Origin of the sequence: Rhodococcus sp. ACS1 (assembly GCF_002300155.1) — a bacterium.
GTDB lineage: Bacteria > Actinomycetota > Actinomycetes > Mycobacteriales > Mycobacteriaceae > Rhodococcus_F > Rhodococcus_F koreensis.
In genome coordinates this window covers 115,344-173,014 of sequence record NZ_NSDZ01000001.1, presented here as the reverse complement: position 1 = coordinate 173,014, position 57,671 = coordinate 115,344, and the positions used below count along the sequence as shown (strand labels likewise).

At 65.0% G+C, this 57,671-nt stretch carries 48 protein-coding genes and 1 pseudogene (1 of these 49 only partly in view); 39 read left to right on the top strand and 10 right to left on the bottom strand.

All coding sequences use genetic code 11. The features are described from left to right. Positions 1 to 695 precede the first annotated feature (695 nt). From CJ179_RS00830 to CJ179_RS00805, 6 genes are all read left to right on the top strand, one after another. Positions 696 to 2,849 (top strand): molybdopterin-dependent oxidoreductase, encoded by a 2,154-nt coding sequence (locus CJ179_RS00830; protein WP_095860413.1) that lies wholly within the window; start codon positions 696 to 698, stop codon positions 2,847 to 2,849. Further along, positions 2,839 to 5,076, top strand: a complete 2,238-nt coding sequence (locus CJ179_RS00825) for a molybdopterin-dependent oxidoreductase (RefSeq protein ID WP_095860412.1) — start codon at positions 2,839 to 2,841, stop codon at positions 5,074 to 5,076. Before CJ179_RS00830 ends, CJ179_RS00825 begins: the two co-directional genes overlap by 11 nt. Beyond that, complete coding sequence (locus tag CJ179_RS00820) at positions 5,073 to 6,305, top strand: 3-hydroxyacyl-CoA dehydrogenase family protein (RefSeq protein ID WP_095860411.1); 1,233 nt, start codon at positions 5,073 to 5,075, stop codon at positions 6,303 to 6,305. Before CJ179_RS00825 ends, CJ179_RS00820 begins: the two co-directional genes overlap by 4 nt. Then, positions 6,302 to 7,936, top strand: a complete 1,635-nt coding sequence (locus CJ179_RS00815; protein WP_095860410.1) for an FAD-dependent oxidoreductase — start codon at positions 6,302 to 6,304, stop codon at positions 7,934 to 7,936. Before CJ179_RS00820 ends, CJ179_RS00815 begins: the two co-directional genes overlap by 4 nt. A gap of 129 nt (positions 7,937 to 8,065) precedes the next feature. Beyond that, positions 8,066 to 9,589: a class I adenylate-forming enzyme family protein gene (locus tag CJ179_RS00810; RefSeq protein ID WP_095861015.1), complete on the top strand. Its 1,524-nt coding sequence runs from the start codon at positions 8,066 to 8,068 to the stop codon at positions 9,587 to 9,589. A gap of 7 nt (positions 9,590 to 9,596) precedes the next feature. Next, the gene (locus CJ179_RS00805) at positions 9,597 to 10,337 is read left to right on the top strand and encodes an SDR family NAD(P)-dependent oxidoreductase (RefSeq protein ID WP_095860409.1); all 741 of its coding nucleotides are present in this window, start codon (positions 9,597 to 9,599) and stop codon (positions 10,335 to 10,337) included. A 168-nt stretch (positions 10,338 to 10,505) separates the two neighbouring features. On the opposite strand, the gene CJ179_RS00800 is transcribed toward CJ179_RS00805, so the two are convergent. The 4 genes from CJ179_RS00800 to CJ179_RS00785 all read right to left on the bottom strand — a co-directional run bounded on the left by CJ179_RS00800 (position 10,506) and on the right by CJ179_RS00785 (position 16,055). Further along, positions 10,506 to 11,867, bottom strand: coding sequence for an MFS transporter (locus CJ179_RS00800; RefSeq protein ID WP_095860408.1), 1,362 nt, complete (start codon positions 11,865 to 11,867; stop codon positions 10,506 to 10,508). Positions 11,868 to 11,945: 78 nt separating this feature from the next. Then, complete coding sequence (locus tag CJ179_RS00795) at positions 11,946 to 14,096, bottom strand: molybdopterin-dependent oxidoreductase (RefSeq protein ID WP_095861014.1); 2,151 nt, start codon at positions 14,094 to 14,096, stop codon at positions 11,946 to 11,948. A 4-nt stretch (positions 14,097 to 14,100) separates the two neighbouring features. Beyond that, positions 14,101 to 15,156: a GTP 3',8-cyclase MoaA gene (gene moaA / locus CJ179_RS00790; protein ID WP_095860407.1), complete on the bottom strand. Its 1,056-nt coding sequence runs from the start codon at positions 15,154 to 15,156 to the stop codon at positions 14,101 to 14,103. 62 nt (positions 15,157 to 15,218) lie between these two features. Further along, a complete protein-coding gene (locus tag CJ179_RS00785) occupies positions 15,219 to 16,055 on the bottom strand; it encodes a glucose 1-dehydrogenase (RefSeq protein WP_095860406.1) in 837 nt (278 codons plus the stop codon). A gap of 105 nt (positions 16,056 to 16,160) precedes the next feature. Here CJ179_RS00785 and CJ179_RS00780 point away from each other — a divergent pair, with 105 nt between their 5' ends. The 8 genes from CJ179_RS00780 (at position 16,161) to CJ179_RS00745 (ending at position 25,521) form a co-directional block, all read left to right on the top strand. Continuing rightward, positions 16,161 to 16,976 (top strand): enoyl-CoA hydratase/isomerase family protein, encoded by an 816-nt coding sequence (locus CJ179_RS00780; protein WP_095860405.1) that lies wholly within the window; start codon positions 16,161 to 16,163, stop codon positions 16,974 to 16,976. A 46-nt stretch (positions 16,977 to 17,022) separates the two neighbouring features. Then, positions 17,023 to 18,060 carry an LLM class F420-dependent oxidoreductase gene (locus tag CJ179_RS00775; protein ID WP_095860404.1) on the top strand — a complete coding sequence of 346 codons (1,038 nt, stop codon included), beginning with the start codon at positions 17,023 to 17,025 and terminating at the stop codon, positions 18,058 to 18,060. Next, positions 18,057 to 19,538 carry an acetyl-CoA acetyltransferase gene (locus CJ179_RS00770; protein WP_095860403.1) on the top strand — a complete coding sequence of 494 codons (1,482 nt, stop codon included), beginning with the start codon at positions 18,057 to 18,059 and terminating at the stop codon, positions 19,536 to 19,538. The genes CJ179_RS00775 and CJ179_RS00770 overlap by 4 nt, the downstream gene beginning before the upstream one ends. Before the next feature lie 83 nt (positions 19,539 to 19,621). Further along, positions 19,622 to 19,939 (top strand): hypothetical protein, encoded by a 318-nt coding sequence (locus CJ179_RS00765; protein ID WP_095860402.1) that lies wholly within the window; start codon positions 19,622 to 19,624, stop codon positions 19,937 to 19,939. After that, positions 19,936 to 20,391, top strand: a complete 456-nt coding sequence (locus CJ179_RS00760; protein WP_095860401.1) for a Zn-ribbon domain-containing OB-fold protein — start codon at positions 19,936 to 19,938, stop codon at positions 20,389 to 20,391. The genes CJ179_RS00765 and CJ179_RS00760 overlap by 4 nt, the downstream gene beginning before the upstream one ends. Then, positions 20,388 to 21,581, top strand: coding sequence for a transporter (locus tag CJ179_RS00755; protein WP_095860400.1), 1,194 nt, complete (start codon positions 20,388 to 20,390; stop codon positions 21,579 to 21,581). Before CJ179_RS00760 ends, CJ179_RS00755 begins: the two co-directional genes overlap by 4 nt. A 23-nt stretch (positions 21,582 to 21,604) precedes the next feature. Continuing rightward, positions 21,605 to 23,050: an aldehyde dehydrogenase gene (locus tag CJ179_RS00750; RefSeq protein ID WP_095860399.1), complete on the top strand. Its 1,446-nt coding sequence runs from the start codon at positions 21,605 to 21,607 to the stop codon at positions 23,048 to 23,050. A gap of 41 nt (positions 23,051 to 23,091) precedes the next feature. Next, positions 23,092 to 25,521, top strand: a complete 2,430-nt coding sequence (locus tag CJ179_RS00745) for a CaiB/BaiF CoA-transferase family protein (protein ID WP_095860398.1) — start codon at positions 23,092 to 23,094, stop codon at positions 25,519 to 25,521. Positions 25,522 to 25,629: 108 nt separating this feature from the next. On the opposite strand, the gene CJ179_RS00740 is transcribed toward CJ179_RS00745, so the two are convergent. Continuing rightward, complete coding sequence (locus CJ179_RS00740) at positions 25,630 to 26,868, bottom strand: cytochrome P450 (RefSeq protein WP_095860397.1); 1,239 nt, start codon at positions 26,866 to 26,868, stop codon at positions 25,630 to 25,632. Between the two features lie 418 nt (positions 26,869 to 27,286). Here CJ179_RS00740 and CJ179_RS00735 point away from each other — a divergent pair, with 418 nt between their 5' ends. The 20 genes from CJ179_RS00735 (at position 27,287) to CJ179_RS00640 (ending at position 46,406) form a co-directional block, all read left to right on the top strand. Beyond that, positions 27,287 to 28,669 carry an MFS transporter gene (locus CJ179_RS00735; protein ID WP_179377478.1) on the top strand — a complete coding sequence of 461 codons (1,383 nt, stop codon included), beginning with the start codon at positions 27,287 to 27,289 and terminating at the stop codon, positions 28,667 to 28,669. Positions 28,670 to 28,865: 196 nt separating this feature from the next. Next, positions 28,866 to 29,327, top strand: coding sequence for a cupin domain-containing protein (locus CJ179_RS00730; protein WP_257015214.1), 462 nt, complete (start codon positions 28,866 to 28,868; stop codon positions 29,325 to 29,327). 1 nt (position 29,328) lies between these two features. Then, positions 29,329 to 30,552, top strand: coding sequence for an LLM class flavin-dependent oxidoreductase (locus CJ179_RS00725; RefSeq protein ID WP_095860394.1), 1,224 nt, complete (start codon positions 29,329 to 29,331; stop codon positions 30,550 to 30,552). Between the two features lie 48 nt (positions 30,553 to 30,600). Next, entirely contained in the window at positions 30,601 to 31,413 is an 813-nt protein-coding gene (locus CJ179_RS00720; protein WP_095860393.1) for a mycofactocin-coupled SDR family oxidoreductase, read from the top strand. An 85-nt stretch (positions 31,414 to 31,498) separates the two neighbouring features. Next, entirely contained in the window at positions 31,499 to 31,981 is a 483-nt protein-coding gene (locus CJ179_RS00715) for a Zn-ribbon domain-containing OB-fold protein (protein ID WP_095860392.1), read from the top strand. Beyond that, on the top strand, positions 31,978 to 33,153 hold the full coding sequence (locus CJ179_RS00710) for a transporter (protein WP_095860391.1): 1,176 nt from the start codon (positions 31,978 to 31,980) through the stop codon (positions 33,151 to 33,153). Before CJ179_RS00715 ends, CJ179_RS00710 begins: the two co-directional genes overlap by 4 nt. Positions 33,154 to 33,171: 18 nt before the next feature. Beyond that, a complete protein-coding gene (locus tag CJ179_RS00705) occupies positions 33,172 to 33,672 on the top strand; it encodes a lipocalin-like domain-containing protein (RefSeq protein WP_095860390.1) in 501 nt (166 codons plus the stop codon). A gap of 2 nt (positions 33,673 to 33,674) precedes the next feature. After that, on the top strand, positions 33,675 to 34,178 hold the full coding sequence (locus tag CJ179_RS00700) for a hypothetical protein (protein WP_257015211.1): 504 nt from the start codon (positions 33,675 to 33,677) through the stop codon (positions 34,176 to 34,178). A gap of 28 nt (positions 34,179 to 34,206) precedes the next feature. Beyond that, a complete protein-coding gene (locus CJ179_RS00695) occupies positions 34,207 to 34,521 on the top strand; it encodes a hypothetical protein (protein WP_095860388.1) in 315 nt (104 codons plus the stop codon). Further along, positions 34,470 to 35,054 carry a flavin reductase family protein gene (locus tag CJ179_RS00690; protein ID WP_306454228.1) on the top strand — a complete coding sequence of 195 codons (585 nt, stop codon included), beginning with the start codon at positions 34,470 to 34,472 and terminating at the stop codon, positions 35,052 to 35,054. The genes CJ179_RS00695 and CJ179_RS00690 overlap by 52 nt, the downstream gene beginning before the upstream one ends. Positions 35,055 to 35,081: 27 nt before the next feature. After that, positions 35,082 to 35,744, top strand: coding sequence for a TetR/AcrR family transcriptional regulator (locus CJ179_RS00685; protein WP_095860386.1), 663 nt, complete (start codon positions 35,082 to 35,084; stop codon positions 35,742 to 35,744). Positions 35,745 to 36,041: 297 nt separating this feature from the next. Continuing rightward, entirely contained in the window at positions 36,042 to 37,457 is a 1,416-nt protein-coding gene (locus CJ179_RS00680) for an aldehyde dehydrogenase family protein (protein WP_095860385.1), read from the top strand. 48 nt (positions 37,458 to 37,505) lie between these two features. Beyond that, complete coding sequence (locus tag CJ179_RS00675; protein WP_095860384.1) at positions 37,506 to 38,696, top strand: SRPBCC family protein; 1,191 nt, start codon at positions 37,506 to 37,508, stop codon at positions 38,694 to 38,696. Positions 38,697 to 38,999: 303 nt separating this feature from the next. Further along, the gene (locus CJ179_RS00670; protein ID WP_095860383.1) at positions 39,000 to 40,349 is read left to right on the top strand and encodes an MFS transporter; all 1,350 of its coding nucleotides are present in this window, start codon (positions 39,000 to 39,002) and stop codon (positions 40,347 to 40,349) included. A 34-nt stretch (positions 40,350 to 40,383) separates the two neighbouring features. After that, the gene (locus tag CJ179_RS00665; RefSeq protein WP_095860382.1) at positions 40,384 to 42,201 is read left to right on the top strand and encodes an amidohydrolase family protein; all 1,818 of its coding nucleotides are present in this window, start codon (positions 40,384 to 40,386) and stop codon (positions 42,199 to 42,201) included. 194 nt (positions 42,202 to 42,395) lie between these two features. After that, on the top strand, positions 42,396 to 42,548 hold the full coding sequence (locus CJ179_RS00660) for a DUF1059 domain-containing protein (protein WP_095860381.1): 153 nt from the start codon (positions 42,396 to 42,398) through the stop codon (positions 42,546 to 42,548). A gap of 145 nt (positions 42,549 to 42,693) precedes the next feature. Next, entirely contained in the window at positions 42,694 to 43,575 is an 882-nt protein-coding gene (locus CJ179_RS00655) for an SDR family NAD(P)-dependent oxidoreductase (RefSeq protein WP_095860380.1), read from the top strand. A gap of 5 nt (positions 43,576 to 43,580) precedes the next feature. Continuing rightward, positions 43,581 to 43,814, top strand: coding sequence for a ferredoxin (locus CJ179_RS00650; RefSeq protein WP_095860379.1), 234 nt, complete (start codon positions 43,581 to 43,583; stop codon positions 43,812 to 43,814). Between the two features lie 40 nt (positions 43,815 to 43,854). Then, positions 43,855 to 45,078 carry a cytochrome P450 gene (locus CJ179_RS00645; protein WP_095860378.1) on the top strand — a complete coding sequence of 408 codons (1,224 nt, stop codon included), beginning with the start codon at positions 43,855 to 43,857 and terminating at the stop codon, positions 45,076 to 45,078. A 98-nt stretch (positions 45,079 to 45,176) separates the two neighbouring features. Continuing rightward, entirely contained in the window at positions 45,177 to 46,406 is a 1,230-nt protein-coding gene (locus CJ179_RS00640; protein WP_095860377.1) for a cytochrome P450, read from the top strand. Positions 46,407 to 46,465: 59 nt separating this feature from the next. On the opposite strand, the gene CJ179_RS00635 is transcribed toward CJ179_RS00640, so the two are convergent. Both CJ179_RS00635 and CJ179_RS00630 read right to left on the bottom strand, forming a co-directional pair. Next, positions 46,466 to 47,617: an acyl-CoA dehydrogenase family protein gene (locus CJ179_RS00635; protein WP_095860376.1), complete on the bottom strand. Its 1,152-nt coding sequence runs from the start codon at positions 47,615 to 47,617 to the stop codon at positions 46,466 to 46,468. 53 nt (positions 47,618 to 47,670) lie between these two features. Continuing rightward, the gene (locus CJ179_RS00630) at positions 47,671 to 48,840 is read right to left on the bottom strand and encodes an aromatic ring-hydroxylating dioxygenase subunit alpha (RefSeq protein ID WP_095860375.1); all 1,170 of its coding nucleotides are present in this window, start codon (positions 48,838 to 48,840) and stop codon (positions 47,671 to 47,673) included. Between the two features lie 204 nt (positions 48,841 to 49,044). On the opposite strand from CJ179_RS00630, the pseudogene CJ179_RS00625 reads away from it, so the two are divergent. Continuing rightward, a pseudogene (locus tag CJ179_RS00625) lies at positions 49,045 to 50,030 on the top strand (GNAT family N-acetyltransferase). A 292-nt stretch (positions 50,031 to 50,322) separates the two neighbouring features. After that, positions 50,323 to 51,819 (top strand): aldehyde dehydrogenase, encoded by a 1,497-nt coding sequence (locus tag CJ179_RS00620; RefSeq protein ID WP_095860374.1) that lies wholly within the window; start codon positions 50,323 to 50,325, stop codon positions 51,817 to 51,819. Positions 51,820 to 51,892: 73 nt separating this feature from the next. Here the strand turns inward: CJ179_RS00620 and CJ179_RS00615 are convergent, their stop codons facing one another. From CJ179_RS00615 to CJ179_RS00605, 3 genes are all read right to left on the bottom strand, one after another. Further along, complete coding sequence (locus CJ179_RS00615; RefSeq protein ID WP_095861013.1) at positions 51,893 to 52,564, bottom strand: TetR family transcriptional regulator; 672 nt, start codon at positions 52,562 to 52,564, stop codon at positions 51,893 to 51,895. A gap of 84 nt (positions 52,565 to 52,648) precedes the next feature. Next, positions 52,649 to 53,512: an alpha/beta fold hydrolase gene (locus tag CJ179_RS00610; protein ID WP_095860373.1), complete on the bottom strand. Its 864-nt coding sequence runs from the start codon at positions 53,510 to 53,512 to the stop codon at positions 52,649 to 52,651. A 25-nt stretch (positions 53,513 to 53,537) separates the two neighbouring features. Next, positions 53,538 to 54,329 (bottom strand): SDR family NAD(P)-dependent oxidoreductase, encoded by a 792-nt coding sequence (locus CJ179_RS00605; RefSeq protein ID WP_095860372.1) that lies wholly within the window; start codon positions 54,327 to 54,329, stop codon positions 53,538 to 53,540. 110 nt (positions 54,330 to 54,439) lie between these two features. Between CJ179_RS00605 and CJ179_RS00600 the strand changes: the two genes are divergently transcribed. The 3 genes from CJ179_RS00600 to CJ179_RS00590 all read left to right on the top strand — a co-directional run. Continuing rightward, on the top strand, positions 54,440 to 55,402 hold the full coding sequence (locus CJ179_RS00600; protein WP_095860371.1) for a PDR/VanB family oxidoreductase: 963 nt from the start codon (positions 54,440 to 54,442) through the stop codon (positions 55,400 to 55,402). Between the two features lie 9 nt (positions 55,403 to 55,411). Next, entirely contained in the window at positions 55,412 to 56,833 is a 1,422-nt protein-coding gene (locus CJ179_RS00595) for an MFS transporter (RefSeq protein WP_095860370.1), read from the top strand. A gap of 194 nt (positions 56,834 to 57,027) precedes the next feature. Beyond that, a protein-coding gene (locus tag CJ179_RS00590; RefSeq protein ID WP_095860369.1) for a class I adenylate-forming enzyme family protein crosses the window boundary here: on the top strand, positions 57,028 to 57,671 show its 5' portion. Its footprint extends 874 nt past the window's final position; the window shows 644 of its 1,518 coding nt (coding positions 1-644); the start codon lies at positions 57,028 to 57,030; its stop codon lies off the right edge, out of view.

Sequence of the window (57,671 nt, the reverse complement as noted above, 5' to 3'; positions counted from 1 at the left end):
TCACCCGCTGGGCTGGCGAGCCTGATCACCACCCGCTCGCTCCGGCGTTGCCTGCGCGCCTGGGTGCTGGCACCGACACGGTGCTGCGTCAGATAGCGGGCTACACCGAGGAGCATGGGGCTACACCGCGTCCAAGGGGGGAGCTCAGCGGGGAACGCGGGCTCGTTCGTGGTTCCGCCACCTGACGCATGCGGATTCTGATGTCTTCGTGCTGCACGCTCCGGCGGCTCTCCCCGCGGCCTGAGACCCGTGCGAGGGGTGTATTCCTCCTGCTGGTAAGCGGACGACCGAGCGTCGGAGTCCGAAACGGGTATTGCGTCGAGAACCTATTGCAATTAGATTATTGCCAACTGCAGCGGGTGTGATCGGGTGCGACGCAGTGCGGAAGCGATGAACGAGGAGAGCGATATGAATCTGGCCGACCTCGCCCGTTACCAGGGCACGACCGCCCACACCAACAGGCAAGTCTGCGGAAACACTGCCCAGGCCTGTCGGCAGGCACAAGATCGCGCAGTTCACGTTCGCGACGCCGGTGGTGCATCGGTCGGCCTCGCCCCTGCTCACGATCGTGCCGACGCTGCTGCGGTGGTGACCCTCGGTGTCGGTTGCCTCCGGAGCCGCCGAGCGCAGGGCACGGCCTCGCGGAAACCACCACCCCCACCGTGGCGGCAGTCGAATAGCGGATGGAGCTAACAGTGCCGGTGAAGTTGTCCTATTGTCGCCTGTGCCCCGCCTCGTGCGGGGTGCGGGTGGAGGTCGACGGTGATCGGATCGTCAGCATCGTCGGTGACGGGCTGCATCCGTTGTCGGGTGGGTACTCGTGCCCGAAGGGTCGTCGCGGTGGTGAGTTCGTCCAGGGACCCGATCGGCTCACCACCTCGATGCGCCGCACAGCCGACGGCAACTATGCACCCATCCCGATCGACGCCGCGATCGCGGAGATCGCAGAGCGGCTCGAGGCAATCACAGGTGAGCACGGTCCGGATGCACTCGGCCTGTTCATGGGAACTCAGCAGAACTTTGCGGCGCTGAGCACGCCGATCGTGCGGGCATGGTTCCGCACTACCGGGTCGCACAAACTGTTTTCGACCATGACCATCGACCAGTCCGCGAAGTGGATCGTGCAGTCGCGGATGGGGGAGTACCTCGGTGGGCGGCAACGCTTCGACACCGCGGACGTGTGGCTGCTCGCGGGCACGAACCCCATGGTGTCGCTCAACGGCGGCGACGGCGACGGCGCGGTCACTCAGAACCCGTCCGTGACGATCCGCAAGGCTCGCGAACGGGGTCTGAAGCTCATCGTGGTCGATCCTCGGCTCACCGAAACCGCCACCCGCGCCGACCTGCACCTGCGACCGAAACCGGGCACCGACGCGGCGCTGTTCGCCGGGATGCTGCGCGTGATCCTCACCGAAGAGCGCCACGATCGACAGTTCTGCGACAGGTTCGCCGATGGTCTCCGCGTGCTCACCGCGGCAGTCGCGCCCGCTACCCCGGAGCTAACCCAATCGATCACGGGTGTGCCGGCCGGTGACGTGATCCGAGCCGCCCGAATGTTTGCAGGGGCGAGCGGAGCGACCGGGACGGCGACAGGTCGGTTTCGGGGTATGGCGACGACCGGCACCGGCGTGTGCATGGGCCCGCATTCCAATGTCGCCGAACATCTTGTTGCCTGCCTGAACGTCGTGTGTGGCAGATACTTACGCGAGGGCGAGGTGACACCCGACCGTAACGTTCTCGCACGGACCATGCCGTTGAAAGCGGAGGTGCGACCGCCGTACCGGAGCTGGGAGTCTGGGTTCCGAAGCCGCATCGGCGGGATCGGCACGATGAACGGCGAACTGCCGTCCGGGATTCTCGCCGACGAGATCCTCGAGCCCGGTCCTGATCGGGTGCGCGCACTGATGGTCTCGGGCGGAAATCCGGCACGGGCTCTGCCCGACCGGGAAAAGGCAGAACGCGCACTGCGCGAGCTGGATCTGTTGGTGTGTGTCGACACGCGTATGTCCGACACCGCGCGCCTCGCCGACTACATCATCGCGCCGACCATGCTGTACGAACGGCCGGATCACACTTTGCTGGCGGAGTTCTTCTTCGAGCAGCCATTCGCGCAGTACACACCGCGGCTCGTGGCGCCGCCCGAAGGGGTCATCGAGGACTGGGAGTTCTTCTTCCGGCTTGCCGCTGCGTCCGGGTGCTCGGTGAAGTTCGCGGGACGAATGCTCGATCCGGCTGCACCCCCGACGTCTGAGGAACTGCTCGCGATGTTCGCCGAACGCGGACGCATCCCGATGGACGAACTGATCACCGCACAACGGGGCGTGCTCGTATCTCCCGGGGAAAAGGTGGTCGGTCCGCCGGCCGAGGGCGCGGCCGACCGTCGACTCGCCCTCTGCCCGGATGATGTGGCAGACGAAATCGCCACCGCACTCGGCGAAGCGACGAGCGCGCGCGAGCTGCCGATGCGGTTGACGGTGCGCCGGATGCGGGAATTGATGAACTCGCTGGGCCGGAATATCAGCGGGCTGCCGCGATCCGGTTACAACCCTGCCCATGTGCATCCGCAGGATCTGCAGCGGCTCGGCATCGAACACGGCGAGATCGTGCGGATCCGATCGGCCCACGGGCGTATTAGAGCTGTCGTCCACACCGACCACACCGTCAGTCCGGGCACGGTGTCCATGACCCACTGCTGGGGAGCGTCCGACCCGGAGGCCGACCCGAGACGTGTCGGCAGCAACGTCAACGACCTGACCGGTTACGACCGACTCCAGTCCATCAATGCGATGCCGACGATGACCGGCGTGCCGGTCGCTATCGAACGGGAGGTACCTGCCGGTGCTCACTGACACTTCGGTCAGGACCGTAGGGGCACGTATCTGCCCGCTGTGCGAGGCGACGTGCGGTCTGCTTTTCGAACTGGACGGACGCACCGTGACGGCGGTGAAGCCCAACCCCGACGACGTGTTCAGCGCGGGGCACAGTTGTGCGAAGGGACTCGGCCTGGAGCGGTTGGAGAACGACCCCGACGTCATCCGAACCCCATTGATCCGCGACGGGAACAGCTTTCGTGAAGCGACCTGGGACGAGGCGTTCGCCGAGATCGACCGCCGGCTGCCTCCGCTCATCGCTGCCGACCCCAACAGCTGCGCTGTGTACTCCGGCAATCCTGCCGCGCACCACCTCGACCCGTCGTTCTACACACTGCCGCTGATCGCGGCGATCGGCACCCGCAACGTCTACTCGCCGGCGAGTATCGACACACTCCCGAAGAACTTCGCCAATGCCCTGCTCTACGGAACCGGGCTGGGGATGGCGGTCCCCGACATCGACCGCACCTCCTACCTGTTGATCTTGGGGTCGAATCCGCTCGTGTCGAACGGCAGCACCGTCACCGCCCCGGGCATCGGGAAACGGTTGGAGGCGCTGCGAGAGCGGGGCGGCACACTGGTAGTGGTCGACCCCGCCCGCACCCGTACCGCGGAGGTCGCCGACCGGCACCTCGCCATCCGGCCCGGCACCGACGCCTTCCTGCTCCTGGCACTCGTCTCGGTGATCGCCACCGAGGGGCTCGCCGCGCCCGGCCGCCTGACCGAGTACGTCGACGGCGTGGACGACGTCCTCCGACTCACGGAACGGTTCACACCCGACGCGGTCGCGGAAATCTGCGGCATCGACGCCGATGTGATCCGGCAGGTCGCCCGCGAATTCGCGGCCGCCGATTCCGCCGTCGCCCATTCCCGGATGGGCTCGTGTACACAAGAGTTCGGCTCCGTCGCCAACTGGATGGTCGAGGTCCTCAACATCATCACCGGCAACCTCGACCGCCCCGGCGGCGCGATGTTCCCCACACCACCCGCGGGCGGCCCCACCACCTGGCCCGCCAACCCGAAGGCCCCGCTGGTGTTCGACCGATGGCGATCACGCGTGCGCGACATGCCCGAGGCGATGGGGGAGATCCCCGCGGTGTGCTTCTCCGAGGAAATCCTCACCCCCGGGCCCGGACAGGTTCGGGGCTTGATCACAATCTCCGGCAACCTGGCCCGCTCGTTGCCGAACAGCCACGCAGTCGAGGCCGCACTGGCCGACCTCGAGTTCATGGTCTGCATCGACGGCTATCTCAACGAAACCACTCGCTACGCCGATGTCATCCTGCCGCCACCGCCCTTGACCACCCGGGGACACCACGACCTCGCACTCACCCACTTCCAGGTGCGCAACGTGGCCCGCTATTCGGCCCCATTGCTCGAGCCGGGCCCTGGTGAGATGCCCGAGTGGCAGATTCTGATGCGGCTCACGGCCATCGTCCGTGGCGTGCCGGATCGACCGATCACCGAACTCGACGACGAGGTGGCCGCCACTGCCACGCGCCGCGCGGCAAAGCTCGCCGGCCGCGAAGTCGAGGACGTGCTCCGCGCGACGGAGGGCCGCACCGGCCCCGAACGGCTGTTGGATCTGCGTCTGCGCAGCGGCCCGTATGGCGACCGGTTCGGTGCTGTTCCGGGAGGACTCACCCTCGAACTGCTCGAACACAGCCCGAACGGTATCGACTACGGACCCCTGGAACCGCGCGTCCCCGACGTGCTGCGGACGCCGGACAAGCGAATCAACCTGGTCCCCGACGCGCTGACGGCTGACCTACCACGCCTGCGCGCGGCTCTCGAGCAGCCGGTACCGGACCTCGTCCTCATCAACCGTCGGCAGCGGCGCGGCATGAACTCCTGGCTGCACAACGCCCTGCCGCAGCCCGACGCGGGCCAGTGCGCGCTGTTCATGAACCCGTTCGACGCTGCGGGACGCAGCCTCGTCGACGGCGACACAGTGCGGATCGCATCGAAGACCAGTTCAGTTGTCGCAGAACTACACATCACCGACGAGATGCGACAGGGCGTGGTGAGTCTGCCTCACGGGTGGGGCCACCACGGTCACAGTCTGCGCACCACCCGGTCGGCATCTGCACCCGGTGCCAACGTCAACGCCCTGGTCGACGACATCGTGGTCGAACCCCTCACCGGTACCCCGATCTTCAACGGCTTCCCCGTCGACGTCGTCCGTGCCGAGAACGTGCAGTCATGATCGAGAAATCGGCGACCCTGGCGGGCACTACGATCGGCGTCGTCGGCGCCGGGATGATGGGTGCGGCCATCGCCTACACGTGCGCGCGGGCCGGAGCCGACGTCGTGCTGGTCGCGCGGACCCTCGAGGGCGCGCGCCGAGGTCGGGCATATGCGGAGCGGCGTGAAGCACGCGCCCTTGCTGCGAAGAGCACGGATCCGTCGAGCTCGCAGGCGTTGCTCGAGCGCATTACGCCCACCGAGTCCATCAGAGACCTGGCGGCGTCCGCGCTGGTGATCGAGGCGGTTCCGGAGAACATCGCCGTCAAACAACAGGTCCTGCAGACGGTGGAGGCAGTCACCGAGCCCCCTACGGTGCTTGCGTCGACGACGTCGACCCTGCCGATCACCACCCTTGCATCCAAGCTGGCGCATCCGGAGAACTTCCTCGGAATGCACTTCTTCTCCCCCGTCGACCGGATGTCGTTGGTGGAGATGATCGTCGGAACGCACACGTCGCAGTCCACCCTCGCCGAATCCCTGACCTACACGCGGAGGCTCGGCAAGGTGCCCATCGTGGTGCGGGACAGTCGAGGATTCTTCACCAGCCGGGTGATGGAGCGCTATCTCGACGAGGCCTTGACTGCGGTCGGAGAGGGAATCGATCCGAACATCGTCGAGCGCGCAGCGACCGTCGCCGGATACCCGGTGCCACCGCTGCAATTGCTCGACGAGATCACGTTGACCCTCAACCGTGCGGTGCAGCGCGAGAACCGCATCGCGGTCGAAGCAGCCGGCGGAATGTGGCGCGGGAAGTACGCAGATATGGTGCGCGACCGGATGATCGACGACTCCGACCGCGGCGGTAGGTCAGTAGGCCGCGGGTTCTACGACTACGACGCCGACGGCGCACGCATCGGATTGTGGCCGGGCCTTCGCGACGTGTTCGGCCCGGGGCAGCGAATTCCGATCGACGACATGTGCGACCGGTTGCTGTTCATCGAAGTCGCCGAGGCGTTGCGCTGTCTCGACGAGGGTGTCGTCGGCTCCGAGGCCGACGCCGACACCGGATCCATTCTCGGCATCGGGTTCCCCGCGCACACCGGTGGCGTCATCTCGTTCAGACGCACCTATCCCGGGGGCGCGGCGCGGTTCACAGCCCGTGCCCACGAACTCGCCGACCGCTACGGCGACCGCTTCCTCCCACCGGAGGAGAATCCGGAACCCAACGACCCACCGGAGTACTCATGACGTACGTAGTGACCCAAGCCTGCTGCAACGACGCGACGTGTGTGGCGGTGTGTCCTGTGAACTGCATTCACCCGACTCCCGACGAAGCACACTACGCGCGCACCGAGATGCTCTACATCGATCCCGACGCCTGCATCGACTGCGGCGCGTGCGCCGACGTGTGCCCGGTGGACGCGATCGTTCCCGACAGCGATCTCACACCCGAAACCGAAATCTACCAAGATCTCAATGCCGCCTACTTCCTGGGAAATCCGACCGTGTCCCGCCCGAGTGAGGTGCCGCCGGAACCGGTTGTCACCGGTGACCGACCCGGCCCGCTGCGGGTAGCAATCGTAGGTTCCGGTCCCTCCGCGTTCTACGCCGCCGAGGAGTTGCTCAGCCGACGTGACGTCGACGTCGAGGTCTCCATGTTCGAGCGACTCCCCGTTGCCGGCGGGCTCGTGCGTTTCGGAGTGGCCCCGGATCATCAGACGACGAAGGCTGTCGACCGAGTCTTCGCCCGCACCGCCGGCCGCGACGGTTTCCGCGCCTTCCTCGGTGTGGACGTCGGGCGCGACATCACCGTCGACGAGCTGCTCGAGTATCACCACGCGGTGATTCACGCCAGCGGAGCTTCCGATGACCGGAAGCTCGGTGTTCCGGGGGAAGATCTGCCCGGCAGCGTTGCCGCACGCGAATTCGTCGCCTGGTACAACGGGCATCCGGACTATGCCGATCGCACCTTCGATCTGTCGGGGCGTCGTGCCGTGGTGATCGGCAACGGCAACGTCGCGTTGGACGTGGCACGGATCCTGGCCCGCGATCCCGAGCGCCTCGTGCCGGGCGACATCGCCGAGCATGCCCTGGCCGCGCTGCGACACAGTGCGATCGAGGAGGTCGTGGTGCTCGGGCGACGTGGGCCCGAGCACGGAGCGTTCACCACACCGGAGCTCCTCGCACTGGGCGCGTTGCCCGAAGTGGATGTAACCGTGCACGGCGGATACGACGCTCCCGATGCTGCCTCGATCAAACTGCAGACGATCGCGGAGTATGCGCGACGGATCCCGCAGCCGGGCCGGCGGAGGATCACGCTGCGGTTCCACGGGGCGCCCGTCGAAGTCCTCGGCGGCAGCCACGTCGAAGGCATACGGATTGCCCCCTATGGTGAGGTCGGCGCCGCCGAGGACCTCGCATGCTCGTTGGTGCTGCGTTCGGTCGGGTACCGCGGACGTCCGTTGGCGGGGTTGCCGTTCGACACCGAACGCGGAACGGTACCCAACGTTGCAGGCCGCGTGGTCGATCCGGCCGGGGACCGTCCGGTGCCCGGTGTCTACGTCGCCGGCTGGATCAAGCGGGGGCCGACCGGCGTGATCGGTACCAATCGATACTGTGCCGCCGAGACCGTCGACGCGATCGTCTCTGACCATGAACGCGCGCTCCTGCCGCAGCCGCCCCGCACGGGAGACGAGCTGGCGGCGATCGTCGAATCGCGTTGCCCTGACTCGTTCGGGTTCGACGGCTGGCGGCGGATCGACCGGCACGAACGTACCGAGGGGCGTCGCAGTGGGCGGGCTCGCCAGAAGCTGGTCGCGGTCGATGCGATGCTCGCGGTCGCCCGTGGCGGAGCGGCCGATCAGCACTTGCCTCAATAAACAACGACCTTTAGATTTAACCCGGATGTGATGTATGGATCTTCGGGTGAACCCGAAGAAACCACCCGGTCGGCTGAGCTCGCCACCGAGCACCCCGCGATCGACGACACAATATTCTTGGAGGCTTACATGAGCGGCACCGTGGTAGATGCGTTGACCTACTGGTCCCGGTCGAAGCCGGATCTGCCGGCGATCGACTTCGACGGCGATGTCGTCACCTACGCAGAGCTGTCCCGCTGGGCCGACGGTGCCGCCCACGACCTCGCCTCGCGAGGAGTCACGCCCGGTGACCGGGTGAGCTTCGTCGGAGCCAACAGCCTCGAGTGGGTCGTCGCTGCGCTCGGAGCCATGAAGGTCGGTGCCATCGCCGTGGGCTTCAACCACCGCATGGTCGTTCGAGAACTCGACACTCTTATCGAGGACTGCGAGCCCACCGTCGTGTACTGCGACGAGTCCCTGCTACCTCGACTCGAAGAAGTCCAGAAGGCCCGCAACACTTTCACGATCGCGGTGTTCGAGAAGGATGTGCGCCCGCTGCGCGGCCGTGAGCACGCGCCGTTCCGCACGCCGAGCGTCGACCTCGTCGATCCCGCCGCCATCGTGTTCACCAGTGGTACCACGGGTAAGCCGAAGGGCGTGATCTTCACCCATGCCACGATCGCGGGTGAAATGCACGAATGGCATCTGATGGAGCCGATTGAGCCCAATGGGCTGCGCCCGGTCCTTGTGTTGCCGCTCTTCAGTGCGGCCGGAATCATCTGGGGCATTGCACGGGTCGTCCTCCACGGCGGCACTCTCTTTCTGCAGCCGCGTTTCGATCCTGCGGCGGCGCTGCGTGTGCTGACCGAGGACAAGGCCAACACATTTACCGGGCCACCGATCCTTTGGGAGCAGATCGCGAAGGTGCCCGGGTTCACCGAGGCGGATCTGAGCCACATGGTCACGGCGCACGTCGGCGGTGCCCGCGTCCCGGCCGACCTGCTGGGCAAGTGGCAGGCTCAGGGTGTGTCGTTGAGGCAGATCTACGGGCAGACCGAAATCGGTGGCACTGCGACGGCGATGCCTCGCGACGAGGCGGCCGAGCATCCCGACAAGTGCGGTTGGGGCAGCATCTTCACGAAGATCCGCGTGGTGGATGCTGAAGGCAACGATCTTCCGCCCAACGAGACTGGTCAGATCCTGCTGCGCGGACCAGGAATGATGCCCGGCTACTGGCGCAACGAGGAAGCCACCCGTGCAGCTCTCGCCGACGGCTGGCTTCAGACCGGTGACCTCGGCAAGCTCGACGAGAACGGCTACCTCACCTATGTGGATCGTCTCAAGGACATGATCATCTCCGGTGGTCTGAACATTTCACCTGCGGAGATCGAGTCCGTCATCAACCAGATTCCGGGTGTCGAAGAGGTCGCCGTGATCAGTGTCCCCGACGCCAAGTTCGGGGAGACCCCGGCCGCGCTGGTGCGGAGCACGGCCGAGCTGAAGGAATCCGAGGTCGTCGCCTTCTGCAACGAACGCCTCGCCGATTACAAGGTGCCGCGCTACGTCGTGTTCATGGACGAACCGCTGCCCCGGATGCCCAGCGGGAAGATCGCGAAGCGTCAGCTGCGCGACTCCTTCGCGGACGTGCCCGACAACTACGAGAAGGTTCGGTGATCGTGTCATGAGCTCACCCAGGGTTGCTCTGGTCACCGGCGGGGGACGCGGAATCGGTGCGGCTATTTCGGCCCGGCTCGCGGCCGATGGATTCGCGGTCGCGGTCAACTATTCACGTAGTGCACGCGAAGCCGACGATGTGGTCGCGAAGATCATCGCGGACGGCGGACGAGCCGTGGCGATCCAGGCCGACATCTCCAAGGCCGCCGACGCCGAACGGCTCATCGCCGAGACGACCGCTCGACTCGGAGCCCCGACCGTGGTGATCAACAATGCGGGTATGAACAAGGCCGGCTCCGCCCGCAAGCAGGCCCCCGAGGAGTTCGACGAGGTTGTTTCGGTCAACCTGAACGGCGCCTTCTACTGCACCCACTTCGCACTTCCTGCGATGTACGAAGCGGGGTGGGGCCGAGTCGTGTTCGTGAACAGCCCGTCTGGTGGCCGGCGCCCTTCGCCGGGCATGAGCGCCTATGCTGCGGCGAAGGCGGGGCTGATCGGCATGACCAAGTCGATGGCACTGGAAGTGGCCCGTCGCGGCATCACGGTCAATGCCGTGATGCCGGGATTCGTCGCAACCGACATCGTGTCGTCGGGAGGTGACGCCGGCGTGGAGGCGCTGACGAAGCACTGGCCGTCGATCCCGCCCGAATCGATCGCGTCGACCGTGTCGTTCCTGGTGAGTGACAACGCCGCCGACGTCTCCGGTGAGGAGATCGGCGTGTGGCGGGGCGGTCCCGTAGGAGTCTGAGACCCGACAAGAATGCGACCCATGCCGATCCGATCGGCATGGGTCGCATTCTTGTTGCGTGCACCCCCTGCACGAGCACAGGGAGGTGGGCGGGATCTCGACGGTATTTGAAACGAAAAGATGGGTCCCGGTCGTACCGACCGGGACCCATCTCGGACTCTGTGTGAACTACACCGACACCGGCACCGTGTCGTCTTCCGGCGTCGTCACCGAGGGCGTACGGGTGCGCGACAGGACGGTCGCCACGAAGCCGAGCAGCGACACGACGCAAATCAAGACGCTGAGCCACACCGTGGTGTCGTCGAATGCCAAGGCGACTGCGATGACCGGGATGGCGGCGGCACCGAGTGCGTTACCGGCCTCACGACCGAGGCCGAGGCCGCTGTACGCGTGCTGGGTGTGGAACAGTTCGATGACGTACGCGCCCATCGGGCCGAAGATGGCTGCCACTCCGACGCCGTTGCCGAGTGCCATGACCACCCAGTACAGCAACGGGGGTGTGCCGACACCGGACAGCAGTGAGATACCCACCCACGCGAACACGGCGCTGTAGAGGAATCCGAACATGATCACGGGCGCTCGTCCGACGCGGTCCGACAATGATCCGAAGAGCGGGATCAGAATGCCGTTCGCGAGCTGCGCGGCGATCAGGCCGATCAGGACCTCGGTGCCGCCGAAGCCCAGCTGGTTCTTGCCGAAGGTGCCCATGAACACGATGTAGAAGTAGCCGATGCCGGTCTGACCGATGGTCATCACGAGGACGGTCAGAAGTGCGCGCGGCTGCTGCCGGATCACATCGAGGATCGGCGTTTTCGAGACCGTGTCGCTCTCCTCGATCGCACGGAACGCGGGTGTCTCGGGCAGGCTGCGGCGCAGCCACAGGCCGTAGGCGAGGATCACGACGCTGCACAGGAACGGAATGCGCCAGCCCCACGCGAGGAAGCTTTCCTGGGGCATCAGGGTCGACACCGTCAGGAGGGACAGTGTTCCGAGCACCCCACCGAGTGCCGCGCCCATGCCGGGCAACGAGCCCATCAAGCCCTTCTTCTTCTGGGGTGCGAACTCGACCGCGACCAGAGCCGCACCGCCGTACTCGCCGCTCGCGCCGATCCCCTGCAGAATGCGCAGGAACACCAGCAGGGCCGGTGCGACCCAGCCGATCTGCGCGTAGCTCGGCAGAACGCCCACGAGCAGGGTGGCGACACCCATCAGAACCAAGGTGAAGACCAGGATCTTCTTACGCCCGATACGGTCGCCGAGGCTGCCGAGGATCACTCCGCCCAGTGGACGGACGAGGAAACCGACCGCGAAGGTGCCGACCGCCTGCAGGGTGCCGAGGAACGGGCTCGAGCCGGAGAAGAAGACGCTGGCGAAAACGACCGACGCCGCGGAGGCGTAGAGGCTGAAGTCGTAGTACTCGAGCAGGGTTCCTACGAAGGCGGCGCGGCTTGCCTTGCGCGAGTCCGCACGGGAGTGCCCGGCGGGCGCGACTGCCGGGGCGCTCGGTGCCGCGGTTGTACGTTCGGTCATGCGAAACCTCAGATTTGTGAGCGGTGGGCAGAAAAGCCCGAATGATGTGGTGACGCGGACCACGCTAAGCTATAGACATTAGGTTTGTCTATCTGAATCCGTGGTTCCGCGTCGCACGATGTCGACGTTGATTCCGGTGAGATGCGACTGGTTGCTGAGCATGTCGTATCCCGCCTTTCCGGTCGGGGAGAGCCTGTTCACATTCGCGCCCGGATGACGTCGCGCCACGTCGAGACTCCGTGCGGTTCTCTGACCCCAGCCGTGCGTCATCGCGACCACACCGGGCTTCAGAGCCTCGTCGTACGCCAGCACCGCGTCGACCGAGCCGTGGCGATTGTGGACGGTGACATCGTCGCCGTCGACCAGTCCACGACGATCCGCGTCAACCGGGTTCATCCACAGTGGATTATCTCGGTGTACACCCTGTTTGAGTACGGGAAGGTTGTGGAGCCAGCTGTTGACCATGTACAGGGTGCGGCGCGTGACGAGTTTGAGCTGATCCGGGGCCTCGGCGGCCAATTCTTCGAGGATCTCCTCGGCCGTGCTGTATGCGCGTCGGAATATGTTCGGGCAGCAGCCGATCAGGCCGTCGTCGTGCTGTACCGCGATGCTGAACACGTGCGAGGGAACGGCCTCGGGCAGCACCGCCGTCTGGCAGGGCATCGTCTTGAGGAGATCGATACTCAGGCCCACGTCACGCATGGCGGCATCCGCGTTGGCGAGTGGATCGGGATCCGGGTGGTCGAGCAGGGTTTCGACTCCCATCTCCTGTTGGATCCGTGACAGGATCCACCAGTCGTCGCGGCGCTCACCCTTGGGCGGTACCACCGCGGGTGTGTACTGCACGTAGGGTTCCATCGCCACGCCCATGGTGTTGAGGAAGTTGACGTCCTCGTGCTCGAGCCAGTCCGTCGCGGGCAGTATGTAATCCGCGATCTCGCCGGTCACCGTGCGGTACAGGTCGATCGTCACGATCAGTTCCACGTCTTCCAGGGCGCGGCGAAGGCGCTCCTCCCCGCCCACCGACAACAGTGGGTTTCCGGAGATGACGATCAACGCGCGAATCGGATCGTCCGGATTCTCGATGAACTCCGCCAGCCGTGCGGCGGGGAGGTCTCCACTGACAGTGCGGATCTCGCCAACACCGCTCTGGAAGAACGGATCCTCGCGTTTGCGTTTCGAGTTCTGCACGACGTCGGTCATGCCGCGGGAGTAGATGTTTCCGCCGCGTCGGCCCAGGTTGCCGGAGAACAGGCTGATCATGTTGAGCATCCAGTAGGCCAGGGCGCCTTGCCGTCCCTGGTTCACGCCGGTCGCCATATAGATGCTCGCGCTCGGGGCGGCGCAGAAGTCGTCGGCGACCTGTCTGATCGCGTCGGTCTCGATGCCGGTCACCGCGGCCACTCTCTCGGCGGGGTAGCCGCGCACGAAGTCGAGCAGTTCGTCGATGTTGCGTGCGTGCCTCTCCGCCGCGGTTCGGTCGTATCCGATCCGGAAGATGATCTCGTGCAGGATCGCTGCCAGAAAGTAGAAGTCGGTATCTGGTGTGATCAGCAGTACCTCGCCGGTCTCGGGCCCCGAGGACTCGATCCGTCGCGGGTTGACGAAGAGCACGGTCCCTCCCCGCTTCTTCACCGCTTTGATCTTGGCCATCGGGTCCGAGATGTGTATGAGGGTCATGTGCGAGATGAGCGGGTTGCTGCCCAGGCACAGGAAGTAGTCGGTGTGCAGCAGGTCCGGGATCGGGTGAGCCATCGACGCCCCGTAGATCGCCTCGCTCGCCGCATATTTGGCGGAGGTGTCCTGGGTGCCGGCGCTGAAGCGCATCCTGGTGTCGAAACCGCGCGCGAGGGCGCCGGCGTTGGCGTAGTAGGTGCCGTTGAACGCCGACGGGTTGTCCTGGTAGACGGCCAGCGCATTGCGCCCGTACCGCTGCCGGATGTCGCCGAGCTTGGCCGCGATCTCGCGTACCGCGTCGTCCCACTCGACGGTCACGAAGTCGCCGACTTCCTCGCTGCGAGGGTTCGTACGCTTCAGCGGGCGATCGAGCCGGTCGGGGTCGTTGTGGACCTGGAGAAAGTGCACACCCTTGTGGCAGGAGAATCCCTTGTGGACTGGGTGGTCCTTGTCCGGCTGCAGGCCGATCACCTCATCGTCCCGGACATGGGCGAGCAGGCCGCAGGCCGGCTCGCAGATCCGGCAGAACGTGTGGACCTGGCGTGTCGTCATCTGTTCAGCCACCGATAGCTCCCATGCTCCGTTGCGGCGGAACGAAATCCGCGGCGTCGATTCCGTGTCCGGACGATTTGTTCCACATCGCGCCGCGCCACAACGCGGCGAGGTCGTCGTCGGACGCACCGCCGCGCGACGCGGCCCGCAGATCCGTTTCGTGGTCGCTGAACAGACACGACCGGACGGTGCCCTCTGCCGTGAGCCGGGTGCGGTCGCAGTCGGAGCAGAACGACCGGGTGACCGACGCGATGATGCCGACCGTGGCCGGGCCCCCGTTGACGAGCCAGCGTTCGGCCGGGGTCGACGGATCCTCCCGCTCCGTTTCGGTGAGCGCGAACCTGGTACCGAGTGCGGCGAGCAGCCGCTGCGCCGGCACCATGTTGGCGCGGGCCCACTCGTGGTCGGCGTCGAGCGGCATCTCTTCGATGAACCGCAGCTCTACTTCCTCGTCGAGGCACCACTGCAGCAGGTCCACGGCGCCGTCGAGGGTTTCCGGCATGAGCACCGCGTTGACCTTCATCCGCGCGAGGCCGGCGGTCTTGGCCGCGCGGATCCCGGCGAGGACTGAATCGAGCCGGTCGCGGCGGGTCAGCCTGGCGAAATGGGCACGGTCGATCGTGTCGAGGGAGATGTTCACCCGCGACAAACCGGCGTCGCGCAGGCCCTGCGCGCGATGCGCGAGGCCGACGGCGTTGCTGGTCAGCGCCAACGGCACCTCGGGTGCCACGCGGCGGCACCCCGCGATGATCTCTTCGAGGTCGCGCCGCATCAACGGTTCGCCGCCGGTGAAGCGCACCTCGCGGACACCGAGCAGCCGGGTGGCCACACCGACCATGCGCGCGATCTCGTCGGCGGTGAGCAGCTGCTCGCGTGGGATCGCGGGCAGGCCTTCCTCGGGCATGCAATAGGTGCAGCGCAACGAGCATTTCTCGGTGATCGACACGCGTAGGTCCCGTGCGATGCGGCCGAATCGGTCGAGGAGGTCCGGCGTCTCGGGGCGGTCCGTGGTCGCACTAGTAGGGCCCGTTTTCGGTATCCCCAAAGCCACGGCGGTCACGAGCCGTCCTCTCCTGCGGTGTTGCACACGGAATTGATCGGTGATCGAGGTGTACGCGAAATTCAGTGTGTTGCTATCCGACTCGATGCCGCTTTCGCCTCTTCGTGGTAGTTGGACGGCCACTTCTTGCCCAGCGTCAGTCCGCCGTCGACGCCGAGGGACTGGCCGGTGACGAACGTCGAATCGTCGGACGCGAGGTAGGCGGCGGCGTGCGCGAGGTCTTCGGGTTCGCCGGCGCGGGGGATGGGCTGGAACTTTCCCAGACTGCGGCGTACGGCGTCGACGCTGCGGTCGAGAGCGTCGTCTTCGAGTCCCGCGCCGTGGCCGACGATCCGGGTGGCGACACCGCCGGGGATCAGTGCGTTCACTCGGATTCGGAATTCGGCCAGTTCCACGGCAGCGGTCCGGGTCAGCTGCAGCACGGCGGCCTTTGCGGCGCTGTAGGGGTGTGGCCCGAATCCGGTGCGCACACCGGCGACGCTCGAGACGTTGACGATGCTGCCCGAGCCCTGGTCGCGCATCACGCGCGCGGCGTGCTTGGTCCCGAGAAAGGCGCTGCGTGCGAGCATCGCGAACCCGGCCTCCCATTCCTCGAGAGAGGTGTCCTCGAGGAACGTCCACGCACCCACCCGGCCGGCGTTGTTGACCATGCAGTCCAGCCGGCCGAACCGGTCGACCGCCAGCGCAACGGCGGCCGCCACCTCGGATTCGTTGCGCACATCGGTGTGCAGGTAGACGCTGCGGTCACCGAGACTCTCGGTGACCGCAGCGCCGCGTGGATCGTCGATGTCGGCGATAACCACTCGCGCTCCGCGCCGGACGAACGTCCGGGCCGTGGCCGCGCCGATGCCGCTTGCGGCTCCGGTGACTACAGCCACCTTGCCGTCGAGATCGGTCATGTTGACCTTCCTTACCGTCGCGCTCTTCGACCCGGGGTCCTTGAGCTTTTAATCTAAAGGCATTAGCCTCCGGATGTCGAGTACTTCACCCTTGGGGAGCGCATTGTGTCCGATTCGAAACTGATCCTGACCGAACGGCCGCGGCCGGGCATTCTGCTGATTCGGCTGAACCGTCCGGACGAACTGAACGCCATGAACGTCGACCTCATCGACGCGTTGCACGAGGTGCTCGCCGAGGTGCGCGACGATTCGACGACCCGCGCGATCGTCCTCACCGGCGAAGGACGTGCCTTCTGCGCAGGACTGGATCTTCGCGGATACGGAACACCGCAGGGCGCGACCGAGGGGGAGGGGCGGGCGCAACTCGGACTGCGGGTGCAGCAGCACATCGCGGGCCTCGTCGAGGCATTCCGGAGCGCGCGGCCACCGATCATCGCGGCCGTCAACGGTGCCGCAGCGGGCGGCGGCATGTCGCTCGCCCTCATGTCCGACATTCGCATCATGTCCGAATCCGCGGTATTCCACGCGGCGTTCATCCGTCGCGGCCTCTCCAACTGTGACATCGGCATGAGCTGGCTTCTGCCCCGCATGATCGGCTTCTCGAGAGCTGCGCAGATCATGCTCACCGGACGGTCCATCGATGCCACCGAGGCCGAACGGATCGGTCTCGTCTCGTCCGTCGAGCCCGCCGACAAGCTGCTCGATGTCGCACTGGACACCGCGGAGGCCATCGCACAGAACAGCCCGTTCGGCGTGTGGATGACGAAGGAGGTCATGTGGTCGAACCTCGAAGTACCCGGCATGCGGGCCGCGATCGACCTCGAAAACCGCACCCAGATCCTCAGCTCGCTGACGCGGGATCATCGCGAGGCGGTCGTCTCCTTCCTCGAAAAACGTCCACCCGAATTCCAGAACCACTGACCACATCCGGCCCGTTCGACGGCACACAAAGAAGCAGTGAGAGAGCATGAGAGTTGGAATCGCCGCAGGGTATTGGGGTTCGGGCCCGCCCCGCAATGTCGAAAGGATGCTCGCCGAGGCCGAAGCCCTCGGAGTCGACAGCTTCTGGACCGCCGAGACGTACGGGTCGGACGCGCTGACACCCCTGGCCTGGTGGGGGGCACAGACGTCGACGATCAAACTCGGTACTTCGGTGTGCCAGATGTCGGCGCGCACCCCGACGGCGCTGGCGATGGCCGCGCAAACGCTCGACCATCTCAGCGGTGGTCGCGTGATCCTCGGCATCGGTGCGTCCGGACCGCAGGTCGTCGAGGGGTGGTACGGGCAGCCCTATCCGCGACCTCTCGAGCGCACCCGCGAGTACATCGAGATCATGCGCAAGGTGTGGGCACGGGAGGAGCCGGTGACCCACTCGGGGCGCCACTACCAGCTTCCGCTTCAGGGTGGTTCCGGCCTGGGGAAGCCGCTCAAGTCGATCGTTCACCCGTTGCGCAGCGACATCCCCGTCTACATGGGTGCCGAAGGCCCGAAGAATGTGGCCCTGGCCGCCGAGATCGCAGACGGCTGGACTCCGCTGTGGTTCTCGCCGAAGAGCGATGAGTTCTACCGCAAGGCACTCGCCGAAGGCTTCGCCCGGGAGGGGGCGCGCCGCACGGCTGAGGACTTCGAGGTTGCGAACGTGTGCTGGCTCGTCGAGAACGACGACGTGGAGAAGGCCGCCTCCCGGCTCAAGCCGACGGTCGCGTTATACGCCGGCGGAATGGGGGCCAGGGGAGCCAATTTCCACAACGACGTGTTCGCGCGCATGGGTTGGGGCGAGGTGTGTGCGGAGATCCAGGAGCTGTACCTGAGCGGGCGGCCCGATTTGGCGGCGCAGGCCGTACCCACCGCCATGGTCGAGGACGTCGCGCTGGTCGGTCCCGCGGACAAGATCATCGACGAAATCGAAACCAAGTGGAAATCGACGTGCCTGACCACCCTCATCCTCGGTGGGTGGCCGAAGCCGGAAAACCGTGAGCGCATTCTCGAGGCGGTGCAGTCGTGACCCTCGATCCGAGAACCCCGATCCTGGTCGGTACCGGCCAGACCAGCGAACGTGATGGCGGCGTGGAGCCCGTGGATCTGATGGTGCGCGCGGCGCGTGCGGCTGCTACCGACGCCGGGTCCGCACGACTGCTCGAGCTGGTCGACTCCGTGCGAGTTGTGGGGTTGCTGTCATGGCGTTACCGCGATCCGGGTGCGCTCGTTGGCGCGCGGATCGGGGCGACCGTCCGGCACACCGGCTACACCGGGAACGGGGGCAGCACGCCGCAGGTGCTGGTCAACGGTGCTGCCGAGGACATCGCCGCCGGTCGCGCCGACGTCGTGCTCATCGGCGGCGCGGAATCCTGGCGGACCCGCACGAAGCTGCGGGCGCAGAAGTTGCGCCCCGAGTGGACCGTGCAGGACGAGTCGGTGCCGGCCGCCGAGATCATGGTCACCGACGTGCCGATGGCGGACGAGAGCGAACGCCGGATCGGTCTGGACCGGCCCTCGTACGTGTATCCGCTGTTCGAGCAGGCGTTGCGGCTGTCGGCGGGTCGCTCGCGCGAGGAGCACGAGGAGTTTCTCGGCGACCTGTGGTCGCGATTCAGCAAGATTGCCGCGACGAATCCGAACGCGTGGGTGCAGCGCGAATACACCGCGGCCGAGATCGCGACCCCGTCGCCCGACAACCGGATGATCTCCACGCCCTACACCAAGCTGCTGAACTCGAACAACATGGTAGATCAGAGCGCGGTGCTCCTGATGTGCTCGGTCGAGATCGCGACCCGGCTCGGAATTCCGCAGGAGCACTGGGTGTTTCCGCAGTCCGGCACCGAATCGCACGATACGTATGCGATTGCGGAACGGGGTGCACTCGACGGGTCGCCGGCGATCCGCATTGCCGGGGCGCGAGCCCTCGAGCTCGCGGGTATCGGGCTGGACGACGTCGCGCACGTCGACGTCTACTCGTGTTTTCCGTCGGCGGTGCAGGTTGCGGCGAACGAGCTGGGACTCGCGCTCGATGATCCGGGTCGGCCTCTCACCATCACCGGTGGCCTGACGTTCGGTGGCGGGCCGTGGAACAACTACGTGAGCCACTCGATCGCAACGATGGTGACGCGGCTGCGTGAGTCCCCGGGCTCGTATGGTCTGGTGACCGCCAACAGCGGCTACCTCACCAAGCACGCCATGGGTGTGTACCGGACCGAACCCCCTGCCGGAGGATTCACGCGTCTGGATGTGCAGACCGAGGTCGACGCGCAGCCCACGACGAAGGCACTCGTGTCGTACGAAGGCACGGCGTCGGCCGAATCGTGGACGGTGGTGTACGGCCGCGACGGAAACCCCGCGCAGGGTTTCCTGGCGGCACGCACGGCGACCGGCGAGCGGACGCTCGCGGTGACCACAGACCACGACGACCTCGCTCGCCTCGTCGACGACGATCTTACAGGTCAAAAGGTCGCGATCTCGGGGAGCGGGCAGTTCCGCTTCGCGTGACGTTGACGACTTTTATCTAAAGACATAAGGTTATTGCACTGTACGGGCACGACGGGTTCGTGTCACGAAACCGAGGAGTTCACATGTCTGTCGAAGACTTCCGTGTCTTGTACGAGCAGCACGTCGGCTACGTCCACGTCGGGAACATGAAGGCATGTCTCCGCGACATGGTGCGAGAGAACATCCCGGCGGTCTTCGATGGAATCGACACCCCGCGCGAGGCCACGAAGGGCTTCGAGATCAAGGACGTTCGCGCCGAGGGCGATCTGATGGTGGGCGAGACCGTCTATGACATGGGTGACCGTCTGATCGGCTTGCGTTCGATCTGGGAACTCCACGACGGACGCTGGCTGGCCGCGAAGCTCGAGAACTTCACCGCTGGAACGGACACGAACGCATGACGACGACAGAACCTACAGCAGAACCGTGGGGTCCCACCCCCGATGGCCTCGATCAGCCGTACTGGGACGGCCTCCTTGCCGGCGAGCTACGCCTGCAGCGCTGCACTGCATGCCGCACCTGGATCTGGGGTCCGCAGGCCATCTGCGGTCACTGCCACAGCTTCGATCTCGAGTGGAATGACGTTGAACCCGTCGGCACCGTGTACAGCTGGAATCGCAGCTGGTACCCGTACATGGACGAATACGCCGACAACCTGCCGTATGTGACGGTGCTCGTCGAGCTGGCCCACGCCGACGGCCGTCGGGTCCTGGGCATCCTCACCGACGACATCGACGCGAACCCCGAGATCGGCGACCGGGTCGTCGGAGTCTTCGAACAGCCCGAGGGCGCCACCCGGCCGTTGCTGCGCTGGCGCCGAGCCGGCGCGACCGCAGAAGGAGAACAGCGATGAGCGTCAACATCATGCGCGGCGCCGCCGCAGTCGTCGGCGTCGCAGAACAGCACTTCAAGCGCGGAGAAGCGCCGCACAGCGAGAAGCGCATGACCCTCGAGGTCATCCTCGATGCGTGCGCCGACGCGGGTATCAACCCCCGCGATATCGACGGCTTCGTTTCCTATGCAGGCGGCGCCAACGACGGCGCCATCATCGGTGGCGCGCTGCTGATCGACGAGTTGCGCTGGTCGAACATGATGTGGGGCGGCGGCGGCGGCAGCGTTGCAGCCGCCATCACGAATGCCGCCACGGCGATCGCCACCGGTCAAGCCGAGTGCGTCGTGGTGTATCGCGCGATGACGCAGGCAGATACGGGCCGGCTCGGATACGCGAAGTACCACTATGGCAGTCACTTCCTCGCGCACGGCGTCGGCTCGCCCGCGCAGATCTGCGCGATGCGTACCCAGCGGATGCTCGAGCACGGCGGAGTGCCGCGCTCGGCGATGCGTTCCCTCGTCCTCGCGGCGTACCAGCACGCGCAGAACAACCCGACCGCGCAGGGCTACGGCCGTCCCCTCGACGAAAAAGCCTACGACGACTCGCGATTGATCGCCGAACCGTTCCACCTGTTCGACTGCTCCCGCGAAAGCGACGGCGCGGTTGCGCTGGTGCTCGTCTCGGCCGAGCGCGCCACGACCTTGCGCCGCGATCCGGCATATCTGCTCGCGGGCGCACAGGGCGCCCCGGGTGGCTATTCGGAACTGATCGACAACGACCTCGGCGAGCAGTACATGAGCGCCGGATTCGGCCCGGCCAACAACGGCAAGCCCGGTGTCGCCGAACGACTGTGGTCTGCAGCGGGTCTCGGACCTGACGACGTCGACGTGGTGCAGGTCTACGAAAACTTCAGTGGCCCCGCCGTCGCAGCGTTGATCGACCACGGCCTGTGCCCGCCCGGGGAAGCTGCCGGCGCCTTCATGACCGTCGAGAACCTCACCGCGCCGACCGGCAAGCTGCCCGTCAACACCAGTGGCGGCAACATCGCCGATTCGTTCATCAACGGTCTGAACCTGGCGGTAGAAGCCGTCCGGCAGATCCGCGGCACTTCGACCAACCAGGTGTCCAGCGCAAAGACCTCCCTGTTCATCGGTGGCCCGATGGCTCCACTGGTGAGTTCGGTGCTGTTCGGCCACGAAGACACCCTCTGACCGTCACCTCCGAAAGGCACGACATGAACGATCAGGACAGGAACGAACTGTTTATCGGTGGCCGGTGGGTGGCACCGAAGTCCGGTGGAAAGGTGGACGTCATCGAGGCGGCCACCGAGAAGGTGCTGGGTACCGCCGCCCTGGCATCCAACGCAGACATCGATGAGGCTGTCGCGGCCGCGCGCACTGCATTGTCCGGGCCGTGGAGCGCACTGACCAACGCTGAGCGCGCCGACCTGCTCGACACGTTCGCCGCTGCCCTCAAATCCCGTGGCCGTGACACCTCCCGGCTGGTGAGCCGCGAGAACGGGATGCCGATCGCGCTGTCGGGCGGTGTCAACGGTTTCGGCCCCGCAGCGATGATTTCGTACTACGCCGGGCTGATCCGCGATGCCGCCAACGAGGATGTGCGGCCGAGTGCATTCGGTGGTCGCACCGTCGTGCGCCGCGACCCGGTGGGTGTGGTCGCGGCCATCACGCCGTGGAACTATCCGCAGCCGCTCGCGGCGATGAAACTCGCTCCCGCGCTCGCGGCCGGGTGCACGGTGGTGCTCAAGCCCGCCCCCGAGACGGCGCTCGATGCGTTCGCCTTCGCCGAGGCTGCGGTCGAGGCGGGTCTGCCCGACGGCGTGATCAACATCGTCCCTGCCGACCGAGCGGCGAGCGCATACCTGGTCGGGCACCCGGGCGTCGACAAGGTGGCGTTCACCGGGTCCACCGCGGCAGGCCGCGCGATCGGCGAAGTGTGCGGTCGGCTGCTGCGCCCGGTCACCCTCGAGCTCGGAGGCAAGTCCGCGGCGATCGTCACCGAGCGCGCCGATCTCGACGTGTTCGCGAAGAACCTGCTCGAGGTGTCGCTCGTGAACAACGGTCAGACCTGCCACGCGAGTACCCGGATCCTCGCCCCCCGCTCGCGATACGACGAGGTGGTCGACGCGGTCACCGAGGCCGTGCGGGCGCTGACCGTCGGTGATCCGCTCGACAAGGCCACCGATATCGGTCCGCTCGTCTCGGCTGCGCAGCGGGACCGCGTCCTCGGCTACATCGAGGCGGGCCGCGCCGATGGCTACCGCATCACCACCGGAGGTGGCGTTCCCGCAGCGCAGCCGCAGGGCTGGTTCGTCGAACCGACCGTGTTCACCGGTGTCGAGAACTCCGCGCGCATCGCGCAGGAAGAAATATTCGGTCCGGTGCTGACCCTCACCGCGTACGACGGGGAGGACGAGGCAGTCGCCATCGCCAACGACTCGGAATACGGCCTCGGCGGCACGGTATGGACCACCGACGAACAGCACGGACTCGACCTGGCCGCGAGAATCCACAGCGGCACGGTCGGCGTGAACTACTACGCCCTGGACCTGGACGCACCGTTCGGCGGCGTCAAGTCGTCGGGGCTGGGCCGCGAGCTCGGCCCGGAAGGTCTGGCACCGTACTTCATCGCGAAGTCGGTGTACTTCGGAACCCGCTGACCAGAACGCAGGTTTCGCGACAAGCACACACTTTGGAGCACATGATGGCACTACCACTGCAGGGTGTCCGGGTACTGGAACTGACGGACGGATTCGGCGACACCGCCGGCCGGTTCCTCGCCGACCTCGGGGCCGAGGTCATCCGGGTCGAACTTCCCGGAGGCTCAGGCTCGCGTTCGGCGCAGCCGGTCCGGAACGGTGTGAGCATTCCGTTCGCGCTGCGCAATGCGAACAAGTTCGGTGTCACCCTCGACCTCGACGAGGACGAAGGCCGGGAACGGCTGCTCGCACTCGCGCGGCGCTCGGACATTCTCCTGGAGTCGTTCGCACCGGGCTACCTCGCCGCGCGCGGTGTGGGTGCCGCGGACCTGGTCCGGATCAATCCCGCGCTCGTGGCCGTGTCGATCACCGGCTTCGGCCAGGACGGTCCGTATCGCGACTGGGTGGCGACGGAACAGGTGCTCTATGCGCTCAGCGGTGTGCTGTCGCGGTCCGGCGAGCCGGCGCAGCGGCCGCTGCTGCCCCCCAACGGTCTGATCGACGAGTCGGTAGGCGTGCACACGGCGTGGTCGGCACTGCTCGCCTACTACGACCGGCTCCACACCGGGCGCGGGCAGACCGTCGACATCTCGGCGTTCGAGGTCATCGTCCACGGGTTCGACCCTGGCTTCGGTGTGCAGGGCTCCGCTGCCGCCGGTCGCTCCGAGGACTACCCGCGTGGCCGGCCCGACGCCGCCAACTTCTATCCGGTCTATCGTTGTGCCGACGGGCAGGTGCGTATCTGTCTGCTTGCGAAACGGCAGTGGCGAGCGATGTTCGAATGGCTCGGCGAACCCGAGGAATTCGCAGACCCGAAGTACGACACCATCCCCGCACGGTTCGCAGCGTCCGCGCGACTCAACCCGCTGATCGACACTTTGTTCAGTACCTACACTCGCGATCAGCTCGTCACCGAAGGCGCTGACCGGGGCATCCCGATCGGCGGCCTCAACACCGTCTCCGAGGTTCTCACGACTGAGCACTTCGACGCGTCCGGTACGTTCGTCGACACCGAGATCGCCTCCGGTCTCACCGCGCGCGTCCCGTCCGGATACGCGAAGATCGATGGGCAACGTGCTGGATTCCACACCCGTGCACCAGAACTCGGCGAACACAACGAAGTGGTTTTCGGATCGGCCGCCGGCGAGTCCCGCGATCCGTTTGCCGCGCCGCAGCGTGAACCGGGTTCGCATCCGTTCGAGGGGCTTCGAGTCCTCGATATGGGTGTCGTCGTCTTCGGCGCGGAACTCGGGCGTCAGTTTGCGGATAACGGTGCCGATGTCATCAAGATCGAGAACTCGAACTTCCCCGACGGACTGCGGCAGTCGCGGCGCGGCGATACGCTGGCCGCATCGGTGGCGTGGGGGCACCGCAACCGTCGCAGCCTCGGGCTGAACCTGCGCAGCCCTGAGGGCATCCGCATCTTCAAGCAGCTGGTCGCCGAAGCGGACATCGTACTCGCCAACTTCAAACCCGGCACACTCACTTCGATGGGCCTGTCCTACGACGAGCTCGCCGCGATCAACCCGCGCATCGTCGTGTCCGAGAGCAGCGCCTTCGGGAGCGTCGGTCCGTGGAACAAGCGGCTCGGCTACGGCCCGCTGGTGCGGGCGGCCTGCGGCGTCTCGGCGCTCTGGCGATACTCGGACACCTCGGACGGACTGTGCGACGGTTCCACCGTCTATCCCGATCACATCGCGGGGCAGGTCACCGCGACCACGATTCTCGCCACGCTGATCAACCGGCTGCGGACCGGGCGCGGTGCCGCGGTCGAAGTGGCCCAGGCCGACACGGCGGTCGTGCAACTGGGCAACCAGCTCGTCGCGGAACACCTCGAACCGGGCTCGATCAAAGCACCGGGCAATGCGGATCCGTACTCGGCACCATCCGGGGTGTACCCGTGTGCGGGCGACGACGAGTGGTGCGTCGTCACGGTTCGGGATGACGCGGACTGGGCACGGCTCTGCGGGGTGCTCGGCCGGCCCGATCTCATCGACGACCCACGATTCGCGACCGCGGAGCGCCGGATCGAGCACCGGGCCGAGGTGGATGAGGTGCTGGCCCAGTGGATGGCGCTGCACACACCGACCGAGGCAATGGAGACGCTGCAGACGGCCGGTGTCCCGAGCGGCGCGATGATCCGATTGCCGGAATTGCTCACCAACCCCCAGTTGGTTGCGCGCGGCGCCTACACCGAGCTCGCGCACGAGCTGCTGCCGGCACCGCTTCCGACGGCGAAGCAGGTGGCACACTTCGCCACGTTGCCGGACTGGCCGTTGCGGCAGGCGCCGTTCGCCGGTGAGCAGACACGCGAGATCTGCGAAAGTCTGCTCGGCATGGGCAGGGTCGAGATCGACTCGCACGTCCGGGACGGGGTGCTGCAGCCGCCCGCTGACGATCCGGCGCTGTCGGCAGTACCGTCAGGTGTGTGACCGCCTCACCTGCATGACTGCGGCGGTCAGATGCAGACGCAAAGGTCCCCGGAATTCCTCCGGGGACCTTCTGCGTGTGCGGGCGTGATCAGCCTGTCTCGCGCGGAATCAGCGTGTCGACGGTGTGAAGGTGATCGGCAGCTTCGCGCACCCACGGACCTGAGACGAATGGAACACCGGAGAATCGCCCGGGACGAGGGCATAGTCGGGAATCCTCGTGTGGATTTCCTCCATGGCCAGTCTCAGCTCGAGCCGTGCGAGGTGGGAGCCGAGGCAACGATGCGGGCCGGCACCGAACCCGATGTGACGGTTGGGATGCCGCTCGATCTGGAGGTCATCAGGGTTGTCAAACTCATTCTCGTCGCGATTGGCACCGGTCATCACCACCAGTAGTTGGTCGCCGGCCTTGACGGAGACCCCGCCGATCTCGATGTCGCGGGTGGCCCGCCGCCCTGCGCTGGTGGCGGTCTCGATGCGCAGAATCTCCTCGACCGCCGACGGAATCAACGTCGGATCATCGATGATCGCCGCGCGCTGCTCGGGGTTGTTCGACAGGTGGATCAGCCCCCAGGCGAGAGCACCCTGCACCGTGTGCAGTCCCGCGACCAGAAGCAGGAAGAACATCCGACTGAGTTCCTCGTCGGTGAGCTGCCGAGGTGTTCCGTCGACGTCGAGTGGTGTGTTGATGATCTGCGTCGTGAGCGAGTCGGTGGTGTCCTCGCCGGAACGGACGCGCGCGACGACTTGACCGAAGTATTCGTAGATGTCGGCGGCGGCCTTCGCGCGTGCCTCGGCGGATTCTTCCTCGCTCGCCCCGGGAATGCCCTGGAGCGTGATGTCGGTCCACTCCGTGAACCGCGGTGCGTCGCTCAGTGGCCATCCCATGAGTGCAAGGAAGATTCGCGTCGGCAGCTCGTGCGCGAAGTCGGAAATGAACTCGACTTCGCCCCTGTGGGCGAACTGGTCGAGCAGTTCGGTGATGATTGCCCGGATCTCGGGTTCGAGCGCCTTCATCTGCTTGGGGCTGAACAGTGGCTGCAAGGCCTGCCGGTAGTAGCTGTGCTCCGGCGGGTCGAGTTCGAGCGGGAGGAACTTGCCCTGCGCTGCATTCAACAGATTGTTGGGAAAGCTCGAGAACGTCGCAGGGTCCTGGAGAACTTGGAGAGCTTCCTTGTATCCCGTGACAACCCAGTGCCCGCCGTGGTGCGGGGAGTGCAGGATCGGTCCTTGCTTGCGTAGCGCGGCGACCCGATCTTGAAACACATCGGTCGGCACGGCCAGGGATGGATCGTACACATCGAAATCGGTGACCAGGTGCGCGGGAATGTCGATCTGTGTCGTGGTCATGGCGATCCTTCGCGAGGAGAGTGATCCGGAAGAATCACCTCGGTAGTCGAGGCGGTCTTCCGGGTGCGTCAGGTGAATTCGCGCGTGGTGTACGCGCACGGGCTGACATGGTGAGAGGGCGATTGCCTGGGAATGAAGGTAGATCAGCGGATTCCTCGCGGTCAACCGGCTCTGGGCTGTATGTCCGTTTCGGCCTGCAAAATGACGGGGCAGGGGCGGTTCCCTTGACCGATTAACCGATGGGGTTTAGATTAACCGGATGTGATCCGCGACACGCCGAGGCGGGAGGGTTCTCGGTTGACGTGTGGCGGATCGCGATTTGCTTGTGAACGCTGAATTTCGGTTCAGGACAAAAGGTTATGTATCCCAACTGCCTCGGGATAGGTCGAGGCCCATGCTGCCCAGAAGGATCACTCCCTTGAGTTCATCGGTCAGGATCACGGAGATCGTCGACAAGGTTCCTGTGTCGAATTTCCAGCGGCGAGCAATCGCCATCTGCTTGGCATTGGCGTTTGCCGACGGATTCAACGTCCTGTCGATCGGTTACGCGATTCCGAGCCTCGCGGATTCCTATGGCGTCGCGGCGGCCGACTTCTCGATTGTGGTCATGGCGGCGTTGATCGGCGAGATATTGTCGAACCTCCTGATCGCACCGCTGGCGGACCGCTACGGGCGCAAGCGAATCATGGGTCTCGGGATTGTCGTGTTCGGGCTCGCCGCCATTCCTTCCTTCTTCGCGTCCTCGATCGTGGCACTCGCGGCGTGTCGCTTCGTCGCGGGAATCGGAATCGGTGCCGCGGTACCCAACGGATTCGCCCTGGGCAACGAGTATTCGCCGACGCGCCTGAAGGCGACCACGGTCACCGTGCTCAGTTCGGGAACTGCTGTCGGTGGCCTCGTTGTCGGACTCATTGCATCCCGACTGGTACCCCTGCACGGCGGCGAAGCGCTGCTCCTGGTCGCCGGTGCCATTCCTCTCGTCATCCTGGTTGCAACGTGGCGTTGGCTCCCCGAGTCGATCGAGTACCTCGCCAAGTCCGGCCACTCGGCGAAGGTCGCGGCCATCCTCGACGAGATCGAGGTCGGCACGACCCACAGCGCGGACACCGAGTATCTCTTGCCTTTTCAGCCTGCCGGTGCACGCGTGGCTGCGCTCTTCGCCAACGGACGGGCAGCCGTGACGGTGCTTATCTGGTCGATGATGTTCTTTGCGCTCTTCGGGAGCTACTTCGTGCTCAGCTGGCTGGCGACCATCCTCACAGGCAACGGGGTGGAAGAAGGCACCGCGCTGCTCGCGACATCGCTCGCCACGCTCGGTGGCATCGTCGGGGCGCTGGCGCTCGGTGTGGCGATGGATAGAAGCAGGTTCGGTGTCGCCGCCGCAATCCTCGGGCCGATTGCCACCATTGCGTCGGTTTCCCTGCTCGCGTGGAACCTTACGGTCGGCGCTTCCTCGATCGCGGTGGGCGCACTCTGCTTCACTCTCGGGTTCGGCGCGATCGGGCTTGCAGCGGCCCTGACCTCGGTCGCGGCGCAGGCGTACCCCACCTCGGTGCGTGCGACAGGGATCGGCTGGGCGTTCGGAGTGAGCCGGATGGGTGGGCTGGTCGCGCCGGCGCTGGGTGGAGCCTTGCTGGCTGCGAACATGGCGAGTTCGATGGTTCTGCTGTTGTCGGCGATACCAGCGGCGATCGCCGGAATTCTGGTGGGGTGGTGTGCACGTACTCTGCGTCGCGCTACCGCGTCGGGAGTGTCGGCCGCCATCGAGCCGTCTCGGCCCGGTGATCTCCTATCGGGCTGACGGATTCCTCTCCCCGGCTTGTTCAAAGAATCGATAGGCATTAGATTAATGAGGTGATCCACGGAACGGCCTGCGAGTGGGTCGTTCAGGGACACCTCCGAACGGGCAGTACACGAATTCCTTCCACACGAGCCCTTTTCGAAGGGTGGCCGTTTCCCGATCATCTCCCGAAAGGGCATCAATGAGCTTTCGTCGCGTGATCGCTGTCGAACGCAACGGCGCAGCCGTACTCGCTGTCGACGAGAAGGTCGAAAGGCTGGACGCGGCCGGTATCGACCCCATCTGGCGAACCGATTCGGTTCCGGAGGTACCTAATTCCGGTGTCGTGCCGGACGTCGTCGGATTTCCGGACCCCGGAGGAGTCTGGGTAATCGGCTGGGTGCTCGCGCCCGGACGAATCGGCGACAACGACAACGGAATTGTCGATATGGACGAGCACGCACCGGGATTTCACCGCACCGATTCCGTGGACGTGCACGTCCTTCTCGAGGGCACGCTCGTGCTCGAGCTCGACGACGGCGTGGAGATCGAACTGTGCGCCGGCGACACGGTTGTGGTCAACGGCAACAAGCACCGATGGCACAACCGTGGAGACGAGACAGCCCGCGCCATCGTCACCATCTGCGGCGCCTCACGCAATGACCGACAGGAGATCTGACATGGAACCGACAGTTGCGAACAACGGGTCGTCCGAGAGTGCTGCGCCGGCCGCGAGGAAAGCGCCACTTCGGTGCGGAGTGTTCCTTCCGCCGTACCACAACCCTCGACGCAATCCCACGATGGCGATCGAACAGGATCTCCGCCACGTCGAGGACCTCGATCGGCTCGGATTCCATCAAGTGTGGTTCGGGGAGCATCACAGCGGTGGATACGAGGTCGGGCCGTCGCCGGAACTGATGATCGCTGCGGCTGCCCAGCGGACGTCACGCATCGAGCTGTGCAGTGGAGTCATCTCGTTGCCCTACCACCATCCGCTGATGGTCGCCGATCGAATCACCTTCTTGGATCACATGACTCGTGGACGCATCCGCATCGGTGTCGGACCGGGTGCGCTCGTGGCCGATTCGCAGATGATGGGCATGGACTACAGCCTGTTGCGGCCGCGGATGGAAGAATCCCTCGACGCCATCCTGGAACTGCTCGGCACGCCGGGTCCGGTCGACCGGAAGACGGAATGGTTCACCCTCGAGGACGCTCGCGTCCAGCTGGGCCCCTACTCGTACCCGGGCATCCCAATCACGGTCGCGGCCGCGATGTCGCCGTCCGGCCCGAAGCTCGCCGGGAAGTACGGACTCGGCCTGCTGTCCATCGGCGGCACCGGCGACAAGTCGATCGAACTCCTCGAGCAGACGTGGGGCATCACCACTCATGAGGCGAACGAGCACGGGCAGAGCGTGGACCGCGACGACTGGGCGATCGTCGGCAACATCCATATCGCCGACACCGTCGAGCAGGCCGTGGAGGACACCAGGTACGGCCTGCGCGACTTCATGGACTACCGCCACGTGGTCACCCCGATGAAGATGATCGGGCCCGGCGAGCAGGTTGCGCACGAGGAGCTCGTCCGGCGTGTCAACGAATCCGGATACGGCTGCATCGGCGACGCGAACGACGCCATCGCCTACATCCAGAAGATCATCGACCGCACCGGCGGCTTCGGCACCTTCCTCGCGACGGCGCACGACTGGGCCGACACCGAGGCCACCTCGCGCATGTACCGACTTCTCATGCGCGACGTCATGCCCCGCTTCACGAGTGCATGCGAACCGCTCCTGAACTCCTACCACTGGACGCAGGCACGCAAGGAAGGCTTCAGCGAGCGGTTCGCGACCGGGATCAGCAAGGCGACGAAGGACTACGAGCGTGTGAAAAGTGCTCGGTAGTACAGCAATTCCGAAATCGACACCTCTCATTCGTACTCAGGAGCATTGATGACTTCACTCGACGGAAAAGTAGCTGTGATCACCGGCGGCGCACGAGGACAGGGACGTTCTCACGCACTCACCCTTGCCGCTGCCGGCGCGAAGATCGTGGTGTGCGACGTCGCGGCACCGATCAAGGAAGTGCAGTACGCACTCGCGACACCGGACGACCTCGAGGAGACGATCCAGCTGGTCAAGGAAGCCGGGGGCGAGATTGCCGGCATCCAGGCCGATGTCCGGAGCAGTGCGGATATGAAGGCGGTCGCCGACCTGGCCGTATCGCAGTTCGGGCGGATCGACATCCTGCTGGCCAACGCCGGCATCCACGATCACGCCGAGTCCACGATCGAGATCGACGACGACGCATGGCAGACCATGCTCGACGTCAACCTCACCGGGGCGTGGAAAGCCTGCAAGGCCGTCGTCCCCGTGATGATCGACGGAGGCCGAGGCGGATCGATCGTGATCACCTCGTCCGTCGACGGACTGGGTGCTTCCCCGTCGTGGGGGCACTACGGTGCCGCGAAACACGGCCTCCAGGGCCTGAAGGACACCCTCGCATTCGAGCTCGCCGACCACAACATCCGGGTCAACACTGTCAACCCGACCGGAGTCAATTCGCCCATGGCGGCCGGCCTGTCGCAGGTGCTGCCACACGTGGTGCGCAAGTGGAAGCACAACGACCGCACGAACCTGCTCGACGTGATAATGCTCGAACCCCAGGACATCTCCGACGCGGTGCTGTGGCTCGTATCCGACGCCGCGAAATACGTGACCGGGATCGACCTGCCGATCGACGCGGGTTACCTGACCAAGCACTGACCAGGCACTGACCGAAGAGGTTCGCCGCGGCACCCACTTGCGGGGCAAGGAGCAACATGTCAATTCACGAGAGCGGAGCGATTCGATGACACCGAGTGCCGGTGCGGCCCGTAAGTTCCCGGCCACGGCTCTGACCGGTCCGTACGCGGACGGCCTCGACCTGCCGTACTGGGAGGGTCTGCGGGCGGGTGAGCTGCGGTTGCAAAGGTGCGCCGAGTGTGACCTGTGGATCTGGGGACCACGGTGGATGTGCGGTCGGTGCCAGACGTTCGACCCGGAGTGGGTCGCGGTGGAACCGGTCGGACGGGTCTTCTCGTGGTCGCGGACCTGGCATCCCTTCATCCCGGAACTGGCCGGCGAATTGCCGTACGTCACGGTTCTCGTCGAACTGCCGCATGCCGGAGGACGCCGAGTCCTCGGTTTGCTGGCCGAGAGCGGCGATACCGACATCGCCATCGGTGATGCAGTTGCGGGCATCATCCAACAGCCTTCCGAGGCGCCCTGGCCGCTGCTCCGATGGCAACGCGCGCACACGTCGTCCGAGACCGAGCGGGGAGCACAACGATGACCGATACATTTCTGCGCGGTGCGGCGGCAGTGGTGGGCGTCAGCGAATTCCACTACAAGCGAGGGGAATCGCCCGACAGCGAGCTTCGGATGACCTTGCAGGCGATTGTCCAAGCTGCTGCCGACGCCGGTGTGTCGCCACGCGAGATCGACGGCTTCGTCTCGTACGGCGGCGGTGAGAACGACGGGACGGTCGTGGGTGCATCGCTGATGGCGCACCGGATCCGATGGTCGAACATGATCTGGGGTGGTGGCGGGGGCGGCGCCGCTGCGGCGATCACCAACGCGGCGGTCGCCATCGCGGCCGGTCAAGCACAGTGTGTTGTCGTGTATCGCGCCATGGCACAACAGGATTCCGGGCGTCTCGGATACGCCAAGCACCATTTCGACGGTCACATGCTTCCGCACGGCGTCGGATCACCGGCCCAATCGTGCGCGCTACGCACCCAGCGGATGCTCGAGCACGACGGTGTTCCGGAATCCGCGATGAGGTCGCTGGTTCTCGCCGACTACCTCCACGCGCAGCAGAATCCGGATGCCGCCGCGTTCGGTCGTCCACTCGACGAATCGACCTACGAGGCCGCCCGGATGATCGTCGAGCCGTACCGGCTCTACGACTGCTCTCGGGAGAACGACGGAGCCGTCGCGCTGATCCTGGTGGCCGCCGATCGCGCCGAGAAGCTCCATTCGAATCCGGCGTATGTGCTGGCCGGCTGCCAGGGCGCGGTCGGCGGATACGCCGTCGACACCGAGAACGATCTCGATTACACCTCGGCCGGATTCTCCGGGGCCGCTGGGGTCGCGGAAACCCTGTGGGCGGATGCCGACCTCGGTCCCGACCAGATCGATGTCGTCCAGGTCTACGAAAACTTCAGTGGCTCCGGTGTGGCCGCACTAATCGATCACGGACTGTGCCCGCGCGGCGCAGAAGCCGGCAAGGTCATGACGGTCGAGAATCTGACCGCTCCACACGGACTGCTTCCGGTGAACACCAGCGGTGGCAACCTCGCAGATTCGTTCGTCAACGGAATGGGGCTGGCAGTCGAGGCCGTGCGCCAGGTGCGTGGAACGTCGACCAACCAGGTTCCCGATGCGCAGGTGTCCCTCTTCATCGGTGGACCCATGGCCGCACTCTCGAGTTCGGTCCTTCTGTGCACGCGCGACGTGCTGTGAGCTGACAGGAAGCAGGACATGAGCACCGACACCGACACCGACACCGACACCGAGGGCGTGTCGATCGCGGACCGAATCGTCGGCGCCTGGGAACTCGTCGAGTATTCGACGACCACCGACAGCGGGACGGTCGACTACCCGCTGGGCCTCGACGCTCGCGGACTGATCATCTACTCGGCGGACGGGTTCATGTCGGCACAGATCATGCGCCCCGACCGAACCCGGTACCGGTCGCCCAACGTGCACAGCGGCGAGGTGAGCGAGCGAAGTGAGGCTGCCGGCGGATACCTCGCGTACTCGGGCCCCTACCGCGTCGACGAGGACAACTCCGCTGTCTGGCACGAGATGGCAGTATCGCTGTACCCGAACTGGATCGGCGACAACCAGAAACGCAATGTGCGGTTCGACGGCGACATGATGACCCTGTCGTCGGATCCTCTCGTGTTCCGCACTACCACGCTGTCCCCGGCGCTGGTGTGGCGACGGACCACATCACGTTCGGAACAGGCAGCGTCGTGAGCGTGGCGCAGGTTACCGTCGCCGTGGACCTGTCGACACCGACCGCGCCGGTAGACAGCACCATCCTGGTACGACGAACGGGTGTTTTCGATACGGTACGGATCACAGCTGCGGACCTTCGTGCGGCGCAGAGGAAGCGCTCTCGCATTCATGCAGAGTTCGAAGAAGGTGGCGACGCGAGCAGTCGGGTCGACGTGCTGCTCGACGTCGTCGTCCACATCGCGTCCGATGCTCGCACCGCCCGCTCCGAAGTGAGGTGGCAGCCGTCGACGACCGACACGGCCGGAGACGACACCGTCGTCTACGTCGGAACGCCGAGCGGCCTCGCAAGCTTGATCCTCGACATCCGGTCGGCGGAGGTGGCCGACGGCGTCACCGTGGTACCGGCCATTGCGGAGGGGGAATCGCGCGATGCGTGTGTGCAGCTGTTGATGGGTGAAGTGCTGACGATGCTCGAAACCCGCAACCTGACCTCGGATGCGACGGTTCGACAACACGCCAGCTGAGCCCACACCACCGAGAGAGGAGACACCCGTGCGAATCGTTGTCCACCGGACCCGCGGTGAGCCGCAGATCCGGCTCGAAGACGCCGATGAGTTCGGCTCCCTCCAGATCGAACCGGCCGACCCGGAGCACAGTATGTCGGCAGGCGACCTTGCCTTTCTCGGCAGACCGTCCGGCGAACAGTACGTCTTCGTCGATCCGGGCGCGATCCGTGCTCTGGCGGGGGCGCAGGCCTCCGACGAGTCGTGGTCGGCGAGCTTCGACGCGATGGTCGCGTACGCCGACAGTCGCGGATGGCTCAATCCTGCAGGCGAGATCAGGGTGCACATCGCACCGTGCGAATGAGAGGACGGCACATGTCGACACGATTGGATAGTCTCACGGGCACGGTGGTGGACACCCGGGCGCTCCGCGATGTATTGGGGCATTTCTGTTCCGGCGTGACGGTGGTGACGGCGATGGTGGGCGAGGAACCGGCGGGGTTCACCTGCCAGTCGTTTTCGGCGCTGTCACTGGATCCGCCTCAGGTATTGCTGTGCCCGAGTAGACGTTCGACGAGTTGGCCGGCGATCCGTACCGCTGAAACATTCTGTATCAACGTACTTTCCTCCGGCCAACACAACCTCAGTGACCGCTTTGCGAAATCGGGTGGACCGAGGTTCGAGGGGGTGCAGTGGCGCCCGGCCGGGCACGGAGCGCCGATCCTGGGCGGTGTGGCGGCCTGGTTCGAGGTGACGCTCGCTGCGGAGCATGACGGTGGCGATCACCTGATTGCGGTCGCCGACCTGCTCGACTTCGGGTCCGACTCCACCACGCAACCGTTGGTCTTCCACCGCAGCCGATACGGCGAGGTCGTGGATCTGAACCACCGGTCCTGACGCAGACCTCGAGTGAAAGTGTGAGTGATGGGACGGCCACCGAAGCCCTTGATCAGTCGGAGTTCGACGATCGCGGCAAGCATCGAGATCATCGACACCGAAGGAATGGATGCGTTCAGTCTGCCGCGTGTTGCCAAGCAACTTAACGTGAAAACGTCCTCGCTGTATCACCATTTCGCTGATCGTCGTGAGCTCATGACGGAGGTGGCGAAGGAGATCATGACGGAGGCGACCGTGCCGGAATATTCGCCGGGTACCCATTGGGTGGAGTGGTTCGTCGAACTCGGTCTCAACTACCGCGACGCGATCCTCCGCCACCCCAACGCAGCGCTGGTGCTGGTGCAGTTCCTTCCGCGTGACGTCCTCACGAGCACGTATGAGAAGTGCGCTCGGATCCTCGACGAGGGGGGCGTACCGGCACCCCTGCATGTGGTGATACTGGACGGGTTGGAAAAAATCTCACTCGCGACCACTCTCACCGACCTCATGCGCGACCCGGTCAACAACAGGGAGATTTTCCCGAATGTCGACGAGCACAAACATTCCACGCTGACCCGCGCGCTGGCGGCCAACAAGTGGTCGTCGCGCGAGCTCTTCGTGGTGACGATCCGTGGTTTCCTGGCCGGGGTGATGGGACTGGCCACTACACCGGTAAGCGGCGAAAGCCTGCGGGATTTCATCGGCTCCTGAGCGATGCGGTCGCTGGAACCCGGCGGGCAGCATTCCGAGGACACGGGTCCAACGGTACGTAGGCGATCTCGCTCGGTTCGTCAAAACGGTTGTTTACCAGGAAATTCGGATGTTCGACCGGGTGTGTGTTGACTTGACAGCATTTATCTACAGCCTTACGGTATATCCGAGCTGGCAGACCATGACCGAAGGGCGCCAACTTCTGTGCCGGCGTGTTCCTGCCGCGGGTTTTCGAAAGAACATTGTTTTCGAGCTGCCCGGTGAATTCGATCTACCGATGATGCGGAGTGAGCCATTATGACCCTTGATTTGTATGTGGACGGCACGTGGACTACCTCTGCGAGCACCGAGCGTATCGACGTCGTCAATCCGACCACCGAGGAGCCGATCGGGGACGTCCCCGCGGGAGCTGCGGTGGATGTCGATCTCGCGGTGGCCGCGGCGAGGCGGGCGTTGGAGCAGTGGTCGCAGACCGAGCCGAGCGCACGAGCCGAACTCGTCTCGCGCCTGGCGGACGAGTTGGAGCGGCGGCAGGACGAGATCACGGACATCGTCGTCGCCGAGGTCGGCACCCCGCGCAGGGTCGCCCGCTGGGCCCAGGTCGGATTGGGCATCGTCGACCTGCGGGAGGCGGTAACGGCCGCGAAGGATTTCCCCTGGGAGGAACCACTCCGCAATTCGCTGATCGTACGTGAGCCGGTGGGTGTGATCGGCTGCATCACGCCGTGGAACTACCCGCTGCACCAGATCACCGCCAAGATCGGTGCTGCGCTGGTGACCGGGTGCACGGTGGTCGTCAAGGCCAGCGAGGTCGCCCCGTTTACCGCCCGCGCTCTGGCAGACGCGGCCGACGCGGTCGGAATCCCACCCGGCGTGTTCAACCTCGTCCACGGGTACGGACCGATCGTCGGCGAGGCCATCGCCGTTCACCCGAACATCGATATGGTCAGCTTCACGGGCTCGAACTCGGTCGGCAAGAGAGTCCTCGAACTGGCCGCGGGAACCGTGAAGCGGGTGTCGGTCGAACTGGGCGGTAAGAGCGCGGCGGTGCTGCTCGACGACCTGAGTGACGACGAGTTCGCGAAGGCCGTGCTGCACACCGTGCGGGCCTGCTTCATGAACGGCGGACAGTCCTGTAATGCGCAGACCCGCATGGTAGTGCCGCGCTCGCGCCTCGCGGCCGCAGAGAAGCTTGCCGCGGAGGCGGTCGCCGGCTACGCACCGGGCGACCCGACCGACGGCGACACGAAGCTCGGACCCATGGTCACCGCAGCTCAGCGTGAGCGGGTGCTCGGCTACATCCGTGCAGGAGTCAAGGAAGGCGCGAAGCTTGTTGCCGGCTCGGTCAACGCGCCTGCCCGTACCGGTTACTTCGTGGAGCCGACGGTGTTCTCGGACGTGGACCCGGACGCCACGATCGCCCAGGAAGAGATCTTCGGTCCGGTGCTGTCGATTATCCCGTATGACACGCCCGAGCAGGCGGTCGAGATCGCGAACGGCACGATCTTCGGTATCGCCGGTGCCGTGTGGTCCGGCGACCCCGAGCGCGCGAAGTCGATCGCACGCAAACTGCGTGCCACGCAGATCGAGGTGAACGGTGGAAAGTTCAACGGTGCTGCGCCGTTCGGCGGGTTCAAGCAGTCCGGTCACGGGCGTGAGGGCGGGGCGTTCGGCCTCGACGAATTCACCGAAATCAAGAGTCTGCAGCTTTAGCGACGTGTGCGGGGGCCCGAGCGGACCCCGCGAAGGAGAGTGTGCACGATGGTATATACCGATCTGCCGTACGACGAGGCGACGAAAACGGGCTTTGCGCGGACGATGTTCGATCACCTCGACAACGGCACCACCGATCTGGCGCCGGAGATCCTCGAGATCGATCCGCGCGTCTACACCGACCCGGAACTGGCGGCGCGTGAGCGCAGAGAGCTGTTCGGATATGTTCCGATCATCGCGGCGCACAGCACCGAATTGCCCGGGAAGAACGACTTCCTGACCGTTCAGCTACCCAACAATGAGGTTGTTCTCGTTCGGCAGGCGGACGGTGGAGTTCGTGGCTTCGTCAACACCTGCCGGCACCGAGGAGCCAGGCTCGTTCCCGATGAGAAGGGCTCGAAGCGCATCTTCTCGTGCCGCTACCACGGCTGGGCTTATGGGGCGGATGGCAGCCTGCGATCGATCGCGGACGAACCCACGTTCGGAACGGTCGATCGCAGCTGCATGAGCCTGCTGGAGATTCCGGTCGAGGAACGGCACGGCTTCGTCTGGGCCATCGACTCGGCAGCGGGTGGTCGCAAGATCGACATCGCGCAGTGGCTCGGCCAGGAGTTCGACGACTCCCTCGCCGCCATGGAGATGGACAAGTACACCTGCTACGTCACCGAGAACTTCGATGTGGACATCAATTGGAAGGTCCTGATGGACGCCTTCCTCGACGGCTACCACATCACCTCGACCCACGCCGGGACTGTGGCCCCGTACTTCTACAACAACGCGCAGGCGTGGGAGCCGATGGGCAGGCACGGACGAATGGTGACCGCTCGCAAGAGCATCGACGCGGTGCGTGGTGAGGCACCCGAGGGTGCGTCGATCGATCGGCACATCACCGTTGCGCATTTCCTGATGCCCAATATGTCGGTGTTGCGTCAACCGGACCATTTGGAGGTGCTCAATTTCGTACCCGCTCCGGGCACGGCCGTCGAGACTCGGATGCAGATGCGTCTGCTCACGCGGGAGCCTGCGGTGACCGACGAGCAGAAGGTGCGGTGGGACAAGAACTGGAGCATTCTCATGGCCGTGCTTCGGGACGAGGATCTCGTCGTCAACGAGGGCTTGCAGAAGGCTGTCGCGAATACGGACATCGGGCCGCTCTATTTCGGGCGCAACGAGATTGCCAACCAGCACTTTCATCAGTGGATGGCCCGCGCGTTCGCGGATCCACGGAGATGGGGATGAGAACCGGCTTCTGATGCACTCTGGTGGTCGGCGGCCGACTCTGTCGGCCGCCGATTGCTGTCTCGGCCGAATCATGCTCAATATCAGCATATTGAGACAATTCAACCTCTGTAGCTGCTTGCCTCGAGGTATCTATACCCATTAGATTGAAGCGATGTGACGTATAGGTCCCGGGCCGGCACCTCGACGGACCGCAAGGAATGTGCATCCGAATGCTCTGCCCCCAGTTGATGCACGTTCACGTCGTCACTCGCACGTCACCGGCACATCGAACGCAGATACTCACACCCTGAAGGAACCAACATGTCGAATAAATCCAGTCTGGGGAACGAGAGGACCACTTCGGGTGCTCGATCCGTGGTCCTTACCTGCTTGGCCATCACGATCCTCGATGGTGTCGATCTCATCATGTTCGGCGCGGTCCTCCCGACGTTGTTGGAGACCGAACAGTGGGGAATCACCACCGCAACAGCAGGACTGATCGGAAGCCTGTCACTATTCGGCATGATGGCCGGTGCGATGCTGGCCGGCTACATCACCGATCGCATCGGTCGGCGACCTGTCGTACTCGCCTGCATCGTGAGCTTCAGCCTCTTCACCGGATTGTGTGCCATGGCGCCGAACCTGGAGGCTTTCGGCCTCTTCCGGTTGCTTGCCGGGCTCGGTTTCGGTGGAGCTCTCCCCACCCTCATTGCGCTCACCCAGGAATACGTCAAGGTCGATCGGCGGCAGTTCTACAACGGCGTCATCCAGACCGGGTTCCCCATCGGAGGAGTCTTGGTTTCCATTGCTGCCATCTTCATGATTCCCGCGTTCGGCTGGAAGTCGATGTTTGCTGCGGGTGGCCTCCTGGGCATCGTCCTGTTCGTCATTGCGTACCGGCACCTGCCCGAATCGATCGCATTCCTCACGAGCAAGGGGCGGCACGCGGAGGCCCGTGCGCTGGCGCAGCGATACTCGATCGATGCCGGCGCCGAGTCGGGCATGGCCCTCGATCAGACGAGGAGCACAGATACCGAGACGAAGTCGGGACTAAAGCTCCTGTTCGCGCCTGGATACAGGATTGCGACGATCATGTTCCCACTCATCACTTTCTTCGGTCTCCTCGTCTCGTACGGCATGAATACCTGGATCCCGCAGATGCTGAGGGCGTCAGGTTACGATCTCGGGTCCGCTCTGACGTTCCTGCTCGCCTTCAACCTCGGCAGCGGGTTCGGCATGGTGGTCATCACGGGTCTGGCGGATCGGCTGGGATCGCGCCGGGTGATTTCGGTGAGCTTCGTCGGTGGTGCGCTCGCGGTGTCCGCACTGACTCTGCAGCCGGCGCAGGCGCTCGTATTCGGATTGGTTCTGCTGATCGGTTTCTGCGCGTCGTCCACGACAGGTGTCTACGGATTCGTCGGGGTCTTCTACCCGGCTGCGGCACGTGGTACGGCGCTCGGCCTGGCTGTGGGTCTCGGCCGGTTGGGCGGGGTGTGTGGCCCCATTCTGACCGGTCTGATCATGAGTTCTGCCCTTGGCGCGAACTGGGCCTACTACGCCTTCGCGTTCGCCGGAGTGGCCGCCGCGGTGCTGGTGGCACTGGTTCCTCGCAAGAAGCGAGCCGAACGCGAGACGCCCGTCGCCGTCGAAAAGGCTGCCGAACCCGCGTGAGCACCGATCGTTCCTACGACTTCTGGAGCACGTGATGTTCGATCTTCTGATCGCGAACGGAAGAATTGCCGATGGAAGCGGCGAACCCGCCGTCGTTGGTGATGTGGCGATCACCGATGGCAAGATCGTCGCGATCGAGCCGACGATCGACGGTGATGCTCGTGAAGTCATCGATGCCACAGGGAAACTGGTGATCCCGGGGTTCATCGACGTCCACACCCACTACGACGGTCAGCTCACGTGGGACACCGAACTGCTGCCGTCCTCGGGCCACGGCGTGACAACGGTGATTACCGGAAACTGTGGAATCGGGTTCGCGCCGGTTCGCGAGGGAACCGAGGATTGGCTCGTGGCTCTGACCGAAGGCGTGGAGGACATTCCCGGCTCGGCTCTCCACGACGGCATCACCTGGGGATGGGAGACCTTCCCGGAGTACCTGGACATCCTCGCCGAACGTGAGTTCGCCGTGGACGTTGCCACGCAGGTGCCCCACAGTGCGGTCCGGGCGTACGTGCTGGGAAACCGTGCGGACAAGGATGAACCGGCGACCGACGACGAGGTAGCCGAGATCGCTCGCATTGTGGGCGAAGGCATCAGCGCAGGCGCGGTGGGTGTCGGGACCTCGCGAGTGGCGGCTCATCGCGGGTCGGGTGGTGAAACGCTTCCGGGCACAAGGGCCCCGGAGGAGGAATTACTCGCAATGGCTCGTGCAATGCGTGATGCGGGCGGCGGTGTGTTCCAATTGGTGCCCTCCGGAGTTGCGGGAGGCGTAGAGGGACAGCCCGGCGAGCAATACCGTGCCGGGCTGGGTACGCGCGACGCCACCACCCTGTCGTCGGAGATCGAGATGATGCGACGACTGTATCGGGAAACCGGTCAACCCATAACATTCACCTTCGCCGAGAATCTGACGCTCGGCGCGGAGGAGTTCACGAAGGCCCGCGCAATCATCGCGGACGCGGGGAGATCCGGCGAACGCATCCACCCGCAGATTGCGCCCCGGGCAATCGGCGGGCTGATCTCCCTGGCGACCTACCACCCGTTCGTCGGGCGTCCCAGCTACGTGGAGGTCGCGGATCTACCGTTGGCCGAGCGGAGGCGCAGGATGGCGCAACCGTCGGTGAAGGCGCGGATATTGGCTGAAGAGGATCTTCCTGTCGATTCCGGCGACCCACGCAAACACACTCACCTGACGTTTCAGCGCAATCTCGCGAACATCTACAGCCTTGCCGATCTCGACTACGAACCCGACCCGAGCAGATCGATGGCCGGGCGCGGCGAGGCCGAAGGCCGGGACCCACTCGACGTTCTCTACGACTTGCTGATCGCCGACGAGGGGCGTGCGATTCTGATCTGGTTCGCCACCGGATTCGTCCACGGCAATCTGAACCGGATCGGCGAGTTTCTCAGCGATCCCCAGTACGTGATGGGGCTGGGGGACGGGGGTGCGCACGTTGCCTTCATCTGCGACGCAAGCTTCCCGACGTTCCTGCTGTCGCATTGGGGGCATCGCCGTCGTCGCGGACCGCGGTTCGCGATCGAGAGCCTCGTCCGGAGACTCACGAAAGACCCGGCCGAACTGTACGGATTCGACGACCGCGGCTCGTTGGCCGTGGGTAAGCGTGCGGATCTGAACGTCATCGACGTCGAGAAGCTGTCGTTGACGCTCCCGCGACTCGTCGCGGACCTGCCCTCGGGCGCCGAGCGATTCATTCAGGAAGCTCGCGGTTACGCGGCGACCGTCGTCGCCGGAGTCGTGACCAGACGGGACGACCGGGACACGGGCGCCCGGCCCGGACGGCTCTATCGGAAGGCGGTGACGGGCACACTCGCACCGTCGACTGTTGCATAACCTAGTCATAGTAGATAATGTGCTGTGACACCGGACACATTCGGGTGTGGCTGTCGAATTGCGCGGTCGATGTGCGCGATGTCGAAATCGACTGGGGTTGTGTGTAATTCGATGTCTCCATGTCGGCTCGTACGAATCGGATTCCTTTCCGACCCTCGTGTCGAGCTCGGAAAGGGTAGGAAGGGTCGACCGATATGAGAACGAAGACGAGGCTGAACTGCCCCTGCGGTGCGGCGATCGCCGGTAGCGACGAGGACGACCTGGTGGCGAAGGCTCGGGAGCACTTGCGCGCGTCGCATCCGGGGATGGAGTACTCGCGCGACGAGATCCTGTTCATCGCGTACTAGCTCCGCCTGGCAATTTACAAAATATGATTGACGTATCACGTATCATGTATGTAACCTTGATCACACGACAGTAGGAACCGCAAGGGAGTCGCTGTCGTCCAACATCTTCCATCCATTTGTCACATGTTCGAGCCGAGGAGCATTCATGAGACTCGAAGGTAAAGTTGCGCTGATCACCGGTGCGGGGTCCGGGCTGGGGCGCGAGGCATCACAGTTGTTCGCGTCGGAGGGCGCGAAGGTTGCGGTGGTCGATATCGATCCGGAGCGTGCGAAGGGCACGGTCGAACTGGTCGAGAAGCAGGGCGGTTCGGCAATCGCAGTCACCGCGGATGTCCGGGTCGAGCAGCAGGTCATCGATGCCGTTGCGGCGACGGTGGCGGCGTTCGGCAAGCTCGATATCGCGTGGGCCAACGCCGGCATCGTCTCCCGCGGTGGCGTGCCGTCCGTCGCCGGTGGCGAGCACGTCGAATTCCAGGATCTGACGGATGCCGATTGGCAGGACGTGATCGGTGTGAACCTGTCGGGTGTGTTCTACACCGCGAAGGCGTCGGTACCGGCGCTGCGGGAGAACGGCGGCGGTGTCATCCTGGCGACGTCGTCGGCCGCATCGTTCGCGGCATACCACAGCATCGCGGCGTACTCCGCGACGAAAGCCGGCGTGAACGGCATGGTCCGGGGGTTGAGTTTGGATCTCGGCAAGTACGGGATCCGGGTGAATGCGATCGCCCCGACGCACGGGATGTCGCCGAACTTCCTGGCGCCTGCTGGTTCGCCGGTGGTGGGTCAGTCGTATGAGGAGGTAGCGGGTCCGTGGGATGCTTCGGTGTCGCCGATTCCTCTGAAGCTCAATCGTCCGCCGTCGCTGCAGGACAATGCGCGTGCTGCATTGTTCCTGGTATCGGATGAGTCGGCGTACATTTCGGGTGTCACGCTTCCGACGACCGATGGTGGGACGTTGTCTCGTGTGGCGATGATGTTCCCGGAGGACGGGAACAATCCTCCTCCGATGGTCACCGGCGAAGACTGACGCTCATGACCACCCACGACACGGAAACCCAGCACCGAACGCGCCGACTCGTCGTGGATCGGTCGGCGTGCGCGGGACACGGCCTGTGTTACAGCCGTTCCCCAGAGGTCGTCGACTGCGACGATTCCGGGTATCCGGTGATCGTCGAGGAGGTGCTCGAGCGCACCGAGCACATCGCGGCGGCCGAAGAGGCCGCCGCGATGTGCCCCGAACGGGCATTGACTCTCGAATCGCCCTGAGTCCTTCGATAAAGCAGCCCCTGCAAACGAGGCGGACAGCATGACCATTACCGAAGACCAATCGACTCCCGTCGTCGACTTCGACATCTACGACCCCGCCCTTGCCTATCCGGTCGACACCGTTCAGAAAAAGGTCGCCGAGCTGGCGGCCAAGGGGCCTGTCGTGTATTCGACCGCGCACGGCGGTCATTGGATCGTCACCCGGTACAAGGAAGTCCACGAGGTGCTCCGCAACCCGGAGACCTTTTCAAGCTATCCGAACAACCTCGTCAATGCAGGCGACGGCAAATTCCTGCCGCTCGAACTGGATCCGCCGGAGCACACCGCCTACCGGGTGGCGCTGCAACCGCTCTTCTCACCCCATCGGATGAAGGCGCTCACCGAGCAGATCCGCGGAGCCGTCAACGAACTCATCGACGACTTCGCAAGTCAGGGTGAGGCGGAATTCATCACCGCTTTCGCGCACGAGCTGCCGACGCGCGTATTCCTGGCCTTGATGGACTGGCCGATCGAGGACGCGCCCAAGCTTACCGAGGCCACCGACATCGCACTGATGGGTAAGCCCGGTGCGAGTGAAGAAGAGTCCGCACAGGCGCGCGTCGAGGCCGCGCAACAGATGTTCGCGTACTTCCAGAAGATAGTCGACCAACGCCGCACCAACCCGGGCGACGACGTCACGTCGACTCTCATTCACACCGAGATCGAACTCGCAGACGGCAAGCGCCTGCTCACGGACGAAGAACTCAGCCGGATGTTCTTCCTCCTGCTCATCGCGGGTTTGCATACCGTGCAGGGCTCGTTGGCGTGGGCGATCATCCATTTGGTCAACCGCCCCGACCAGCGCGCGGCGCTCATTGCCGACGACGGGCTGATTCCCAGTGCCGTGGAGGAAATCCTGCGGATCGAAGCCGCGGTCATCATGGGCCGGCGCGCTACACGCGACGTCGAACTCGGGGGAGTGCAGATCAAGGAGGGCGACCAGCTCATCGTCACGCTGTGCTCGGCCAACCGCGACGCCGACGAGTTCGACAATCCCGACATGCTGGATCTCGAGCGGACTCCCAATCGTCACCTGTCGTTCGGTGCGGGGCCGCACCGATGCCTGGGTTCGCACCTTGCACGTCTGGAGCTGTCGATCGCGCTCGAGGAACTGCACCGTCGCATCCCCGATTACGAACTGGTCGAATCCGACCCGCCGGTCCTGCACGCCTCGCAGGTCCGTGGATGCCTGCGGCTCCCGATCAGGTTCACACCGACGTCCTGAGCGTCGGACCAATCCATGTCACCCCGGCGGCGCGTCGATCCCCCCACGAACCTCGTGGATGACCGACGCGCCGTACGGCATTCGAAGGGTGTTCTACGGTGATTTCTTCCGACGTATCTGCTGACCTGGTCGTCGACTTCGATGTCTACGACCCTGCCCTCGCCGCTCCAATCGATGTCTTCCAGGAGAAGGCAGCCGAACTCCGCGCCCGCAGCCCGATCGTCTACTCCCCGCACTACGGTGGGCACTGGATCGTCACCCGCTACCAGGACATTTTCCGAATTCTGCGCGACGCTGAGACGTTCTCCAGTTATCCGAACAACCTGGTCGACGCCGGCCAGGGCAAGTTCATCCCGGTCGAGATCGATCCGCCCGAGCATACGGCCTACCGCCAGGCACTCCAGCCGCTGTTCAGCCCCGGGCGAATGAAGGAGCTCGAGCCGAAGATCCGCGAGATCATCAACGAACTGATCGACGGCTTCGCAGCCTCCGGCCGGTGCGAATTCGTCGCCGAGTTCGCGCATGCGCTGCCGACGCGGGTATTTCTGACGCTGATGGGGTGGCCGCTCGACGATGCCGAGCGGTTCACGGAGTGGACTGACACAGCACTCCAAGGCATTCCAGGAGCCGACGAGGAGGAGTCCGCCCGCGCTCGGGCAGAAGCGGCGACGAATGTGTTCGAGTATTTCGGGGCGTTCGTCGATCGCGTGCGTTCCGGGCAGGAGGACGCCGAAAGCGTTACGGCGCAGATCGTCCACACGCCGATCCAGATGGATGGCGCCGAGCGACACCTCACGGATGAGGAACTGCGCCGCATGTTCTTCCTGCTGCTCATTGCGGGACTGCATACGGTGCAAGGCTCGCTTGCATGGGCCATGGTCCACCTCACGAACAATCCGGTCCAACGGCAAGCGCTCATCGACGACAGCGGCATGGTGCCGGAAGCCGTGGAGGAGATCCTTCGTATCGAAGCCGCAGTCAGCATGGGGCGCCGGGCCACCCGCGATGTCGAGATCGCCGGTGTGAACGTCAAGGCCGGCGACCAACTGCTGCTACTGCTCTGTGCGGCAAACCGAGACGATGCCGAGTTCGAGGACCCGGACGCATTCGTGATCGATCGTGGCCCCAACCGGCATCTGTCGTTCGGGGCTGGACCGCACCGATGCATCGGATCGCACCTCGCCCGCCTCGAACTGACGCTGGCTATGGAGGAAATCCACAGGAGGATTCCCGATTACGCGATCGTCGAGAGTGATCCACCGCTGATGCACGGCACGTCGGTACGTGGCTGCGTTCGACTGCCGCTCGTCTTCACTGCGGAATCCTGACGTGACCCCAGGAAGGGGACCCGATTCGATCAGGTCCCCTTCCTCGTTGTCCGAGTTGGTCAGGCCTTCAGCAGATCACGATGAATGATTTCCTTCATGATCTCGTTGGTGCCGCCGTAGATACGCTGGATCCGGGCGTCGATGAATGCCTTCGCGACCGGATACTCCATCATGTACCCGTAGCCGCCGTGGAACTGGACGCCGGCGTCGATGACACGGCCCTGCAGTTCGGTGGCCGACAGCTTCGCCTTGGACGCGTCGACTGCGGTGAGTGTGCCGTTGTTGTACTCGCGCACGCACCGATCGATATAGGTGCGCGAGACCTCGACGGCCGTCTGCAGTTCCGCGAGAGTGAAGCCCAGACCCTGGAACTCTCCGATGCGCTTGCCGAACGCGGTGCGTTCCTTGACGTAGTCGAGAGTCCAACCCATCACGGCTTCGGCCGACACCTGCGCGGCGATACCGATGCCGAGCCGTTCGAGCGGCAGGCTCTGCATCAGGTATCCGAAGCCCTGGCCGAGCTCTCCGAGGACGTTCCCGTTCGGAACACGCACATTCTCGAAGAACAATTCGGCGGTGTCCTGGGCGTGCAACCCGACCTTGTCGAGCTTGCGGCCCCGGGAGAAGCCGGGCATGCCCTCTTCGACGACGAAGAGACTGAACCCCCGTGATCCGGCGTCGGGGTCGGTCACGGCGAACACGATGACGAGGTCGGCGAGGATGCCACTGGTGATGAAGGTTTTGGAACCGTTGAGGATCCAGTGATCACCGTCGGGTACCGCGGTGGTGGTGATGCCCCGCAGATCACTGCCGGCGGCGGGCTCGCTCATCGCGATCGCGCCGATCGTCGCACCCGTGACGAATCCCGGTAACCAGCGCTGCTTCTGTTGATCGTTGGCGTGGCGGAGCAGATAGTTGAGGACGATGTCGTCGTTGGTCGAGAATCCAGACTGCAGGGCCGATGCGCCGACCCGTGCGATCTCGGATTGGATCACGACGCGGAACCGGTAGTCGAGTTCATGCGGACCGCCGTACTGTTCCGGGACGGTCAGGCCGAGTAGGCCCTGTTTGCCGGCGGCGAGCCAGGTGTCGCGGTCGATGAGTCGGTCGGTGTCCCATTTCTCGAGATTCGGTACGACGTGCTTGTCGACGAAGCTCCGGACGGAGTCGCGGAACAGCTCGTGGTCGTGTTCGAAGAGATCGCTCTCCACGTAAGCCTCCTGATGCGGGGCGCGATAGTAAGCGCCCCGCCGTGGTGTTCGGGTCAGTTGTCGCCGACGAGATTCTGGATTTCGCGGCGGAAGACCTGGTTGGCAACCTCGTTGCGCCCCAGGAGCATGTTGCCTGCGTTCGCGCTCGCCATTGCATTCTGGGAGTCGCGCAGGATCGGGAAGTCCTCGTTGTGGAGGACGGCGATCAGGATTTCGACGTTCTTGTCCCAGGTCCGGTTCCAGCGTTCATCGGTGAGCCCGCTGTTCTCGACCGTCGGGGTGATCAGGCGAATCTCCATGTGGCAACGCTGCGGATCGGTGCGGTCGGGCCGGAAGGTGAGCAGCTGGAAATGGTCGGGCTGTTTGAGCAGGGTGCTGTTGGGGCCGACGAAGTGGCTCTCCGTGACGTGCTCGGCGAGGCTACGGTCACCGGGATCCTCCTCGATCCACCGGTCGATCGATTTGCGGAGACTCAGGAAACGGCAGTGGCTTCCGAAGTCTTCGAAGGCCATGACGTTGGTGTGGATGTGCTTGGCCGCGGTGTTCGGGTGCGCGTACTGAATGTGGTAGCCGTCGAGGAACGCATCCTGCATCAGCTTCCAGTTGACGGGCTCATCGAAAACCTGGGTCCGAGCGGTCACCATCTTGTCGAGTCCGTACGACTCCATGATCGAGTCCATGTCGGGACCGAGCCAGTCGGCGACGTCGATGGTGGCGTCGGTGTCGTCGATCACCCAGATGAAGCCGTGTCGCTCCTCGGTGGGTAGTTGAACGAGATTGCGCTCGGAGCGGTCGGCATCACCGAAGGTGTTGTCGCGGGTGATGGTGCGCAGCGTGCCGTCGGTGTCGTACGACCAGCGGTGGTACGGGCAGGAGAAGAGGCGACAACGGCCTTTCTCCTCCTTCTCGACCATGGCGCCGCGATGACGGCACTGGTTCACGAGGGTTTTGACGCTGCCATCGCGCTGCCGGACGACGATGACATTGTTCCGGGGCAGTTGGAGGGTGACGAAATCGCCGGCTCGGGGGATCTCCGAGCCGTGGGCGATGATCGACGGAACCCGGCCGAAGACTCGGTCCCGTTCCTTCTTGGCGATCTCCGGATCGGTGAACTCGATGGGTTCGAACCACGTGATGTGCTCGAACTCGTCGGTGGTGTCGTTGCGCAGGTGATCGAGCGCGCGGCGAATGCGTTCCTCGCGAGGAATTCCGACCTCGGTCATGGGGTGCCCTCCAGAGTGATGCGGAGGGTCGCCTTCGCGGTGGCCACCTCTCCGGCTGCGGTTCGGATCGATAGGCCTAAATCTAACTCAAGTAGTTTTAAGTGTAAAGCCTCGGGATGCCCGACCGTCGGCCCGCGGCCATTGTGACGAATACCGATTGGCATTAGATTTAGGGCAGTGAACCGGCAGATGAGGAGCGACAGTATGATCACGTACCAGTGGTGTTCGAAGTTGGATTCCGACGATCGGGACGAGGTGCTGTCCCTTGTTGCGGCGGCCGCCGAGTACGACCAGGAGGCGGGGTTCTCCCGGATACATCCGAAGGACGTGACGTCGACAAGCCGCGACGGCGTTCGGATCTCTCACCTGCCGATCAAGGCGCGCAGGGACCTGAGCGCGCGCGAGGATGCGCCCCTGGTGACGGTGGCCTACCTGCACCTGCAGGTGGACCGCGACGACTTGGGCACGGTGCAGTTCGTCGTCCATCCGGACTATCGGTCGCGCGGTGTTGCCACCGTGCTCGTCGAGGAACTCGGTCTGGACCCAACCGTGGACGGTGGCTGGAAGGGTACCGGCGCGGTGGCCCTGCGCTGCTGGGCGTATGGCACGCATCCCGCATCCGACCGTCTCACGCAACGGTTCGGGATCGCCCCGGTTAGCAGGTTGTGGACGCTGTTCCGTCATTTGTCGGGCCCGTTCGCGGTTCCCCTGGACCCTGTCGCGGTGCCAGAGGGGTTGACCGTCGGCGATCCGCGTCCACTCGGCGATCCGGCGGCGTTGCGATCGATCGACGCGGTGCTGGGGGCCGCATCCCTCGTCCCTGCGCAGCGTGAGCGTCTGTCCGACGAGATCCGCCTCGGTTCCGGCGATGTCCTGGTCGCCACCGATTCCTCGGAAGCGTGCGCGGGGTTCGTCTGGTTCGACCCGGCGCTGTCCCCGCATCTCGACCTGCGCGCGGGCTCGGTTCGGGGCCTCGTGCTCACGGAGGGGGGAGGGGCGCGGGCCTGGGTACGGCGCTTCTCGCGGCGGCGCTCGAAGGCTTGCGCGACGCCGGCGCGCAGCTCGCACTGATGCGCATCGATCCGGACGATGCGGCTGCGGTGCGTATGTGCCGGCTGATGTCGTTCGAGCAGGAAGATGAGCACTCGTGCTACCAGGTCGGCGAGTGGGCCGAGGCGCCCAGCTTCTGAGGACGCTCGGTTGTGGCGAACAACAATTCTTGTTCGTCGTTGACCTAATGGTTATAGGCGACTACGGTCTGTGCTGTAGCTCACAGCCGCTGGCGAATCGCCATTCGTGCGTCGCCCGGCTGCCCGGCTGACGTCCGAAGTATCCACTCGGAGAGGGATCCTCATCATATGGCTCCTCGAAGGCGAAGTCGGCTTCTCTTTGCTCGACTCCCACGAGGCCCACTACGTCACCGGGAGTCATCCTCCCGGTCGACACCGACTACAACATCCGCTGAGCGAAGGAGTTTCGAACATGACGACCACCGAGACCGCAGCAGGCGCTCCCCCCGCAATAGCCGACCGCGAACAAGTCTTCATCGGCGGCCGCTGGGTCGACTCGACCGGCGACGAATGGATCGACCTCGTCGACTCGTTCAGTGAGAAGACGGTCGCGCGGGTCCGTACCGCAACCGCTGAAGACGTCACCAAAGCGGTTGTCGCAGCACGTGAGTCGTTCGACAAGGGGGAGTGGGCGTCGCGCACCATGACCGAGCGTGCCGAAGTTCTCGACGCCATCGCCGACCGTCTCGAACAACGCGTGGAGGAACTCACCCCGATCGGAGTCATCGAGGTCGGTGTCCCGGTGAGTGTCAGCCGGCCGACCCAGGAGTTGGTCGGCGGGCTGTTCCGTGCAGTCGCCGCGGTAGCCCGCGAGTTCGAGATCAGCGAGGAAAGATCCCGCGCCGACGGCGGCGTCTCGCGCATCGTCAAGGAGCCGACCGGCGTGGTCGCCGCGATCATCCCGTGGAACGGGCCGATCGGCACGATCGCGTTCAAGCTCGCGCCGGCACTGGCCGCCGGCTGCTCCGTGGTGCTCAAAACCGCGCCCGAGGCACCGATCTCACCGTCGGTGTTCGCCGACATCATCGCCGAACTCGTTGCGGAAGGCCGCATCCCCGAGGGTGTTGTGAGCGTGCTGTGCGCCGACCGCGAGGTGTCCGAGACCCTCGTGACCAACCCCGACGTCGACCACATCACGTTCACCGGCAGCACCGCCGCGGGCCGGCGCATCATGTCGCTGGCGGGCGAGCGCATCGCACGCGTGTCGCTCGAACTCGGCGGCAAGTCCGCCGCGATCATCCTCGACGATGCCGACATCAACCACGTGCTGCAGACCCTTCCCATGGGCGGCTGCATGCAGTCGGGTCAGGCATGTATCGCCTTGACTCGTGTCCTCGTCTCGCGCAAGCGTCACGACGAGGTGCTCGAGGCGTTGAAGGCCGCATACGGGTCGCTGCCGATGGGCAACCCGTGGGAGCCGACCAACTTCCTCGGTCCGCTCGCATCGAAGCGTCAGCAGGACCGTGTGCTCGGCTACATCGACATCGCGAAGGAAGACGGCGCGAAGGTCGTGCTCGGCGGCGGCCGTCCCGACGGCCTCGATCAGGGCTTTTTCGTGGCACCGACTCTGCTCGACCGGGTGCACCCCGACTCCCGGGTCGCACAGGAAGAGGTCTTCGGCCCGGTCATCTCGGTGATCACCTACGAAGACGAGGACGACGCCGTCACGATTGCCAACAACTCGGTGTACGGCCTGTCGGGCGCGGTGTACACGGAGGATCTCGACCACGGGTTCGAGATTGCGCGGCGCATCCGCACCGGCACCATCAGTGTCAATACGGCGACGATGGACTTCACCCTGCCGTTCGGTGGCTACAAGCAGTCGGGTGTCGGGCGTGAAGGCGGGATCGAGGGGCTCGAGGAATTCTTCGAAACCAAGACCGTCCACCTGCCTGCCCCCGCCCAATAGGGGCGACGATCAGGCGGCGGTGCCCCACGAATCCGATCCGTGGGGCACCGCCCGCGTCGAGGGACCGCTCGGCTCAGTTGGTCGACACGCTCAGCTCGCCGATGTGCCGTGCTTTCGCGACCGTGATCTGCTCGTTGCGCACCACGCCGTACAGGAAGCTGCGGATCATCTCCTCGAACAACTGCCGGGAGGTCATCTCGTTCTCGGTGAGAGCCCTCGCCAGCAGCGGCTGCGAATCCGGGTCGACGTTCGGGAAGATTGTGGTCTTCGTACTCGGCTTGCGCATTGCTTCGGTGAGCACCGCACCCAGCGTCAGGCGCTCCATACCGTCGAGAATCTGGACGTGCAGGCGTGCCGGTACGCCGGACTCCTCGAGAAATCGGGCGGTGTCCTCGTAGGTGCCGATCAGCAGATCGCGCGGCAGATACTGGAGCAGGATCGGTGCGGCGTTGCGGTGCTTGAGGATCGACCGGCGAAGGTTCATGCTCAGCGTCACGAAGAATTCGGGCCAGTCCGGACCGGGTTTGCGGCGCGGCAGGGCACCGGCGCCGGCGATCTGCCGCGCTACAGCTTGGAGGATCTCCGACTTGTCGGCGAAGTGGTGGTACAGGGAGGGCGCCTGAACCCCGAGATGTTTCGCCAGCCGCGGCAGGCTGAACGCATCGAGTCCCTCGGAGTCGATGATCTCGATGGACGCGGCCACCGCGGACGCGCGACTGATGAGAGGCTTCGACGGTCGGGCCATCATTCGCTTTCGGCTAGTTCGGACCGCCGGACGGGTCTGCCCGGCGGTTTACAGAAATGGTATCTGTTCCGGTCGGTCCGGTGGTCACGCGGTGAGGACGGCCTCGTCGAGGAACTCCACCAGGCCCCGACTCAACACGTCATTGTCGTCGCCACCCACCATGTGCCCCGCACCGCCCACATCGATGTGCCGTGCCCCGGGGATCAGGTCCAGGAGTTCGCGCGCACCTTCGGCGCTGACCACATCCGACTGGGCGCCGCGAATGAGCAGGGTCGGGACCGTGACGGCCCGCGCCGCGGCACGGGCGCGGGCCTCGCGCTCGGCCGCAGCATCCGGCAGGTTCGTGCGCGCCGACAGCAACCGCGGATCCCAGTGCCAGTACCAGCGACCGTCACGTTCGCGCAGGTTCTTACGCAATCCCTCTACCCGTGGTGGCCGGCGACGGTTCGGGTTGTACGCGATCACCGCGGCGAGCGCGTCGTGCAGGCTGTCGAAGCCCGACAGTCCCGCGCGCATGAATCCCGTGATCTTGTCCAGGCCCTCCGGCTCGGCCTTCGGTGTGATGTCCACCAGCACCAACGCTCGGGCGAGTCCCGGGTTGTCACCCTGCGCGACAAGTGAGGCCATCCCGCCCATCGACGCACCGACGAGCACCGGTGGCTCACCGAGTTCATCGACGACCGCGCGAAGGTCCCGGGCGTGTGCGTCGTGGCTGTAGTCACCGTCATCGGCCCAGTCGCTGTCGCCGTGCCCCCGCGCGTCGATCGTGTATGCGCGCCAGCCCTGCTCGCCGAGCCGGATTCCTGTGCGCTGCCACGAGTGCCTCGTCTGTCCACCGCCGTGCAGCAGCAGGACGGTGCCTTTCCGCTCGGACGCGGGTTCCCACACGTCGGCGACGAGCGAAACGCCGTCTCCGCGAAGTCTGGTCACGTTGCTGATGATGGTCATGTTGCTTATGCCCTTCGGCTGGAGGTCAGTGTCCGGAAGTGCCACCGTCGACAGCGAGGGTCGACCCGGTGATGTAGCCGGAAGCACGGCTGGCGAGAAACACGACGGCGGCATCGATCTCGCGCTGGGTAGCGGTCCGCCCGAGCGAGCAACCGCGCAGGAACTCCCCGAGCGTATCCGACGACATCTCGGAGATCAGATCGGTTTCGACGAAACCGGGGGCGATCGCGTTGACGCGGATCCCTTTTCGTTGTGACCACTGATGGGACAGGTCACGGGTGAGGCCGATGAGACCGGCCTTGCTCGCCGTGTAGGCGGCTTGGGGGAGGGCCGACTTGACCAGGCCGAGCATGCTGGCGACGTTGACGATGCTCGAGCCTGGCTTCATCACGCGTCCACATGCCTGCGCTGCCCAATAGCTGCCGAGCAGGTTCACGTCCATCACGGCACGAAAGTCCTCGGGTCGTTCGCGCGTCGCGGGTGCGGAGTGGGTGACGCCGGCGTTGTTGATCAGAATGTCGAGTTGGCCGAACTCGGCGATCGCGGCGCGGGCGAGGGCGTCGCACTGCTCGGGGTCGGTGACATCGGTGGGGACGATGAGGCAGCGGCGGCCGGTGGCCACGACGGTCGGGGCGACGGCTTCGAGCCGCTCGCGTCGGCGCGCGGCGATCACCACGTCCGCTCCGGCCTCCGCGAGGGCACGTGCGAATCCGGCACCCAAGCCGCTGCCGGCACCCGTCACGACGGCGACGGACCCGTCGAGCCTGAAGAGGTCGAGGATCGAGGTGGTGGTGCCTACGGTATCTGTCGAGGTCATCTGGCTTCTCCTGGTGTTACGTGTCGTGATGTCGTCGGTGGGCTTGCATCTCCTAAACCTAATTACATAAGATTTGATTGTAGGTGAAGCCCAGGGGAGTGAGAACACTGATGGCCGGAAACACCGATGTGGAGCAGAGCAAGATGCAGGTGATCGGCAAGGATGCGGTTGCCGACGGCGTCGTGGCGGTGCGGCTTGCTGATCCCGACGGAGGGCGTGTCCCCGCCTGGGACCCCGGCTCGCATATCGACGTCATCATCGACGAGTCGACGGTCCGGCAGTACTCGCTCTGCGGCGACCCGGCCGACGACACCTGTCTGACCGTCGCGGTCCTCCGCGAGGAGAGGGGACGCGGTGGATCGCGGTGGGTTCACGACTCGCTGCAAGTCGGCGACCTCGTCAGCATCGCCGGTCCCCGCAACAACTTCAGCCTCGAACCTGTGCGGTCCTATCTCTTCGTCGCGGGCGGCATCGGCATCACGCCGCTGCTGCCGATGCTGCGTGCCGCCGACGCGGCCGGTGCCGACTGGCGGTTGTTGTACGGCGGGCGCACACGCGCGAGCATGGCCTTCGCGGATGACCTCGTCGCCCGGCATCCCGATCGGGTCGACCTTCGACCTCAGGACGAATGCGGCATCCTCGACCTGGCGGCAGCGCTCGACGCCGTCGGCGACGGCACCGGCGTGTATTGCTGTGGCCCGGAGCCGCTTCTGCAGGCCATCGAGAACGAGTGTCGTCACCGCTCCGGCGTTACCTTGCACGTCGAACGGTTCGCCGCGAAGCAGCGGCCGGCCGATGCCGTCGACGGGGCATTCGAGGTCGAACTCCGGCAATCCGGCAAGACGATCACCGTCGGCACGAACGAAACACTGCTCGACGCGGTGCTCCGCTCCGGCGTCGATGCGCCGTTCTCGTGCCGCGAGGGAACCTGCGGTACGTGCGAAACTGCTGTGGTCGAAGGTGTTCCAGACCATCGCGATTCAATCCTGACCGAGGACGAACAGTCGAAGAACGACTGCATGATGATCTGCGTATCCCGCAGCTGCACAACCAAACTCACGCTGGATCTGTAGATCCGGCCTATGGTGACCCAACGCCTCGCCACTCCGACAGCGGGAGGGCGCAACTCCGTCGCGCCGCGTGTGCTGATTCCTGCGCTCTGCTTCGTCGTGATGATCACCTCGATCATGCAGACCGCAGTGGTGCCGTTGATGCCCGACATCGCGACGCAACTGGGGGCGAGTGCTGACGCTGCCGGCTGGGTCGTGACGGCGAATCTCCTTGCCGCAACGGTCTGCACACCATTGCTCGGGCGGATGGCAGATCTGTGCGGGCCACGGAGGGTGCTGCTCGGAATCCTGGTCGTCGTACTCGCGGGTTCACTTCTCTGTGTCGCGTGGGACTCGTTACCGGCACTCGTCGCAGGCCGAGCACTGCAAGGCGCGTCGTTCGCGCTGTTTCCCATCGGCGTCGCGATCCTGCGCACTGCGCTCGGACCGTATCGGCTCGAGGCGGCACTCGGCATCATGTCGGGGATGATGAGCGTCGGCGGCGGTGCGGGAATGATCGCCGCTGGACTGTTGTACAGCGAAGGTGACGACTATCGCCGCGTGTTCTGGATGATGGTGGCGCTCGCCCTCATCGCTGTTCTCGTTGCGTGGCTCGTGGTTCCCGGCACACCCGGCTCCGGTACCGGATCCGGATTCGACTTCTGGGGCGCGATCGGGCTCGCGTTCGGCCTCTCCGTGCTGCTTCTAGCGCTTGCGCAGGGTGGAACGTGGGGCTGGGTCTCCGTGCGGACGATCGGCTGCGCCGCCACCGGTGTGCTGGTGCTCGCCCTCTGGTACTGGCACGAACGGAGGTTCGCCACGCCGTTGGTGGCACCTGCGCTGCTGACGGCCCGGTCGGTGGCTCCGGCGCACCTCGCCGCGTTCCTGGTAGGTGTCGCGATGTTCGTGCAGTTCCTGGCCATCGCGATGTTCGTGCAGGTCCCCCGCGAGGAAGCGGGGTACGGATTCGGTGCGTCGGTACTCGAGACGAGTCTGGTTTATCTGCTGCCCGGGCAGGTAGTGGGCATGGCGGCGGCAGCAGTGAGTGGACTCGTTGTTCGGCGGTTCCGCGCTGACCGGGTGCTGATGGTGGCGTGCGCCATCGGTGTGTGCGGGTTCGCGATGTTGGTGGCGGCACACGAGCACGCGTGGCAACTGATCGCGGCGGTTGTGGTCCTCAACGTCTTCGTCAGCGTTGCTTACGGTGCGCTGCCGTCGATGCTCGTGGAGCACGTGCCGGTGGCCGATACCGGTGTCGCGAACGGCATCAATGCGATCGCACGAACGTTTGGCAGTTCCCTGGCCAGTGCGCTGGTTGCGGTCCTGCTCGCGACCTTCGCGGTCGCGGGTACCACCATCCCGGCCGAGCGCGCGTTCGTCGCTGCGTTCGTTGTCGGAGGAGTGGCTGTCTCTGCGGCCGGTCTGGTGGCCGCAGCCGCACGACTTTGCAAATGACAAATATTGATTGACGTATCACAGCTGAACCGATACTGTGTGCTTCACACGGCGCAAGGGTGTTTCTTTCCCGTGGATTCCCTGCTGAAAAATTCCTGCTGGCGAACCTGTTTCGAACATTCTTCGTGTCGGGCGCATTGCGCTACCAGTTGTTAGACGTCGCGCGAGTGCGACTCACGAAAGGTCGGGAACACATGGCTGCCACTGTCGGCTCTGCCCTCTATTGGTGGGCGAGGACCAAGGGAGAACAGAACGCGATCATCGTCGCGGGCGAGGCCCTCACCTATCGTGAACTCCAGGACTGGTCCGGGCGTATTGCGCGCACCATCGTCGAGCGGGGCATCGAACCCGGGGACCGGGTCGGCGTACTCGGTCCGAACTCACTGACGTGGCCCGTGGTGGCCCTGGGCGTGCTCAAGGCGGGCGCGGTGCTCGTCCCGCTCAATCCTCGATTCAAGCCGGCCGAACTGCGTAAGGTCGCAGACGACGCCGGCGTGACGATGGTCATCGCGCCCGAAGAATTCGCTGCGACCGTCGAAGAAGCGCGCGGGCTGGGCGATACCTTCGACACCCTCATGTTCACCGACGTGGTGCCGCTGCGTGAGGGCGGCCGCGACGACTTCCGGATCGACATCGCCCCCGAAGATCCGACGGCCTTGCTGTTCACCAGCGGTTCCACGGGATTGTCGAAGGGCGTCATCTGCACCAATCGGACATTGCTCAACATCGTCTTCGAAGCCACTCTCACCGAGGAAGGCTTCCGCCCCGGCTCCACGTCGCTGTTGGTGCTGCCGCTCGTGTTCACCCCCGGCCTCGTGTGGGGCCTGGTCATGACAAC

Excerpts from the sequence above, each read along its gene's own strand:
- CJ179_RS00820 (WP_095860411.1), top strand. The coding sequence starts at position 5,073 with ATGATCGAGAAATCGGCGACCCTGGCGGGCACTACGATCGGCGTCGTC.
- CJ179_RS00595 (WP_095860370.1), top strand. The coding sequence starts at position 55,412 with ATGGTGACCCAACGCCTCGCCACTCCGACAGCGGGAGGGCGCAACTCC.
- CJ179_RS00775 (WP_095860404.1), top strand. The coding sequence starts at position 17,023 with ATGAGAGTTGGAATCGCCGCAGGGTATTGGGGTTCGGGCCCGCCCCGC.
- CJ179_RS00795 (WP_095861014.1), bottom strand. The coding sequence starts at position 14,096 with ATGACGACACGCCAGGTCCACACGTTCTGCCGGATCTGCGAGCCGGCC.
- CJ179_RS00715 (WP_095860392.1), top strand. The coding sequence starts at position 31,499 with ATGACACCGAGTGCCGGTGCGGCCCGTAAGTTCCCGGCCACGGCTCTG.
- CJ179_RS00800 (WP_095860408.1), bottom strand. The coding sequence starts at position 11,867 with ATGACCGAACGTACAACCGCGGCACCGAGCGCCCCGGCAGTCGCGCCC.
- CJ179_RS00805 (WP_095860409.1), top strand. The coding sequence starts at position 9,597 with ATGAGCTCACCCAGGGTTGCTCTGGTCACCGGCGGGGGACGCGGAATC.
- CJ179_RS00690 (WP_306454228.1), top strand. The coding sequence starts at position 34,470 with ATGGCTCAATCCTGCAGGCGAGATCAGGGTGCACATCGCACCGTGCGA.
- CJ179_RS00685 (WP_095860386.1), top strand. The coding sequence starts at position 35,082 with ATGGGACGGCCACCGAAGCCCTTGATCAGTCGGAGTTCGACGATCGCG.
- CJ179_RS00755 (WP_095860400.1), top strand. The coding sequence starts at position 20,388 with ATGAGCGTCAACATCATGCGCGGCGCCGCCGCAGTCGTCGGCGTCGCA.
- CJ179_RS00600 (WP_095860371.1), top strand. The coding sequence starts at position 54,440 with ATGGCCGGAAACACCGATGTGGAGCAGAGCAAGATGCAGGTGATCGGC.
- CJ179_RS00710 (WP_095860391.1), top strand. The coding sequence starts at position 31,978 with ATGACCGATACATTTCTGCGCGGTGCGGCGGCAGTGGTGGGCGTCAGC.
- CJ179_RS00605 (WP_095860372.1), bottom strand. The coding sequence starts at position 54,329 with ATGACCTCGACAGATACCGTAGGCACCACCACCTCGATCCTCGACCTC.
- CJ179_RS00720 (WP_095860393.1), top strand. The coding sequence starts at position 30,601 with ATGACTTCACTCGACGGAAAAGTAGCTGTGATCACCGGCGGCGCACGA.
- CJ179_RS00725 (WP_095860394.1), top strand. The coding sequence starts at position 29,329 with ATGGAACCGACAGTTGCGAACAACGGGTCGTCCGAGAGTGCTGCGCCG.
- CJ179_RS00655 (WP_095860380.1), top strand. The coding sequence starts at position 42,694 with ATGAGACTCGAAGGTAAAGTTGCGCTGATCACCGGTGCGGGGTCCGGG.
- CJ179_RS00680 (WP_095860385.1), top strand. The coding sequence starts at position 36,042 with ATGACCCTTGATTTGTATGTGGACGGCACGTGGACTACCTCTGCGAGC.
- CJ179_RS00760 (WP_095860401.1), top strand. The coding sequence starts at position 19,936 with ATGACGACGACAGAACCTACAGCAGAACCGTGGGGTCCCACCCCCGAT.
- CJ179_RS00645 (WP_095860378.1), top strand. The coding sequence starts at position 43,855 with ATGACCATTACCGAAGACCAATCGACTCCCGTCGTCGACTTCGACATC.
- CJ179_RS00665 (WP_095860382.1), top strand. The coding sequence starts at position 40,384 with ATGTTCGATCTTCTGATCGCGAACGGAAGAATTGCCGATGGAAGCGGC.
- CJ179_RS00705 (WP_095860390.1), top strand. The coding sequence starts at position 33,172 with ATGAGCACCGACACCGACACCGACACCGACACCGAGGGCGTGTCGATC.
- CJ179_RS00765 (WP_095860402.1), top strand. The coding sequence starts at position 19,622 with ATGTCTGTCGAAGACTTCCGTGTCTTGTACGAGCAGCACGTCGGCTAC.
- CJ179_RS00630 (WP_095860375.1), bottom strand. The coding sequence starts at position 48,840 with ATGACCGAGGTCGGAATTCCTCGCGAGGAACGCATTCGCCGCGCGCTC.
- CJ179_RS00670 (WP_095860383.1), top strand. The coding sequence starts at position 39,000 with ATGTCGAATAAATCCAGTCTGGGGAACGAGAGGACCACTTCGGGTGCT.
- CJ179_RS00675 (WP_095860384.1), top strand. The coding sequence starts at position 37,506 with ATGGTATATACCGATCTGCCGTACGACGAGGCGACGAAAACGGGCTTT.
- CJ179_RS00650 (WP_095860379.1), top strand. The coding sequence starts at position 43,581 with ATGACCACCCACGACACGGAAACCCAGCACCGAACGCGCCGACTCGTC.
- CJ179_RS00620 (WP_095860374.1), top strand. The coding sequence starts at position 50,323 with ATGACGACCACCGAGACCGCAGCAGGCGCTCCCCCCGCAATAGCCGAC.
- CJ179_RS00660 (WP_095860381.1), top strand. The coding sequence starts at position 42,396 with ATGAGAACGAAGACGAGGCTGAACTGCCCCTGCGGTGCGGCGATCGCC.
- CJ179_RS00750 (WP_095860399.1), top strand. The coding sequence starts at position 21,605 with ATGAACGATCAGGACAGGAACGAACTGTTTATCGGTGGCCGGTGGGTG.
- CJ179_RS00610 (WP_095860373.1), bottom strand. The coding sequence starts at position 53,512 with ATGACCATCATCAGCAACGTGACCAGACTTCGCGGAGACGGCGTTTCG.
- CJ179_RS00615 (WP_095861013.1), bottom strand. The coding sequence starts at position 52,564 with ATGGCCCGACCGTCGAAGCCTCTCATCAGTCGCGCGTCCGCGGTGGCC.
- CJ179_RS00810 (WP_095861015.1), top strand. The coding sequence starts at position 8,066 with ATGAGCGGCACCGTGGTAGATGCGTTGACCTACTGGTCCCGGTCGAAG.
- CJ179_RS00785 (WP_095860406.1), bottom strand. The coding sequence starts at position 16,055 with ATGACCGATCTCGACGGCAAGGTGGCTGTAGTCACCGGAGCCGCAAGC.
- CJ179_RS00740 (WP_095860397.1), bottom strand. The coding sequence starts at position 26,868 with ATGACCACGACACAGATCGACATTCCCGCGCACCTGGTCACCGATTTC.
- CJ179_RS00745 (WP_095860398.1), top strand. The coding sequence starts at position 23,092 with ATGATGGCACTACCACTGCAGGGTGTCCGGGTACTGGAACTGACGGAC.
- CJ179_RS00815 (WP_095860410.1), top strand. The coding sequence starts at position 6,302 with ATGACGTACGTAGTGACCCAAGCCTGCTGCAACGACGCGACGTGTGTG.